Here is a 55,378-nt window from a genome sequence, read left to right as displayed (position 1 = left end):
GAATATGGAAAAAAGACGAGTCGTCGTGACCGGAATAGGCGCCGTCACCCCGCTGGGGAATGACGCAGAAACGACGTGGAAAAACATTGTCGCCGGCCAGTCCGGCATCGACATTGTCACCCGCGTCAATCCAGACGATTTTCCAGCGAAAGTGGCGGCAGAAGTGAAAGATTTTGATCCGTCGTTGTTTATGGACCGCCGCGAAGCGCGGAAGATGGACCGGTTTACGCAATACGCCGTGGCGGCGGCGCTCATGGCGGTGAAAGATGCGAATTTGGAAATCGGTGAGCATAACGCCGAGCGGGTCGGTGTTTGGATCGGCTCTGGCATCGGCGGTATGGAGACGTTTGAGCAGCAGTTTGAAATTTTCCAGCAGCGCGGCTATCGCCGGGTGAGCCCGTTTTTCGTGCCGATGATGATTCCGGATATGGCTGCGGGGCAAGTCTCAATCATCCTTGGGGCGAAAGGAATGAATTCATGCACGGTCACCGCTTGCGCGACGGGCGCAAACTCGATCGGCGACGCGTTTCGGGTCATTCAGCGCGGCGATGCGGATGTGATGATCGCGGGGGGAACGGAGGCGCCGATTACGAAAATGTCGTTTGCCGGCTTTTGCGCGAATACGGCCCTTTCGACCAATCCGGATCCGAAAACGGCAAGCCGCCCGTTTGATAAAAACCGTGATGGCTTTGTCATGGGGGAAGGGGCAGGCATTATCGTGCTTGAAGAGCTGGAGCATGCGTTGCGCCGCGGGGCGAAAATTTACGCGGAAATTGTCGGCTACGGCGCGACGGCTGACGCATATCATATCACTGCACCGGCGCCGGGCGGTGAAGGCGGCGTGCGGGCGATGCGACTGGCGCTGCAGGATGCCGGCTTGCAGCCGGAGGACATCGACTACATTAACGCCCACGGCACAAGCACGGAGTACAATGACAAATATGAGACGATCGCCATTAAAGAAGTGTTTGGCGACCATGCCTATAAGCTTGCGATCAGTTCTACAAAATCGATGACCGGTCACCTGCTTGGCGCAACCGGCGCGGTGGAAGCCATTTTCTCTGTGTTGGCGATCCGCGATGGCGTCATTCCACCGACCATCAACTATGAAACGCCGGATCCGGAATGCGACTTGGACTATGTGCCGAACGAAGCCCGCCGGCAGACTGTGCGCGCAGTGTTAAGCAATTCGTTTGGATTTGGCGGCCATAACGCGACATTGATTTTCAAAGCGTATGCGCAATAGATAGCAATGAAGGCCATTAGCCTCGGCCGGACGAACCCGGCCCCGTTGGAAGACGGGCGCCGGGCTTCACTCCGGACGGGGCTTTTTTCGTTCACCGTCCCGGTTGCCTTGACATAAGGTAGCAAAAAGGGAGGGAAGACGATGGGACTGGCTCCAACTGATCGTTGGCTTGAACAAGATGAAGGCGATCCGCTCCGTGTTTGCGCCCGGCTGGCGCCGTTTTTTGCCGATGCACCAGCGCGCGCCATTCATCGTTATTTATGCTTATATGGCATGTATCGAAGCGCCCGGCAGGCCGTTCGCCTTTTGCCGGAGATGAAGGCAAAAGGCCTTTGGGAGCGGCTTGCCCGCTTATATGACGAACAGCGGGTGAGATGGAAAGGGCCTGACGTTCCGGTGTTTTTGCTGCCGGCCGATGATGAAAACCGGAAACTTTTGCGCGAGTTTCGCGGAAAAGGAGGAGTGGCGTTTGCCGATAAGCTCGTTTTCTTTTTGCTGCCCGATCATCGCGACGAGGAGGTCGCGGCATTGGTGGCGCATGAGTACAACCATGTTTGCCGGCTGAAGCAGCTGCCGTATGGCGGCAAAGAGGCGACGCTGTTAGATGCGGTGATTATGGAAGGGCTGGCAGAACATGCGGTCGCTGAAACAGTCGGACCGGAACAATGCGCCGACTGGACGTCGTATTATACTGACAGGGAGATCGAGCGGTTTTGGCGCCGCTACATCGCCCCCAATCAAGATGCTGCTGTTTCGCACCCACTCAGCTCCCGCATTTTATACGGCCTTGGGTGGTATCCGAACATGGGCGGCTATGCAGTCGGTTATGCCATCGTCCGCCGCTGTTTGGAGCGGGGGTATTCATTGGCTCAATTGATGGCGATGGAGGCGAAACAAATGGTTGCTTTAGCCGGTCTGGACAGCCGCGGGTAAGGCGGGATGGACCAGGGGCGATGATAGGCATCTTGTCCACCGAACAGGCATATACGTAAAGAAAGGACGTGGACAAGAAGGAAGGGAAGCCCGATGGTCCGCCTGTTTTTTTATTTGGTCGGCTTTGGTTTTTCGGTCGTCGGCGGCATGATGATGATCGTCTATTTAAACATCATCACCCCGGAGCGCGGGTTTGGTGAATACGCTGCTTATATCGCGGCAAGGGAGGAATGTTATTTATTGCCGCTCGGCTTGTTGCTTATGTGGGCGAGCTTGTCGTTTCCAAGCCGTGGCTCATAGTGGGGAAAAGAGGGCGAAATGGAATAAAATTCTGCCCCTCTGCCTATACTGATGGACAAACACGTCTGGAAGTGAGGGGTATCACATGCTTTACCTGCACGACATTTGGGTGAACTGGTTTGAAGGTGAAGAGAACGGGTACAACGTCTGCCATTTTCACGAATGGCGCAAAGACGACCAAATTGAGTTGCTTGACCAAGTGCCGCTGTTAAAAGTGTCCCCGGCTCTATTCCAATATATTGAAAACAGTTTATCCGACCTTCCGAAGCCGCTTTTGGACGATGTGTACCAAAAAGCCTATGTCCGCAAAAACCATGAACGGATTCAGCTCGATTATTGTTTCGTTGTGACCGACGGAGCTGGCATTTTGGCCGTCGATACGATCGGCTATCATATTCCGATCCGCAAAAGCCGCCTCATTCCGCGGCAAGAGCAGCTTGTGTACGAGATGGCCGCCGAGACGGAAGAGCGGGCCTACCCGCTGCCGAAGTACGAAAAAGAGTACCACATTTTGTCGCCGGCGCCGGAGTTGATGTGCGGATTGACACGGAAAGAGCGGCAGTTGAAACAGCTGTTGTTTATGGCGCTTGACCAGCTGCATTCAACGAAAAACAGCGCCGAGGTGCGCTACTGGTATACAGAATGGGCCCCGGAAAAGTACGCAGATATTCAAAAAATGTCGTTTGAGGAAGCGTGGGAACGGCTGTACGAAGAAACGAAACACGGCTGGTCTGCACGGCACGAGCAGCTATGTGAAAACTTAATTAAAGGCCAGCCGTTTTTCGAAAAGCTTTGGGAAATGGAGCAAGAGCCGAAAGTGAATTAAAAAACGGGCCAGGGCGCTATGCGCCCGCCCGTTTTTTGTATGGCGCCTTCTTACCGCCGCCCGAGGCCCATCGCTTTCTCCATTTTTCGCACCATTTCTGAGGCGACGCGGTTCGCTTTTTCCGCTCCTTCATCCAATACGCGGTCAAGCTCCTCGCTTTCCATCCAATGGTGATACCGTTCTTGAATCGGCCGGAGCGTTTCGATGACCAATTGGGCCAGGTCGGCTTTGAAGACGCCGTATCCTTTTCCTTCGTATTGCTGTTCGAGCTCCTCGATCGATTGGCCGGATAACGTCGAATAAATATTGAGCAAATTTGAAATGCCCGGTTTTCCTTCTTTGTCGTAGCGGATCGTTCCTTCCGAGTCGGTGACGGCGCTTTTGATCTTCTTCTCGATCGTTTTTGCATCGTCAAGCAGTGTGATGTATGCTTTCGGGTTGGGATCGGATTTGCTCATTTTTTTCGTCGGGTCGACAAGCGACATGATGCGGGCGCCGACTTTCGGAATGCGCGCCTCAGGGATCGTAAACAGCTCGCCGTACCGTTTGTTGAACCGTTCCGCCAGATCGCGCGTCAGCTCGATATGCTGCTTTTGGTCTTCGCCGACCGGGACGATGTCGGTGTTATAAAGCAAAATGTCAGCGGCCATCAGCGGCGGGTACGTGAGCAGCCCGGCGCTGACCGCCTCTTTGCCGGCTGACTTGTCTTTAAACTGCGTCATCCGCTCGAGCTCGCCGATATACACAATGCACTGCAGCATCCACGCCGCTTGGGCATGCGCCGGCACTTCCGATTGGATGAACAGCGTCGCTTTTGTCGGATCGATGCCGACGGCCAAATACAAAGCGGCAAGGCGGCGGATGTTTTTCCGCAGTTCGTGAGGGTCTTGCCAAACGGTAATGGCGTGTTGGTCAACGATGCAAAAATAACAGTTGTATTCATGCTGCAATTCGACAAACTGCCGCAGCGCCCCAATATAGTTGCCAATGGTGATGACGCCGCTTGGCTGAATGCCGGAAAAAATGGTTTTCATCGATCTTCACTCCCTCAAGCCAAAAATAAAAAAGGCCCTGCCAGCCCTCTGATAGGGACGGTAGGACCGCGGTGCCACCCTACTTATTGCGCGGAAAAGCGCAATCGCTCAGCCCATGCTTTGCGCATGGCCCCTGTAACGCGGGGAACGTCCTCGCCTACTGCGTCGCCGGTTCGGCGGGAAGCTCGAAAGCCCATTCCATATGGCTAGCCGCTTGTTCGCACCTTCCACAAGCTCTCTGAAGGCATCGCCATATGTACTTTTCTTTCTCATCGCTCAGTCTATTCTAAACTTGCCTTATATTATACGGAAAACATTCAGCTGTTGCAACCTTATTGCAAGGCATATCCGGCGGCGATCATCGCGAGAAACAAAAGGAGTCCGGCAAAAAGGAGCGGGTACGTGATGGCGAAACGCCGCGGACCGGGCTGTTCCTCCGATTCATGTTCTGCTGCCGCTTCCTCAAGATACCGCTCCACCCTCGTGCTGCTTCTGCGCAATCGGCGAAACCCGTATGCAAATCCGCTGAAAAACCCGCGTTCATAAACAAACAAAAGCCCGCCAAGCGACAGAGGCAAAAGGGAGAGCAAAAACGAAACGTTAATAAAGGCCACCGTACTCCATGCTCCTTGCCCTATTACGATGAGTGCGCTTGCCGCCAGCATCGCGGCGACGAGCCATCCAGTCCGCACAGCCGTTTGTTTCATATCGTCTGTTCCCGCCTTTCCCTTCTCACTGCTTATTTTATCATAAATCATGTGGGCGGGAAGATTGTCAAAATTATTAACAAAATTATATTGAAAAATATAGAAGAAACCTGGAAGTTCAGGAGAAATTTGCTTCGAAGCTGAGAGGAGGGGGCAAAAAAATTATATTGTAAGCGTTTTCTTTGTCTGTGGGCAGAATTTTTTGTTTACAATTGCGGTAAAAGTCGTTACAATGCAGGTGTAAATGAATCCGATCCCCATCTTTTTTTAAGTAGTTTGAAATTTTTTTATTTAAGAAAATAAAAAAATCCTTTTCAAATATACTAACACAGGATATAATAAGCGATGTAAGTACAATCTTCTGAAATCAAATCATTCAGAAGATTTGCAATACGCTACATAAATTTTAAGGGGGGTTTTTTAGTGAAGAAGCGATTTTCTTTCTTCCTCGTCCTGCTTCTCGCGCTGTCAACGTTCCTCGCGGCTTGCGGCGGGGGCAAGGACAACGACAACGCCCAAGGCGGCCAGGGCGGCGAAAAGCCGGCGGAGAAAAAGGAGCAGGTGCTGAACTTGCTTGATTCCTCAGAAATTCCGTCGCTTGATTCGGCGCTCGCCACCGACCAAGTATCGTTTATCGTGTTGAACAACGTCATGGAAGGTCTGTATCGTTTAGGCAAAGACAACAAGCCGGTTCCTGGGGTGGCGGAAAGCCATGAGGTGAGCGAAGACGGCAAAACGTATACGTTCAAGCTTCGCAAAGACGCCAAATGGTCGAACGGCGACCCGGTGACGGCGCACGACTTCGTGTTTGCTTGGAAACGGGTGCTTGACCCGAAAACGAAATCGGAGTATGCGTACATTATGTACGACATCAAAAACGCGGAAGAAGTCAACACCGGCAAACTGCCAGTTGACCAGCTGGGCGTCAAAGCGCTTGACGACTACACGCTCCAAGTCGAGCTGAAAAACCCGATTCCGTATTTCATCAGCCTGACGGTATTCGGCACGTTCATGCCGCAAAACGAGAAATTCGTGAAAGCGCAAGGCGACAAATACGGTCTCGAAGCTAATACGACGCTTTACAACGGCCCGTTCGTCTTAAGCGAATGGAAGCATGAACAAGGCTGGGTTTACACGAAAAACCCGAACTACTGGGACAAAGATACAGTCAAGCTGGAAAAAATCAACGTCAAAGTCGTGAAAGACACGGCGACAGCGGTCAACTTGTATGAAACGAAACAGGCCGACCGCGTCGGTTTGACGGCTGAATTTGTTGATAAGTATAAAAATGATAAAAACTTCAAAACGGAATTGGATTCAGCCCTCTACTGGCTGCGCATGAACACGAAAAAAGAACCGCTGAACAACGTCAATGCCCGCAAAGCGATTGCGATGGCCATCGACACGCAAGCGATGGTCGATACGCTCTTGAACAACGGTTCGATTCCGGCGAAGTTCACCGTTCCGAAAGACTTCGTCACTGGTCCGGATGGCAAAGACTTCCGCGATGTGAATGGCGATTTGGTCAATTACAATCCGGATGAAGCGAAAAAACTGTGGGAGCAAGCGAAAAAAGAGCTGGGCAAAGACAAATTTACGCTTGAACTGCTGAACTATGACAGCGACAGCGCGAAGAAAATCGGCGAGTATGTGAAAGCGCAGCTTGAACAAAACTTGCCGGGCTTGACGGTCAACATTAAACAACAACCGTTTGCACAAAAACTGAAGCTCGAAAGCAACATGCAATATGATTTGTCGTTCTCCGGCTGGGGTCCGGACTATCAAGACCCGATGACGTTCCTTGACTTGTGGACGACAACTAACCCGCACAACCGAACGGGTTGGTCGAACGCTGAATACGACAAATTGATTAAAGACGCGAAAACAACGTTGCTTGGCGATTTGCAAGCTCGTTGGGATGCGATGCTGAAAGCAGAAAAAATCGTCTTTGAAGGAATGCCGATCGCTCCGCTGTACCAACGCGGCGCTGCCTATTTGCAACGCGAGTATGTCAAAGACTTCGTCACGCATACATTCGGCGCCGACTACAGCTTGAAATGGGCGTATGTTGAGTAACCGTTCTCTTGAAAATGCGGAGGAGAGTATATGCCTAGGCATATACTCTCCTTTTGCCTACCAAGGCGAAAAATGTCGAAAAACAACGAAGATTATAGAAAAGCAGAGGAGGTGCGGTCATGGCGCGGTATACGCTTCAGCGGTTCGTTTATATGATCATCACGTTGTTTATCATTGCGACGTTGACGTTCTTTTTAATGAAGCTGTTGCCTGGTTCGCCGCTGCAAAACCAAGAGAAATTAACGCCGGAACAGAAGGCGCTTATTTTAAAAGAGTACGGATTGGATAAGCCCGTGCCTGTTCAATACATTCAATATTTAGGGAATTTGTTGAAAGGAGACTTGGGGGTATCGTTCCAATATGACAACCGCCCCGTGACAGAGCTCATCAGCGATCGAATCGGCCCGTCGGCCCAGCTCGGGTTTCAGGCGATTGTTTTTGGGACGATCGTTGGGTTGATTCTCGGAATTGTCGCGGCGATTCGACATAATCATTGGGAAGATTACACCGCTACGGTCATTGCGGTGTTGGGCGCCTCGATCCCGTCGTTTGTGTTAGGGGGGTTTTTGCAATATTTTATCGCTGTGAAACTGCAATGGCTTCCGGTCGCTTTTTGGGAAGGCTTCAAATATACGATTCTCCCGACATTGGCGCTGTCTGTCGGGGTCATCGCTAGCATCGCCCGTTTTATGCGCACAGAAATGCTGGAAGTGTTAAGCTCTGACTACATTTTGACGGCTCGGGCGAAAGGGATCAGCCAGGCGGGGGTTATCATCAAGCACGCCATCCGCAACTCGCTTATCCCCGTCATTACCATTTTAGGACCGATGACCGTCAATTTAATGACGGGAACGCTTGTCATTGAGAAACTGTTTGCTGTCCCTGGTCTTGGGGAGCAGTTTGTCCGTTCGATTGAACTGAACGATTACCCGGTTATTATGGGAACGACGTTGTTTTATTCCGCCTTGTTGATTTTGGCAGTCTTTATCGTTGATGTGTTGTACGGGGTTGTCGACCCACGCATCCGGTTAGCGGGAGGGAAAAAATGATGGCGAAACAACAATACGAACAACTGTCACCGGAATGGTTTCAGCCCGCCCCGCCGAACGTTGGTGAGCAGGAAAAAATCAATCGTCCGAGCTTGACGTTTTGGCAGGATGCTTGGCTTCGCCTTCGGGAAAACAAGGCAGCGATCGTCGGGCTCGTGATAATTATCATCTTGGCGCTCATGGCGATCATCGCCCCGATGGCGAGCGACCGGACGTATAAAGATCAAAACTTGCGGCATGCGAAACTTCCGCCGAAAATCCCGGTGCTTGAACATATTCATTGGCTTCCGTTTGACGGCCGGGATGCGAACGGCGTTGATGTGTATAAACAGCGCGGCGTGAAAGAGTACTATTGGTTTGGCACGGATGACTTAGGACGCGACTTGTGGGTGAGGACGTGGTATGGCACGCGTATCTCCCTTTACATTGGTTTGCTGGCGGCGTTGATCGACTTATTGATCGGGATTGCGTACGGCGGCATTTCCGGCTACTATGGCGGCCGCGTCGACAATGTGATGCAGCGGATCATCGAAATTTTAAACGGCATCCCGTATTTAATTATGGTCATTTTGTTCATTTTGATTTTTGAGCCTGGAATCATTTCCATCACGCTGGCGATGGTCATTACCGGTTGGACGACGATGGCGCGGATCGTGCGCGGGCAAGTGTTGAAATTAAAGAACATGGAATACGTGCTGGCGGCAAGGACGCTCGGAGCGCCGACATCACGGCTTATTTTCAAACATTTGATCCCGAACGTCATCGGCCCAATCATCATTACGACGATGTTCACAATTCCATCGGCCATCTTTACCGAAGCGTTTTTAAGCTTTATCGGCCTTGGCATCCGTCCGCCGGAAGCGTCGCTTGGCTCGCTTGTCAATGATGGATACAAATCGATCCAAACATATCCGCATTTGATGATTATTCCGGCCGTTGTCATCAGCTTGCTCATTTTAAGCTTCAACTTGGTGGCAGACGGAATCCGCGATGCGCTTGACCCGAAAATGCGCAAATAACCGACGGAAGGGGTGAAACCGATGGAGAAAATTTTGCAGGTGAACGATTTGCATATTTCCTTTGACATCCACGCCGGTGAAGTGCAGGCGGTTCGCGGCGTCACGTTCGACTTGTATAAGGGAGAAACGCTGGCAATCGTCGGCGAGTCAGGGTCTGGGAAATCAGTGACTTCAAAAGCGTTGATGCGCCTGTTGCCGACACCGCCGAGCCGGATTAAGCAAGGGGAAATTTTATTTGAAGGCAAAGACTTGACCAAGCTGTCGGAGAAAGAGATGCAATCGATCCGCGGTGCGGAAATTTCAATGATTTTCCAAGATCCGATGACGTCGCTCAATCCGACGATGACGATTGGGAAACAAATTATGGAAGCGATTTTAAAGCATCAAAAGCTGTCGAAAGATGAAGCGCGCAAACGGGCGATTGAACTATTGCAGCTGGTCGGCATTAAAAACGCCGAGCTGCGCATGAAGCAATACCCGCACCAATTTTCCGGCGGGATGCGCCAGCGTGTTGTCATCGCCATCGCCTTGGCGTGCAATCCGAAAATTTTGATCGCCGATGAACCGACGACAGCGCTTGATGTGACGATTCAGGCGCAAATTTTGGAGTTGATGAAAGACATTCAGAAAAAGCTCGGCATGTCGATTATTTTCATCACCCATGATTTAGGGGTCGTCGCCAACATGGCCGACCGAGTGGCCGTGATGTATGCCGGGAAAATCGTGGAGATCGGCACGGTGGATGAAATTTTTTACAATCCGAAACATCCGTACACGTGGGGATTGCTGGCCTCGATGCCGAGCCTTGATCATAAAGATACGGAGCTGTATTCGATTCCGGGTTCGCCGCCGGATTTGTTAAATCCGCCAAAAGGCGATGCGTTTGCGCCGCGCAATCCGTATGCGCTCAAAATTGACTATGAGCTCGAGCCGCCGATGTTCCAAGTGTCTGATACGCACTATGCGGCGACATGGCTGTTGCATGAAATGGCGCCGAAAGTGGAACCGCCGGCTATCGTGCGTGAACGGATGAAACGGTTTGCTGACATCGTCGCCCGGAAAGGAGGAAAACCGCGTGGCTAGACAAAAGCTGCTTGAGGTCAAAAATTTGAAACAGTATTTCCCAGCTGGACGCGGTCAGGTGGTGAAAGCAGTCGACGGCGTCACCTTTGACATTTATAAAGGTGAAACGTTCGGCCTTGTCGGCGAGTCGGGCTGCGGCAAGTCGACAACGGGGCGGACGATCATCCGGCTGTACGAAGCGACGGAAGGAGAAGTGCTGTTTAACGGCGTCAATGTGCACGGCAAAAAATCAAAAAAAGAGCTGAAAGAGTTAAATCGGAAAATGCAGATGATTTTCCAAGATCCGTATGCGTCGTTGAATCCGCGGATGACGGTCGCGGATATTATCGCTGAGGGCATCGACATCCATGGGCTGGCGAAAACGAAAGAAGAACGGATGCAACGCGTGTATGAATTGCTTGAGACGGTTGGCTTGAACCGCGAGCATGCCAGCCGCTACCCGCATGAGTTTTCCGGCGGTCAGCGCCAGCGGATCGGCATCGCCCGGGCGCTTGCCGTCGAGCCGGAATTCATCATCGCCGATGAGCCGATTTCGGCGCTTGACGTTTCCATTCAGGCGCAAGTCGTGAACTTATTGAAGCGCCTGCAGCGTGAAAAAGGGTTGACGTACTTGTTTATTGCCCATGACTTGTCGATGGTCAAATACATCAGCGACCGGATCGGCGTCATGTATTTCGGGAAAATGGTCGAGCTCGCTGAATCGGAAGAGCTGTACCGCAATCCGATCCACCCATACACGAAGGCGCTCTTGTCGGCCATTCCGCTTCCGGATCCGGAAACGGAGCGGACGCGCAAGCGGATCGTTTACGACCCGGCGCAACATGGCTACAAAGATGGAGAGGAACTTGAATTCCGTGAAATTACGCCTGGCCATTTTGTGCTTTGTTCGGAGGAAGAGTATAAGCGGTATCGGGCGATGTATGCCTAGCAGAATAGAAAAGAGCGCCGCTCCTTCATCGCCGCATGATGCGAACGGTGAAAGAGGCGGCGCCCACCTATGCGCCTGTCTTGGCGCGTTATTTTTTTCCCCCGACGACTTTCCATCCTTGTTGGATGCGGCGAGAGGCCTCGACATGCTTTCCACTTTTGTTTCGGCCGAACATCCGCTCTCCGATCGTGTTGCTGATGTTTCCCATCAATGCGGTGAGGACGACGATCAATGCCGAAGCAATGGCAAAGTCGATGAAATAGCCGGCCATCGGTTCTTCCTCCCTTTTCCTTTTCTACTTTGATTGTAGAGGATTTGCCTTCACTTTGGAAGAGGAAAGAAAGAAAATTGCATTTATCATCGAAAAACTATATCTTTCTTGGCCGATGTATTGTATAATATATCATGTTAAAGTCATTTCAATTTGCAAACGATTGGCAAAGCGGCTGATCGCCAGACTGGCGTCCAGGCCGTGTCGCTATGCTGTCAGACGTCAAACCGGCATAGCGGTGCACGTCTGTCGTCTGACGGACGAGGGAAGCAAGGGATTCCTTGTCAAAAGGAGTGATCGAAGTGGTCAAGCTATACACATCACCGAGCTGCACGTCATGCCGGAAGGCGAAGGCGTGGCTCGAGAAGCACAATATTCCTTATGTCGAACGCAATATTTTCTCTGAGCCGCTCACGGTCGAGGAGATTAAAGAGATTTTGCGGATGACGGAAACGGGAACGGATGAGATCATTTCCACCCGTTCGAAAGTATTCCAGAAGCTGAACATTAACTTGGAAGCTCTGCCGCTGCAAGATTTGTACGAACTCATTCAAAAAAACCCAGGCATTTTGCGCCGGCCGATCATCATTGATGAAAAGCGGCTTCAAGTCGGCTACAACGAAGATGAAATCCGCCGCTTTCTGCCGCGCAAAGTGCGGGCGTATCAGCTTCGTGAAGCGCAGCGGCTGGTAAACGGGTAAGAAAAACTTCTACATGGCTTGCCATGTAGAAGTTTTTTCACACTTGCCGGTCAGCGCACGGCGCGCGTCCGCCGGTTGGCCGCAAAGCCGAGCAAAACGGCAAGAATGGCCGTTAAGACCGGAAACAACGCCTCCCAGCGCGGGTCGTAAAACGGACGCAGCCGCTCTTCGGCAGTGATCATGTTTCCGGCTGTGTATGCCAAAAGGGCGCCGCCGGCATAAATCAGAAACGAAAACCGTTCCATGGCATAAAGGATGATTTTGCTGCCTAAAATGATGATAGGAACAGAACAAAGAAAGCCAAAGATGACAAGCCCCATATGGCCTTGGGATGCTCCGGCGATGGCGATGACGTTGTCCATGCCCATAACGACATCGGCGGCGACGATCGTCTGGACGGCTTTCCAAAGCGACGGTTCGGCTTTAATGGCGGCATGTTTTTCGTCTTTTTGCCCGATCAGTTTCAAGGCGATCCAAAAGAGGACGACGCCTCCAGCGAGCTGCAAGAACGGAATCGTCAACAGCCAAACGACGGCCACCGTCAAGACAATGCGAACAGCGATCGCCAGCGCGGTGCCGACAATGATGGCCACATTCCGCTTTTGTTCCGGCAAGTTGCGGCTTGCCAGCGCAATGACAACCGCATTGTCCCCGCCAAGAATGACATCAATGCCGATAATCAGCAAGATGGAAACGATGTATTCATCCACCATAGGCGTCCCTCATTCCGTCCGTGTTCATCATCATTATAGTAGGGCATGGCCGGTTTCATAACCAATTTTTAAAAATACGTTTTTTTATTTCCCTTCTTTCGCTTTTTGTCATAAAATATAAAGTACAAGATAGAAGTTTTGAAGAATGTCCAGGGGAACGATCCCTTCCCTTTTTATTTCTTTGGTTTAGAAGGGAGAGTCGGAGAAGATGGAAATTGAACGCATCAACGACCATACGGTGAAATTTTACATTTCGTATGTTGATATAGAGGAACGCGGTTTTGACCGTGAGGAAATTTGGTACAATCGGGAGCGGAGCGAAGAATTGTTTTGGGAAATGATGGATGAGGTTCACGGCGAAAGCGATTTTTCGCTTGACGGTCCGCTTTGGATTCAAGTGCAGGCGCTTGAGAAAGGACTTGAGGTTGTTGTAACGAAAGCGCAGCTGTCCAAAGACGGAAGCAAGCTTGAGCTGCCGCTCCCGGAAGACAAGTGGCGCGAGTTTTCGCTCTCGGCTGATGAGAAGATCGAATCGCTGTTCGGCCATCACTTCCATTTCGGGCGGAACAATGCGGCCGGAGACGAAGAAGCGCAAGACGTGCTTCAATTTATCATTTCGTTCAAAGACATTGAAGACGTCATCTCCTTGGCTCACCGCGCCGACTTTTCAAGTTTGTCGAACCGTTTATTCCAGTTTGAAGGGCGTTATTACTTGTTCGTACAATTTACCGAACAATATAGCGAGCATGATATCGACAATATGCTCAGCCTTCTTCTGGAATACGGAAACGATTCACAGCTGACGATTTACCGCCTTGAGGAATACGGAACTGAAATTATGGGCGACAATGCGCTTGAGACCGTAAAACGGTATTTTCCAGCTCCATAACCTTTTCGTTCATTCGCCGATTTCGCCGCCAGAAATCGGCGTTTTCTTTGTTGGGGCGCTTGGAGGGGGCGGACAGAAAACGCGGGTTGACCCTGTTGTTTTCAAATGGAGAAGCTTTATAACAGCACGCTTTTTCGCACCCGTCGGTCACTTATTTAGAAAATGGCTGCTTTCCCGACCCTTCTAGATAGGAAAGAGAAGGGAAAACTGTGAAACCGTTGGCCGTGAAGTCAAGTATAAAGAATAAGGGGAAAGAGGAACATCAGTTGGAGGGGTTTGGTTGAGAAACGCATCAAGAGTGGCCATTCTTGCTGGCATCGTCGGCCTGTTGCTGGCTTTGACGCACGATTATTGGGAAGGGAAGCTCCTCGGCATTTTCAGCGTGCTCATCTCTTGTTCAGTGGTGTTTATTGCCTTTGTCATTTCGCTTGAAAACCGAAAGCCGGCACAAACGATCGCCTGGCTGGCGGTGTTAGGCAGTTTCCCGATCGTTGGCTTTTTGTTTTATTTATTGTTCGGACGCAACTATTGGCAACAACGGCGCTATAAAAAGAAAGCCGATTTTGATGAGGCGGTGCTGCTCAAGTTTCAAGAGCCGTCGCCGATTGCCGTCGAACGGCTGCCGATGGCGCCCCATCAGCGTCCGCTTTTGCACCTTGCTTATCGCATCGGCCAGCATCCGGTTTCACTTGCTTCGCAGACGGCGGTGTTGACGAACGGAGAGGAGACATTTTCTTCTATTTTTGCTGAACTGGAAAAAGCGGAACACCATATTCATTTAGAATATTATATTGTCCGTCATGATGAAATCGGCCAACAGTTGAAGCGCGTCTTGATGGAAAAAGCGCGTCAAGGTGTGCGCGTCCGTTTTTTGTATGATGCTGTCGGCAGCTGGAAGCTGTCGAACGATTATATCGAAGAGCTGCGCGCTGCCGGGGTTGAGATGATCCCGTTTTCGCCGGTGCGCCTGCCGTTTTTAAGCAACCAAATCAACTTCCGCAACCACCGGAAAATCATCGTCATTGACGGGAGTGTTGGCTTTGTCGGCGGGCTGAATATTGGCGACGAGTATTTAGGAAAAAACGAGTATTTCGGATTTTGGCGCGACACGCATTTGTTGATCCGGGGCGAAGCAGTCCGGACGTTGCAGCTTATTTTTTTGCAAGATTGGTATTATATGACGGGAGAGCGGTTGCTGACGCCGGACTACTTGTCGCCGCCTCTCATTGTAGAAGAAGGGCAAGGCGGCGTCCAGCTCATCGCCGGCGGTCCGGATCAAAAGTGGGAGGTCATTAAGCAGCTGTATTTTGCTATGATCACAGCAGCGAAACGGTCGATTTGGGTGGCTTCGCCGTATTTTGTGCCGGATGAAGACATTTTGACGGCGCTGAAAGTGGCAGCGCTAAGCGGCATTGATGTGCGGTTGCTTGCGCCGAAGCGGCCGGACAAAAAAATCGTTTTTTACGCTTCGCGCTCGTATTTCCCAGAGCTGCTCGAGGCAGGGGTAAAAATTTATGAGTATGAACGCGGGTTTTTGCACAGCAAAGTCATTGTCGTCGATGGCGAGCTGGCTTCAATCGGCACAGCGAACATGGATATGCGCAGTTTTCATTTGAATTTTGAAGTGAACGCGTTTTTGTATTATACCGACAGCATTCATAAACTCGTCCGCGACTTTTTGGAAGATTTTCGCCACGCTTCCATGATCGACTACGAACAGTTTCAACAGCGCCCGTTCCGGGTGCGTATCGCTGAATCGGTCTCCCGGCTGTTGTCGCCTCTGTTGTAACCAACCGCTTGTAAACGCCAGTCCGCCGAATCGGCGGACTTTTTTCGACGCAGTTTGGCTTTGGGCAGGAAAACCGGCGATGGTCAACGAATAAAAGGGAAGAACCGAACGGTGAAGGGGGGGCAGCAGAGAACAATTCCAGCTGTTCCCGCCCACGGACAACTATTTTTTACTGGAAAGGAAGTGATCATGTTGTTTGTCGCTCTCGCCGCTGATGGCAGGACGGTTTCGCTTGCCGGGGCGGAAAGATGGGAACGAGAGGGGCTGATGCACCTGAAACGACAGGAACCGTTTTTTTGTCCCGCGTGCCGTCAAGAAGTGGTGCTCCGGTCGGGCCGCTACCGTTTGCCGCATTTCGCCCATCGAAAAGGGGCGGCCTGCCCGGTCGAGCACGAACCGGAGTCGGAGCGTCACTTAACTGGGAAGCGAGACTTGTTCGCGTGGCTCATTCGCCAAGGCATGGAGGCGAAGCTCGAGCCGTATTTGCCCGCCATCAAGCAGCGTCCTGACGTATTGTTCCGCCATGGCCCACACCTTTATGCCCTCGAATACCAATGTTCCACGATCGATGAATCGCTGTTTCGCGAACGCAATGACGGCTACCGTCTCCTTGGCATCCGCCCGTTGTGGGTGTTAGGAGCCCATCATTTGCGGCGTTCGCCAAAATATTCGGGGGAAGTGCAGCTCTCCCGGTTTCAATGGTTGTTTGCCCATCGCGCTCCACATTCAGTCGTTCCACATATATGGTACTACAGTCCAGAGACGAAACGCTTCATCCGTCTTTTTCGCCCGTTGCCGCTATCGGTGCAGCGAACATTGGCCGTGGTCGATTCAATTCCGCTTTCGTCGTTTTCGTTCCCCGATTGGATGGACCCCTGTCCGCTGCCGCTTCCATCCGAGTTTTGGGAGCGATGGCTCGAACGAAAAAAACAATGGCGGCGGACGTTTCCGCTTTATCCGAACCAAACCGTGCGCCGCATTTGTGCTGATTTTTACCAGGCGGGCATCGTTCCGTCACTGTTTCCGACCGAAGCAGGCTGGCCAGTGCCGCGGGGGTATTTATGGGAGACGGCGCCGTTCATTTGGCAAACGTATGTCCTTTTGTTTCTTCTTGGAAAGACCGGACGGCCGGCAACGGCAGTATCTTTATTTCAGTGGCTCGACGACAAAATCCGCACCGGCCGCCTCGTTCCGCGCCGGCTGCCGCTTGTCGGCCGGGATACGTATCGTGAGGCCGTCGGCGAGTATTTGCATTGGTTGAGCCTGCTCGGTTATCTCCGCCGCGAAGAGGGCGACCAGCTTCATTTGGTGAAGCCGCTGTCGTTTCCGTCGACCGTCGATCAGATGATTCATCAAGATGCTGCGCTTCTTGAGCAAATTCACCAAACGTCGGCGCTTAGCTGCTATTGGTCAACACTTGAGTTCGGGAGAGTGGAAAAAATGAGCAGAAAACAGGAAAAGATGAACGGAATGGTGAATAATAATTCGTGTATCGATTATTTGGATAAGGAGGAATGATGACGGTGGAGGAAAAGAAAGCGAAAAAGTCGCTGCCGCTGCGAAGCGAGATTCCCGTGGAAGAAACGTGGCGGCTTGAGGACATTTTTCCCACCGATGACGCCTGGGAAGAAGAATTCAAACAAGTGAAGGCAATGATTCCAAAGCTTGGCGAATACAAAGGGCGGCTTGGCGAATCGCCGGAAGTGCTGTATGAAGCATTGCAATGCCAAGATGACGTATCGATGCGCCTCGGCAAGCTGTATACATACGCCCATATGCGCTATGATCAAGATACGACTAACTCGTTTTACCAAGGGCTCGACGCCCGGGCGAAAAGCTTGTACAGCGAAGCATCGAGCGCGATGGCGTTTATCGTGCCGGAAATTTTGGCGATCGATGAAGCGGTGCTGCGCTCGTTTTTGGAACAATACGAGCCGCTTCGCTTGTATGCGCACGCGTTAGACGAAATTACGCGCCAGCGCCCGCACGTGCTGTCGGCGGAAGAGGAAGCGTTATTGGCGCAGGCGGCCGAGGTGATGCAGGCGACATCCGACACGTTCAGCGCGTTGAACAACGCTGATTTGACGTTTCCGACGATCATCGATGAAAACGGTGAGGAAGTCGAAGTCACGCACGGCCGGTTCATTCGCTTTTTAGAAAGCACGGACCGCCGCGTCCGCCGCGATGCGTTCCATGCGGTGTACCATACGTACGAAAAGTTTCAAAACACGTTTGCCAGCACGCTTGCCGGAACGGTGAAAAAACATAACTTTTTTGCCCGCGTCCGCCGTTATGAATCGGCGCGCCAAGCGGCGCTCGATGCCAACAACATCCCGGAGAGCGTGTACGACAACTTGATTGCCACGGTTCATGAACATTTGCCGCTTTTGCATCGCTATGTGCGGCTGCGCAAACAAGTGTTGGGGCTTGACGAGCTCCATATGTATGACTTGTACACGCCGCTTGTGCAAGATGTGAAAATGGACGTGACGTACGAGGAAGCGAAGCAATATATGCTTGACGGGCTGGCGCCGCTCGGCGAGGAGTATGTAGCGATCGTCAAAGAAGGGCTTGACAACCGTTGGGTCGATGTGCGCGAGAACAAAGGGAAGCGGAGCGGTGCGTATTCGTCGGGAGCGTATGGCACCCATCCGTACATTTTGCTCAATTGGCAGGACAACGTTCACAACTTGTTTACGCTCGTCCATGAGTTTGGCCACTCGGTCCATAGCTACTATACGCGCAAAACGCAGCCGTATCCGTACGCCCATTATTCGATTTTCGTCGCTGAAGTGGCGTCAACGTGCAATGAAGCGCTCTTGAACGATCACTTGCTGAAAACGATTGATGATGAGAAGAAACGGTTGTACTTGTTGAACCATTATCTTGAGGGATTCCGCGGCACTGTCTTTCGGCAGACGATGTTTGCGGAATTCGAGCATCTGATCCACCTGAAGGCGCAACAGGGCGAAGCGTTAACGGCTGAGACGCTCACCTCGCTTTATTATGATTTAAACAAAAAGTATTTTGGCGATGAGATTGTGATCGACCAAGAAATCGGCTTGGAATGGTCGCGCATTCCGCATTTTTATTACAACTATTATGTGTACCAATATGCGACCGGCTTCAGCGCGGCAACAGCGCTCAGCAAACAAATCTTAGAGGAAGGCGAACCGGCGGTGAAACGGTACATTGACTTTTTAAAAGCCGGCAGCTCGGACTACCCAATCGAAGTGCTGAAAAAAGCCGGCGTTGATATGACGAGCGCCGAGCCGATCCGCCAGGCATGCCAAGTATTTGCGGAAAAACTTGAGGAAATGGAGCGGCTGCTTGGGAAATAAAATGGATGCAGCGCCACGCCTGCATCCATATCGAAAAACGTATATCGTCTTATTTTCCCTACAGCCGCAGCCGTTTTGACGAAAATCCCTTAAACTGGCGGCGGCGGTTCCAAGACGCCACGAGTCCAAGCAGCGTCAAAAACAACAGCGGCATCGTCGCCCACAAGGGAAGCAGCCGCATAAGGCCTAAAAGGTTAAGGAAAAATGCGGCGATGGCCGCTGCCGCCCAAACGCATAAAACGATTCGTTTTTTCACGTTGTTCGCCTCTTTCTCGGTTCTTTTATGTTCAATATATGTCCGCTGTCCATGCAGTCATGACAAACAGCGACGGGGAAGGGAATTATGACAATAATGTGAACAAACGAGCAAACGGGTTGTCAATCCGGTCGGGCGTTTGGTAAGATAAAGATGTGAACGGAAGACAAAACCTGATACCCCTTTGTTTGACCGTGAACAAATTCTCCCATCCCCTTTGTTGTCTTGACGACAAGAAAAAGCCCGGCTTCGGCCGGGCTTTTTCTTGTCGGTCGCACGCTACAGGCGGGCTTTTTCGATATAGCGCCAAAACGTTCCATGCTTGACAGGCACCCGCTCGACCTTTTGTTTCAGCTGCAGCTTTTTCATTTCCGTTTCCGCTTCTTGGATGGTCCAATTGTACACAACGGCAACTTCTTTCGTGGCGACGAACTTAAAATGGCTTAAAAATGATTCCAGTGGAGGGGGAGGAGACGGCTTGGGATGGAAGCCAAGCATTTCGGCGATCAGTTCGACGTAAATGTCATACGGATAGCATCCGGAAATTTTAATGCCTTCATCTTCAATGTTTTCATTAAATAAGACAAGCGTCGGTATTTCGTCGACATCCATTTCCGACGTGATTTTCAAATCACATTGGAACGCTTTTACCGCTCCCGGAGAGTGCATGTCGCGCAGAAATTCATCGACGTCAAGACCAGCTTCGGCGGCGCATTCGGCGAGCACCGACAAATCAGAGACATTTTGTTTTTCGAGAAAGAGCTGTTCTTGCAGCTTGCGTAAAAAGCGGAGGCCGGCCCGCTTTCCTTGCATTTCCGCCGCTTTAATGGCGAGCGATGGGGCGAACGGGCTTGAAATCCGATTTTCGAGCCAAACGCTGCCGTCGCATGACATGCCGGTGCGGCAAGCCGCCCATTCCCATGCTTTGGCCATTGCCTCCGGCTTTGTTCCTTTGTGCGCGCCCCATGTCGCCCATGTTCCGCTCAATATGTGCCTTAAGGTAAAAAAACGGCCGTATTCGATCGTCAGTTTTTTGATGACTGGTTCAAGCCCCCAGCATTCCGGGCATAAAGGATCGATAAACAAATACAGCTCGAGCGGTTTGTTCGTGTTGCCTAGCGGCTGGGAAGGGTAGCAAGTTGATGTCGTCTTCCCAGCAAACTTCTCACTCAAGGGTATGCTCCTTTCTGTCCAGATGATCTGGGGTATTGACCATATGATGGGCGGTGAGTACGAGCCGGTGATAAAACTGTTCGCGCGCCGGCCCGGACAAGCCGATTTCGTCCATGGCTGCCCGCATGCAGGCAAGCCATGCTTCCGCCCGCTTCGGCGTGATTTCAAAGCGGAGATGGCGCGCCCTCAGCATGGGGTGTCCATGCTCTGCCGTGTAAAGAGGGGGGCCGCCTAAATATTGTGTTAAAAACTGTTTTTGCTTGCGGGCGGTTTCCGTCAAATCGTCAGGGAAAATGGGCCGCAAGTCCGGATGCGCGGCCACGCGACGGTAAAATGCTTCGACAAGTTTCGCAACCGTCTCCTCTCCGCCGATCGCCTCATAAAGAGTTTGCCATTGTTCACCCATCGCGGATGCTCCTTTTGTTTGAAAATCATTCGTTGTCGTTTGATTGCTATTTTATCAACAGCACGCATGGATCTCAAACAAAGTGACTCGAGCGCCGCTCGTTTATGTGCGGTAGCTTTTCAACACGCGTTCGACATACGCCCGCGTTTCGGCAAATGGCGGCACGCCCCCATAGCGGTCGACGTGCCCGGGCCCGGCGTTGTAGGCGGCTAAGGCGAGAGTGATATTCCCGTTGTACCGGTCAAGGAGCTGGCGCAAATATTTTACGCCGCCGTCGATGTTTTGCGCCGGATCAAGCGGGTTGTGGACGCCGAGCATTTTTGCCGTGCTTGGCATGAGCTGCATGAGTCCAAGCGCTCCAGCCGGGCTTTTCGCATCGGGACGGAAATTTGACTCATGGCGAATGACGGCGCGGATGAGCTGCGGGTCAACGTCGTATTTTTCCGCTGCCGCCGCGATGAAAGCATCGATGGAAGAAGATGAGTTGGTTGCAGCACCCGCTTCATGTTCGAGCGGGGCGCTGCGATGGCCGGCGGGCGCCGGGGGCTGACCGCTTAGGGCAGCTTGAGGCGCCTCGGCAGACGATTCCTCACCGCGGCTGAGAGATTCGGCAAGCAAGCTTGAAAACAAGGATGGCACCGGCGATGGCAACAGGCTGGAGCGTCCGGGTGAGAACGCATGGAGTGCCTGCCATTCGATGAGCAGCTTTAATGGCGAAACGGTCATCGTCTTTCCTCCATTTCTTTCATGCGGGCGTAAAAGCGGGCGATTTTGTTTGGCGCCGGGCGGCGCGGGATGCCGAGCGCCTCAAGCAGGCGCAAAAACCGCTTTTCACCCGCTTCCACGTGATCCACTTCATACTCAAGTTCGTAATCTTCGCTTTGCAAGTAGAAGTTGCGGTCAAGGAAAAGCGTACCGCCTTCGTACGGCCATTGGGCGCGTTCGGTGACAAGAGAGCCGAAATGGCGCACGTTGGATGGATCAATGCCCAGTTCCGCAAGCAAGGCCGCGATCGTTCCGTGCAGCGGCACGCCCGTGAGCAGCGCCTCCGCTTCGGAAGGGGTGAGCGGCACGTGCGTCTCGAGAAGCGCCTCATCCGCCCGCGTTTGTTTCAGCGTCAGCGTAAACCGCCCTTCTTTCGCCCGGATGCGCAGCGCTGCCGCCCGTTCTTTTAAGGCGAATGACGGAGTGTCAAAGTAATGGTTTTCCTGGCGGAAGAAAGCGCCATCATCCAACCGGAAGGCGGCGCGGACGGCCGCAAATTCCGCTGCCGTTAACAAGTTTTTTAATTCGATTTCGATTTCTTGATGCATCGTGAATCCCCTTCAGACAGGATAGTCGTCTCCTTCTATTATCAGCTGTTTTTCGGCGAATATCAATTATTTCGCCCGCATAGGCTGAATATGGTAAAATAAAGGGCGGATGGTTGGTGTGGAAGGAGAGAAAGTATGAACGAAAAATGGATCGTCGAGCGGGCAGAGCGAAAAGACGGCCGGCTCTGGCTGAAGGTTGATGATGCGCTTGTTTTGCCCGCCGGTGTTATGCCGAAGCGCCATATGCTTGTTGACTCAGATGCATTGGCGTTTGTGTATATATTGGAAACCGAGGATCGCTTTCTATATGTCATGATTCCGAAGCCGTGGTGGCCTGAGCTAAAGGCGGCGCTTGACGCCAAGGAGCCGGTTTGGCTTCGATGTGGAGAGAGGACGCTTGAGCTTGAACAGTTTCACGATGAACTGTCTTATTTGCTTGAAAATATTCGCGGCAACGCCAACTATGGCGAGGCGCTTGAACGAGCAGTACAAGAGATGTTTTTTACCGGATGAGCCGTCCGGTTGCCTGCCTTTGGGCGTGAGGGGAGGCGGAGCGCGCCAAAGGCCGCTTACCGTCAAAGCGGCGCTGGGAAGGTGCGGATGCTTTCTCTTGGCCCAGGCTGTCAGGAAATTGAAAATAGATAGGCAGGTGGTACGATGGTAAACCATTGGGATTTGTTTTTAGCCCCGTATAAGCAGGCAGTCGAAGAGCTGAAAGTAAAGTTGCGAGGCATTCGCGCCCAGTTTGAGATGATTGAAGCGCACTCGCCGATTGAGTTTGTCACCGGACGCGTGAAGCCGGTTGCCAGCATTTTAGACAAGGCGCAAAAGAAAAACATCCCGCTCGACCGCCTCGAGGAAGAGATGCAAGATATTGCAGGACTGCGCATCATGTGCCAGTTTGTCGACGATATTAAAACGGTCGTCGAGCTGCTGCGCCAGCGCAACGATTTTACAATCGTCGAGGAGCGCGACTATGTCACGCAAAAGAAAGAAAGCGGCTATCGTTCATACCACCTCGTCATTCGGTATCCGGTGCAGACGATCCGCGGCGAGAAAAATATTTTGGCGGAAATTCAAATCCGCACGCTGGCGATGAACTTTTGGGCGACGATCGAACACTCTCTGAACTACAAATACAGCGGCCGCTTTCCGGAAGATATTAAAGCCCGGCTGCAGCGCGCGGCGGAGGCTGCCTACCGCCTCGATGAGGAAATGTCGAAAATCCGCGTTGAAATTCAAGAAGCGCAGGCCGCCTTTTCACGAAAACAAGAAGCAAAAGGGGAAGGACAATGAAACGAACTGATGCGCCGCTGGCCTTCGCCATTACGTCAAAAGGGGATGATGTGTCGAACGCCCTCGCGCAGAAGATGAAGACGTATTTGCTTGATTTTGATTTGCGCTATGATGAGGAAGCGCCGGATTTGGTCATTTCCGTCGGCGGGGATGGAACGCTGTTGTACGCGTTCCATCGCTATTGCCATCGGTTGGACAAGACGGCGTTTGTCGGCGTCCATACCGGCCATCTCGGCTTTTATGCCGATTGGGTGCCGGAAGAAATCGAAAAGCTCGTGATTGCCATCGCCAAAACACCGTATCAAGTGGTGGAGTACCCGCTGCTTGAGGTGACGATTCGTTACATTAACGGTGGGCGCGAGGCGAAGTATTTAGCGCTCAACGAATGCACGGTGAAATGTGTGAGTGGGACGCTCGTCATGGATGTTGAAATTCGCGGTGATTTGTTTGAGCGGTTCCGCGGCGACGGGCTGTGCATTTCCACGCCGACCGGGAGCACGGCCTATAATAAGGCGCTCGGCGGGGCGATTTTGCACCCGTCGCTCGAGGCGATTCAAGTGACGGAGATGGCATCCATCAACAACCGCGTCTTCCGGACGATCGGCTCGCCGCTTGTGCTGCCGGCGCACCATACGTGCTTGCTGAAGCCGGTCAACCATATCGATTTTCAAATTACGGTCGACCATTTGTCACTGTTGCATAAAGAAGTGAAGTCGATTCAATGCCGGGTGGCCGATGAAAAGGTGCGTTTCGCCCGCTTTCGGCCGTTTCCGTTTTGGCGGCGGGTGCGCGACTCGTTTATCGCCGACTGATGGAAAACCCGCCTCCTTGGTTAGGCAACGCTTCCCGTTTGCGGCGAGGTGATGGTCTTTTGGCGCGGATGCCGATTCCGTTTTAGCGGCGCCAAAGGAAAGTGGATGGAACACGATGAGCAAGACGGAGATTTTTGATCAGAAAGGTGACGAACATTGCCGCCGTTTACCATGACCTTTTCCATCGATGAACAGCACGACGGAAAGCTGCTGCGCCAGTTTTTGCAAGAGAACGGCATTTCGCGGACGGCGCTTACCGATATTAAATTCCATGGCGGGGCGCTGTTGGTTGACGGTCGGCCCGTCACCGTCCGCCATGTGCTGCGTGCCGGTGAGACGCTGTCGGTTGTGTTTCCGCCGGAGCGGACGAGCGATTGGATGGATCCGGAAGAGATGCCGCTTCATATCGTGTACGAAGATGATTACATCCTTGTCGTTGACAAACCGGCCGGGTTGGCCACGATCCCGTCGCGCCATCATCCGGGCGGAACGCTTGCCAACGGCCTGCTGCACCATTACCGAAGGCAGCGGCTCGATTCAACCGTCCATATTGTGACAAGATTGGACCGCGACACGTCCGGGCTTGTGCTCGTTGCCAAGCACCGCCACGTTCACCATTTGTTGTCCACGCTCCAGCAAAAAGGGAAGGTGGCGCGCACATATGAGGCCATTTGCCACGGCGTCATGGTTGATGACGAAGGGACGATTGATGCGCCGATCGGCCGCCGGGGAGACAGCATCATCGCCCGCGAAGTGCGGGAGGACGGCAAGCCGGCGGTCACTCATTTCCGGGTGCTCGAGCGGCTTCGCGGCTATACGCACGTGTCGCTGCAGCTTGAAACCGGACGTACGCACCAAATCCGCGTCCATTTGGCTTATGTTGGCCATCCGCTCGCTGGGGATGACCTCTATGGCGGGAGTCGGGAGATGATCGACCGCCAGGCGCTCCATAGCCGTCAGCTCTCGTTTTTCCATCCGTTTGCGCGCCGCTGGTTGACATTTGCCGCTCCGCTTCCCGGGGACATGGCGCATCTCATTGAAACGGTGCGCTCGTCAACTACCCCCACTTAGCTAACGCTTGAAGTGGGGGCTTGCAACTCCCCAGAAGTACAAGCGGACTTCGTCCTCCTTCCTTGACTTGGGGTTGCATCAGGGCAGGTTGACAACTACCCAACGACGCAGGTCATGCCTGCATCGTTACCGATTCTCTCGGTGTGTCTGTTGGCAGTACTTGGCTTCCACACACAACAGACGGATCTACGCTCGATGTTTTACGGTTACAACGTTTCCTGTAACCAACTCCATACATCGAGTAGCAGTTATTGGAGTGCCTTTATTAAACGGTTTTCTCCACGCCTTTATTCTATCATACACAAAAGAAAAGGGGAACGCGCATTCCTCTCCCACTTACTCCCTTTGGTCGTTGAAGTGGGAGTCTCCTGCGCGAAATAGGATGAAGCGCCGGTTACGGGAACGAACGGAATTTTTCCGGAACGTATGGCATCGATGACGGAACCGAGACGGTCTCCATTTCCGGGTAGCGCAACGCAGTGAGCGCACCGCCGAACACACAGCCGGTGTCAATGTTGACGGTTCGTCCGACAAACCGCGGAGTTTTGACAGGCGTATGGCCATAGACGACCCATGCGTCGCCGCGATACCGCTTCGTCCAGTCGCGGCGCACCGGCGTCCCGTCCGGGTTCGTTTCGCCGGTGATGTCTCCGTATAGGACGAACGTCTTGACTTTTTGATCCGTCCGCCCGATATAATCATGGCGAATGCCGGCGTGGGCGATGACAAGGCGCCCCTCATCCAAAACGGCGTACAGGGGCGCCTGCTCATACAGGCGGATAAATTTGCGGCGGACCATCTCCTGTTCGCTCGGGGGCAAGGCGCGATATTCCGCGACGGTCGTCTCAAGACCATGGGCGATTTGCACGTTGCGCCCTAAAAAGAAGCGGTACAGCTTATTGCAATGGTTGCCCGGCACGTAGTAAGCCAGCTTTCGCTCGACAAGGGCGGAGACGATCTTGATCATGTTCAGCGATTCAGGACCGCGGTCGGTCAAATCGCCGACGAAGCCGAGCTTTCGGCCGCCAGGATGAACGGGAATCCCTTCGTTCCATACATACCCTAGTTTTTCTGTCAACGCAACAAATTCTCGGCGACAGCCATGAATATCGCCGATAATGTCAATGGCCATAGGATGCTCTCCTTTCTGACTATGGTCGGTATACTACCAGTATGTCCGTCAGACAATAGAAAGAAAAGAGGAGATTGCGCCGGGACAGCCGCAAAATGGGTGGCGGCCGGCAAAAACGAAGCCGCCTGCCGGTGATGGGCAAGCGGCTATTCATCGCTCGCGAACATAAATTTCCGCGTCCGCGAATGGACATTTAAGACAAGGCCGATCGCCAGCATGTACGTGGCGAGCGAGCTTCCTCCGTAGCTGATAAACGGCAGCGGCAGCCCGGTGATCGGCAGCAGCCCGATCGTCATGCCGATGTTTTGGAACACTTGGAACGTGATCATGCCGACGACGCCGGCGCATAAATAGCTGCCATACAAATCGTTGCTCTCAAGCGCGATATGGACCATGCGGTAAACTAGCAGGAAAAAGAGCGAAACGACGATGCTCGAACCGACGAATCCGAACTGTTCGGCAATAACCCCGAAAATAAAGTCGGTATGCGCCTCAGGCAAGTACACTTGTAAATTGCCGAGCCCCTTCCCGTACAGCTCCCCCGAGCCGATGGCCATCAACGAACGGATGAGCTGAAACCCTTGGTCGGTCGAATATTCATACGGTGCGAGCCATCCGTAAAACCGGTTTAATTGGTAATCTTCTTCAATGATATATTTATGAAAAAAGTCCGGAAAATAAAAGTATATGAATACAATGGATGCCACGGCCGCCACTCCGGAAAAGACGATGCCGAAAATGATGCGCCAACGGATGCCGGAAACGAGCACCAAGGTGGCGGTGATGGCCGTAAATACCATCGACATGCCCATGTCCGGCTGCTTGGCCAACAAGATGAGCGGCGGCAACACGGTGAGGGCGATTTTGCCGAGCAGCTTGAAATCATCGCGGATCATGGGTTCAGGGTATTTTTCCCGATGATTGACGATGATGCGGCTTAGGACGATGATCATAAAAATTTTCATCAGCTCGGATGGTTGAAAGTTGCCTCCAGGTAGATGATACCAGCTCGTCGCCCCCTTAATGGTTACTGATCCTGGGACGTTCAATTCCAGCCCAAGCAACAGCAACATCCCGAATCCATACAAATACCAAGCGATTTGAAACAGCCGATCATAGTCAATGATCATCGTCAAGGCGATCACGACAGCGCCGATGGCGTACCATTGCAGCTGTTTCGAAGCGAAGTTGACGTTCTGCAGCTTCTCGGGAAGCATCGGCTCCGCGCTGTGAATGGCGATGGCGCTCACCACGGCCATTAAGAATAAAAGAAATAATAAGTGATAATCAAGCTTCGATTGGGAAAAACGGTCATGATCCATGGAACGATCCTCTCCATTCAAATGTACCATATACCATATTAGCGAATTGAGTCGGTTTTGCAAAGTGGGAAAAACCGCCGGCAGCATGAAGGAGCCAAAAGGCAAAAAGAAAGCGCGCATTTACATTGTCTGCCGCATCGCCTATAATAGAATTAACACCTGGTGCTAAGAATAAATGATAATTGGGAGGATGAACGAATGGTCTTATCATTGGAAGGACGTACATATGTCGTGATGGGGGTGGCGAACAAACGAAGCATCGCCTGGGGGATTGCTCGTTCGCTTCATGCTGCCGGCGCTCGGTTGGTGTTTACGTATGCCGGCGAGCGGTTTGAAAAAGAGGTGCGGGCGCTGGTCGATACGCTTGGGGATGAACGTTCGCTTCTGCTGCCGTGCGATGTGGCAAAAGACGAAGACATCGTTCAATGTTTCGCGCAAATCAAAGAACAAGTCGGCGTCATCCACGGCGTCGCTCATTGCATCGCCTATGCCAATAAAGAAGACTTGAGCGGTGAGTATATGAATGTCAGCCGCGAAGGCTTTTTGCTCGCCCATAACATCAGTGCGTATTCGCTCACCGCGGTGGCTCGTGAAGCGAAAGAGCTGATGACGGAAGGCGGCAGCATCGTCACCCTTACGTACTTAGGCGGCGAGCGCGTCGTGCAAAACTACAACATTATGGGTGTGGCGAAAGCGTCGCTTGATGCGAGCGTGAAATATTTGGCGAACGATTTGGGCAAATACGGCATCCGCGTCAATGCCATTTCCGCTGGACCGATTCGCACACTGTCGGCCAAAGGGGTGAGCGATTTCAACTCGATTTTAAAGCAAATCGAAGAACGCGCTCCGCTCCGCCGGACGACGACGCAGGAAGAAGTCGGCGATGCGGCGCTGTTTTTGTTCAGCGACTTGTCGCGCGGCATCACCGGAGAAATTATTCATGTCGATTCCGGGTATCACATTTTGGGATATTAAAGCAGCCAGCCGGCCGTTCCAAATACGGAGCGGCTGTTTTTTGTCTGAAGAGCAATTTGTTGGAACGGGGGGCATACATATAGAAAGAAGGCAAGCATGAAAGGAGGATCGGCATGCGCAAACATAAGGCGATGGAAACAGAGCCGTTGCTTTACATCGTACAGCCGAAACCGGTGCGCGTCACTGCGCATATGCAAGAGACGTTTACGTGGACCAGCCGGACAGAAAAGACGGCAATAGGCGCCATCGATGAACAAGACGAAACAAGAGAAGAAACGAAGGCGTTTCTTTCCAAAAAGGAATTTCAAGCGATGCCGCTTGACGAACAGCTCGTCTTTTTAACAAAGCTGCCCGCTCATTTGCCGCCGCTTAAATGTCAGTTTGTCACGCAGGAGCAAAGCTATGAAGGTGTGCTGAAGCGATGCACAGCGGATGAATTGGTGATCGCCGACGAGCGGGGGAACGAAACCGTTATCGGCCGCGCCGGACTTGTTTCCGTAACGACGATCGGATTTGTGTCATAACGGTTTCCCTTTCCCGCGTCGAAGCACAGCGTTGCCCGGATGCGGTGCATCGTCGGGAAAGGGATGGCCATAGTTCATGCCGCCCCTCACTGTTGCAGGAGACATTCCCGTTTGGCTTGCGGTTTATTTTTTGAGGCTTGCCGCTTTTCTTGCTGACGATGGTCCATTTGCGCCCGGAAGGCTTGCAATTGCAAAAGGCTTGTCATCATGTTTTGCTTGAGCCCGTTTGCGGTTCAAATGCGTTTTTGTCGCCGAGCCTGGCATCTGTCGGTTGCCGCTTGCAATAGTAAAAGGTTTCGAATGGCGGCCGGTTTGCACGTTCCGGGGGGCAGGAGCGCCTTTTGCGCTTTCGGTTTGTGACGCCATCGCCTCTTTTTGTTTGGCGCTCTGTTGATCGTCTGCCAGTGAGGCGGCACGTTTTTTCTTCCGTTTTTCGTTTTTCACATTCGCTTTTTCTGTTTTGGGAGGCATTGTCCGCGCCGCTGTATTCTTTTTCGACCGTTCCGTTTCTTTTGGGTCCGTTTGAGGCGACACCGGTTGTCCGAATGCCTCTTCTGTTTGCAGTTCTGTTGTGAGAGCAGCTGTTGATTCGAATTCTTTGGCTTGCTCCCACACTTCCAATAACTCCGAAGCGACCCGCTCCCAATGATACAGCGAAACAGCCAGCTCGCGTCCTTTTTCTCCCATTCTTTTCATCAAAGATGTATTGGATAATATTTGGGCGATCTTGTCGGCGAAATCGCTTGGGTCCTCTGGGTTTTCCACGATCAGGCCATTTTCATTCGCCAAAATGACTTCTGGATTGCCGCCTCTGGCTGTCGTGACGATCGGAAGGCCTGCCGCCATGGCTTCGTAATGGACGCGCGCCAACGGCTCCTGCCATTGGGAAGTGCAGACAAACACATCAGCAGCCGCAAACCAATTTTGGATTTCATTTGGGGAGACAAAGCCTGTTGTGATGACGGGCACAGGCATTCTTTTGGCCAGCGCTCTTACGTATGCGACATAATCGGTAATATCGTTTTCGCTAAACCAGTTGCTTCCGACAATGACAAGCGCTATGTCTTTAAACTTTTTGGCCAGCTCCGGCAATGCCAAAACGAGTTTGTCGACTCCCTTATTGCGCGACAGGCGGCCGGCGAACAAAATGACCGTTTTGTTTTCGAGTCCATACGCCCGTCGGATGTCGCTGCGGATTTTTTGCATTTTGGGATGGCTCCCCGGCAAAAATCGTTCACTGTCCACCCCTGAATAAATCGTGCGCAATTTTGGCGATGCCTGCGGGTATAGGCTGCGGATGACATGGCCGATATAATCGCTGACCGTTACGATGGAGGCTGCTTCTGCGATGGCTGCCGCTGCCTCATCCGGGTCGATTTTTTCCGGCTGAAACATATCGTTGTGCATGCTTAACGTAATTTTGGTGTAAGGAGCCGCCTGCCGGATCGGAAGGACAAGGCGGGGGCGGTTAAAGATGTGGATGAGATCGAACTCGTTCGCTTCCACATAACGAACAACGTTTTCCCGGTATATTTCAAATACTTTGCCCGGTACGCGCACGTAATGAACCCCGTTGATCGTTTCCTCTTCGGGTAGCGATGAATCGCTGATGCCCAAAATGGTGATATCATGGAAGCGGCTTACATGTGGGAGAATGCCGGCAATATACGTTTGGATCGCCCCGCCGAGCACAGGGGGAACGGGGAGTTTTTCTGTGCAAACCATCAAAATCTTCACGTTGGCCCCACTCCTTTCCAGTCTTTTTCGATCTCCGCCAATACAGGCCATTTTGACTGGTCGGTTTCGACAATTGTTCGAACTAATTGCGCCGTTTGTTCATTGAGGAAGATTTCCGGCTCGTAGACCATTTCTTTGATGTTTTTGTAAAATTCGTTTGGCATGGCCAAGTCAATCATCAAAATCTCGTACAATTCAGGCGTGATCGGGTTCGCTTCATGGTACGCGAGAATCATTTCCCGAACCCATTTTGCATCCCACCGGTATAAATCCGCCATGGTGCCGCTGATGAGTTTTCGCAAATCGCGAATGGGAAGGTCAAACGCCACTCCATCAAGGTCAATAATCCACATTCCGTCCGCTCCCGTTTGGCCGTTGGACCAACCGTAGTCTTGATGAGCCAATCCCCAACCAGTCGTCCCTTGTCCGACTAGCTCCCAATATTTCGATTGACGGAATCGTTCCATGCCTTTTCGCGCCTGTTCTTCAAATTGATCGATGACCTCCAGCAATGGCGAGCTTGCCGGCATTTCACGGTAACAGTGGGCAATGTTCCGAAACCAGCTCATTTTGGTGATCATCTTTTCATAGTTTTTTGGCCATTTGTGTAGCCGTGAGGCCATTTCTGCCTTCTGCGGAGGGATGTATCCTTTGCTTAGGTGATGGAATTCGCCAAGGGCGTAACAAAGCTGCTTGGCCCCTTCCAAATCTTTTGTGACTGGCGTCAACGGTTCAATCCATTCGGCCACAAACCACAGTTTTCCGCCTGCTTCCACATAATTGTTCCCGCTCTTCGTTTTGACAATCGGCGGCACTCTCGCCTTGCGCACCTCTGCCAGGTATTCTTGCGCTCCCAAGCTGAATAAGCTTCTTGTTGGCCTTCGGTGCAGCAGTTTCAAACTTTTCGGGCCAGATTTTGTTTCAAGTTTCCAAATCGCCCCCCCTTTATCCGGTTTGGTTGTGACGATTTGCATATTTTGAACGGATAAATCGTAGTGTTTCAGCACCTCTTCTGCCAGCTGGATAATATAATCAGGGACAAAAAATTCATGGGTCGTTTCATCAACAGGCCACGGTTCAATGACGATCGGCTTCACGCTATCCCTCCTGCCGGGTATTTCAGATGGTTTCCTCAAAAGATGAGGGATTGCTACTAGGGTATGTATGTAGAAGGAAATTGGATTGGGTAAGCTCATTACTTTAAGGATATTTCTTCTATGCCTCGGTTGCGGCTGCTGACGCCGGATGCGGCGGGAGGTCATTAACGGGGGCGGCGACGGCCAAAAAAGCGGTGTGGCCGGTTTTGCCGAAGCGGGCTGGGGACAAAAGAAAAGACCGCCTTAAAAAACCATTAGGCAGCCTTATTGGTCTGAAAAAAGAGAGGAGCGTGCTTCCGTATAAACAGTTTCAAACCGCTGGGCCACATGTTCGAATTGAAATTGCTCTTCAACGAGCTTTCGTGCGTTTTTTGCCATGGTTTCCGCCTCCTGTTTGTTTGAAAGGATGTAATCGATCGCCTCCAAAAAAGCGTGCGGGTTTGGATAGTCGTCGATGACTAGTCCGGTTTCGCCATGGCGGACGATTTCGGCGTTGCCGCCGCGGTTGGTCGTGATGACCGGAATGCCGGCGGCCATCGCCTCGTAATGAACGCGGGCGAGCGGCTCGTGCCATTGCGAGCTGCACACAAACACGTCTGCCATTAAGAACAGTTTCGGAATGCGACTGTGCGGGATGTAGTTTGTGAAGATGACGTGCTCCACAAACGGTGCCGCCAGCTCATGCAGCCAGTCGATATATTCGCTTCGGCTGTTGTCGCTAAACCACTTCCCGCCGGCAATGACGAGCACTGTTTCCGGATGGCGGGCCAACAGGGACGGCAAGCATTGCAGAAGCAAATGCGGTCCTTTTGTTTTGCTGAGCCGGCCGAGAAACAGGATGACTGGTTGGTCGGCAAGTCCGTACGCTTGCCGTTCGGCCCGGCGGATGCGCTTTCCTTCTTCCGTCCAGGCAGGAACGTATGGCGCCAGATCGACTCCGGAATAAATGACCTTGACTTTCCGAGGATCGACTTGGTAACGGCCGGTTACCGTCCGTTTGATGTATTCGCTGACAGCCGTCAGCAAGGTGCAGGCGTTGAGCGCCCGCTCTGCCTGCTCTGCTGTGATTTTCAGAGGCGAAAACATATCGTTATGGAGGCTCAATACAAAGGCGCTGTGCGGCGCCGCGGCGTGGTAATCGGCGAGCGCAACGGGCCGGTTGAAGACGTGGACGACATCAAACTTGCACGCCGAAAGCGCACGGGCTACGTCTGTTTCATAAGTGGCCTTTGGAAAACGGATGTAGCGGATGCGTCCGTTTGTCTCTTCTGACGGCAAAAGCGGATCATCAATGGAAAAAATCGTCAGATCATGGCGGCGGGCGATCAAGGGGGCAATCCCGTCGATCATCACTTGAATGGCCCCGCCCCGCACCGCCGGGGCAGGCAGTTTTTCTGTGCAAACGTAAGCGATGTTCATGAACGTTCATCCCCATACAATGAACGGATGTATTCGATTTCTTTTTGCAGGCCGTTCTCAAGTGTCACAACCGGCTTGTACCCGAGCAGCTGCTCCGCTTTCGTTAAGTCGGCCCACGTTTGTTTCGGCTCCCCACGGGCGGCCGGCGCATAGTGGATGGTCGCCTGTTTTCCCGTCAGCGACTCCAGCAGGCGAATCACGTCATGAACCGATGCCCGTTCTTTCCCTCCGATATTGATCGTTTGCCCGACAGCTTCCTTGCGCTCGAGGGCGGCTGCCGTTCCGGAAATGCAGTCGGAAATATACGTAAAATCGCGCGATTGCGTTCCGTCGCCAAAGACGGTCAATGGCTGGCCGGCCAGCAGCTGGCGGATAAAGCGGTGGAATGACATGTCCGGGCGCTGGCGCGGTCCGTAGACGGTAAAGTAGCGCAAAATGACGATCGGCACGCCGAATTCGCGGAAATAGACGCGGCATAAATGCTCGCCGGTCAGCTTTGTAATGCCGTACGGGGAGAGCGGAAGTGGTTCGAGAGATTCTGACAGCCTGCCGCTCTGCTCGCCGTAAACAGACGAGGTCGAAGCATAGATGAACCGCTCAAGCGGCAAGTCTTTGCACGCTTCAAGCAGCCGCTGGGTGGCGGAAATGTTATGGACGGCATAGGCGGCAAAGTCTGTTCCCCAGCTCGTACGCACACCGGGCATGCCGGCTAGGTGGTACACCGCATCCACCCCTTGCAGCAGCGCCGGCAAATCGGCAGTCAGCAAATCGGCTTCAACTAACGCAAACCGCGGATGGGCTTGCAGACCGGCGATGTTTTTCGCCTTGAGCGGCGCCGGCGTTGGTCCGATGAAGCTGTCAACGCCGATCACCTGGTGTTGGCCATCTTCGAGCAATTTTTCACATAAATGGGAGCCGATAAACCCGGCTGCTCCGGTGACGAGAATGTTCATCCGCGCCCCACCCCCATATAGCATAGACCGCTTTGTTCGACAGCGCGGCGGTCCAAACAATTTCGGCCATCAAACACGAGCGTCCCGTTCATCATCGTTTTCACTTGCGACCAGTCAAGCGTTCGGAATTCGTCCCAATCGGTGGCGATCACTAAACCATCCGCTTCCCGAACCGCTTCGTAAACAGACTTTGCCTGTTTGACATTGGCGGGGGGAGCCGTGAGCTTTGCCTTCGGATCATAGGCGGCGACCGTGCACCCGCTTTCGCTTAAGCGGCGGATGAGCGATTCGGCGGGGGAAAACCGCGTATCATCCGTATTGGGCTTAAAGGCGATGCCAAGCACGGCGATTTTTTTGCCGGCCAGTGGGGCGAGCTGCTCATGCAGCTTCTGAAGACATAGATCGAGTTGGGTGATGTTGACGGTCTGCACGGCCTTCAGTAAATGAGGTTCCACTTGCCGTGAACGCGCTGCATGTTCGAGCGCTTTTACATCTTTTGGAAAACAGGAGCCGCCGTAACCGAGTCCGGCTTGCAAAAAGTGCGGGCTGATGCGAGGATCCAAGCCGATCCCATGGGCGACGTCGTTGACATCGACCGCAAACGCGTCACAAATGCGCGCCATTTCGTTAATAAATGAGATTTTCATTGCTAGAAAGGCGTTGGCGGCGTATTTGATCAGTTCAGCGCCGGTCAAACTCGTTGTGACGTACGGGGCGTTGATGCCGGCATACATTCCTTGAATGACGGCGAGCGATCGGTCATCGTCCGGTTCGAGCCCGACGACGATTTTATCGGGGTGAAACATATCATAAACGGCTGATCCTTCCCGCAAAAACTCCGGATTGGACACGATGCGAAACAAATGCGGCGCCGTTCCTTTTCCGATGAGCTCCGCCCGCATCCATTCGTTTGTTCCCGGAGGGACCGTGCTTTTCGTGACGATCGTTTTGCACGATTCTACTGTCGCCGCTAGGCGGTCGAGCACGGCTTCAATATAGCGCAAATCGGTGCTGCCGTCCGGCCGCGGCGGGGTGCCGACGCAAATGACAATGACGGCTGCCCGTTTGATGTAGTCCCAGCGGCCGCTGAATGTTAAATAATTAGAGTTTTTGGTGATCAGTTCCTCCAATCCTGGCTCATAAAACGGGATCTTTCCGTCATTGAGCAGGCGGATTTTCTGTTCGTCATGATCGATGCAATGCACCTCATGCCCCAGTTCGGCAAGGACGGCTGCAGTGGTCAGTCCGACGTAGCCAGCACCGATGATGCAAATGTTCATGACTTATAGACCTCCTTCGCGAAATGTCCGGCTTTTATAGCGTATTAATGGACAAGCTTTGTTTGCCATATGGCAAGCGCCTAAAACGCTGGAAATGACATGGCCTATTTTCGCCGGACAACCTTCCCTGCCATTCGAAAGCGAATACGATAAGGTATAAAAAGAAGACAAGGGGGGACAACGATGGTCAAAAAAGCGATCATCCCCGCGGCCGGATATGGGACAAGAAGCTTGCCGGTGACGAAAGTGATTCCGAAAGAGATGTTTCCAATCGGCGCCAAACCGGCGATCCAATACATTGTCGAAGAGGCGTTTGCCTCCGGAATCGAAGAGCTGCTCATGATCGTATCGAGGACGAAAAATTTAATTGTCGACTATTTTGACCGCTCCTTGGAGCTTGAAGCGTTTTTAGAGCGGCAAAACAAAGCGCACTTGCTAAAAGATGAGTTCGTTCCGCCAGGACGGCTGTATTATACGCGCCAGCCATACGTGAGAGGATTGGGAGATGCAATCCGGCTTGGCAAGTCATTTGTCGGGAGCGAACCGTTTGCCGTACTGTTGCCTGACGACATCGTGCTGCCTAACGGCGTTCCAGCCATTCGGCAGCTGATCGAGTCCCTTCGTTCCGAAGGTGTCCGTTCTAACCAGATTTTATCCTATTCGTTGGCTAACGCCAACCGACATTCATCTCCCACTTTCACTTCGCTTAGAAGTGGGAGACTTCTTTCGGAAAGATATTAAATCATACAGCCGCTCTTGTTCCTTCATTTGCTTAGCAAGGTTAAACCGTTGTTCGATCACCTTGCGCGCCTGTTTGGTAAACAAGGGGGCTTGCTCCGGATGTTCGAGGAAAAAGCAGATGCCGTTTGCGATCTCGTTGTCGTCTTTTTCCGGGGCCAAGTAGCCGGTGCGCCCGTGTTCGATCAATTCAGGGATGCCGGCATGATTCGTCGAGATGACCGGCAGCCCGCTTGCCATCGCTTCTTTCAGGACGTTCGGAATGCCTTCGATGTCTCCGTCCGGAGCTGTCTCGCTGGCCAAGCAAAACAGATGGGCGCGGTCCATTTCTTGGGCAATGGCGGCGGCATCCATAGCGCCGGGCAATTCGACAAACGGAGCGAGACCGAGCTTATTGACAAGCCGGCGGATGTTTTCTTCCTCTTTTCCGGCGCCGATAATGCGGAGACGGCAGCGCGGGTGTTTGGCCCGCACGCGCCAAAAGGCGCGCACGAGTGTTAAAAACCCTTTTTTCTCGACGAGCCGGCCGATTGAGAGAATGATGATATCCCCGCTTGCTGGAATGGTTCGTTCGCGGTACGGAAATAAATCAAGCTCAATGCCGCCGTAGAGGACATGGATTTTTTCTGGGGGAAATCCTAACGTAACGAGTTCGTCAGCCAAGTAACGGCAAACGGGAAGAAAGAGCGCTCCGTGCTCTTTAAGCAGGGTGTACCGTTTTTGGTTGCGCAGGAAGCTGTTATATTTCGCCGACCCGTCGCGGCCGCGGATGCTGACAATAAGGGGAATGCCATGGGCAACACAAAGCGGAAGAATTTCCACGGCGTGTTTTCCATGATGGGCGTGAATGGCGACGATGTTTTGTTGTTGAGCGAAGCGGCCGAAATGGTCAATATCGTGAAGATGATAATAATTGAGAAGTGGAAACGGATGGCTGCCGTCATCGGCGAACGATCCGATAATAATCGGCCGGTATTTTTTCAAACGAACCATTTGGTTGTAAATAAACCGTTGGTTAATTTTCATTTTTTCATGGATAAAATGAGCGATCGTTCGTCTCATGTTCTTGATCCCTCGCTTTTTGACAAGTCGGACAAAAAAGCGAACTTTTTCTTTTCCTGCTCAGCGAGGCGGATGAGCAAGTCCAACGGCGGTTGGCTGCCTGTCGCCTGCTTTCGCGTCCCTTGGCCGATGATTTCGCTGTAAAACATATGCGGAAACATAGCATCGGCTAAGTAGACGCTTTGATACGAAGCATAGAGCGGACAAATGGAGAAATAGATTTCAAATAATGACCGAATTCTTTTGGACACGTTGTTTTTCGGGTTTCTTGTTAAGGAAATGAGCAAAAAGCGAAAATCATCGAGCGGGAGGCCATAGTAAGCGCGGTCAAAATCAATCATCATCACTTTATTGTTTTCGGCCAATAACAGATTGTTGCTGTTATAATCCCCATGGCAAATGGCTTTCCGTTTCGCCGCTTCACGGCAAAAGTCAGCGACATCGCTTTTTTCAAGCAGCGCATAGCTTTTGGCCGCAAGCTGGGCCATCTGTTTCATTATATGAGAAAGAGAGGTCCCATTATTAACGGTCTCTGCCTGTTTCTGTAAATACGCCGTCTTTTTCTGGTGTGCATCCAGTATGTCGGTCGGTTCGGGGAAGGACGGCGAATGGGGAGGGATCCAATCGTCGAATAGGCTGTGTTTGTGAAAACGGGCCAACCATTCAATCCGTTGCTGGAATGAGGGCTTGCTTCCGCTTGAGGAAACGTACTCCATCAAGTAGTAATAGTGTTTTTTTCGTTGAACGTAAGGTTGCTTTGTTTTTGTCCGGATCATTTTTGGGACGTGAAATCCAGTTTCATACAGTTTGGAATGAAGCAAAATCGGGAAAGGTGTTTTATCTTCATTCAGCCGTTTTAGTACGCACCTCTCACCCGTTTTTTTGTTTTGCAGAAGCCATACTTTTTCCTTTTTTAGCTCGCCGGCGATATCCACCTCGGTTTCCGACAGGCCGTAGCTGTGCAACACTTCAAACAACAGGCGGGATCGTTTTGAGGCCACGATCAGTTCCTCCTAGCGCCAATGGTCGGTTAATAAGAGTGTATGTAAAGGGAAACGAGTTGGTATAGACAGGTGCACTAGGCCATGGCGAAAAGGGGCGGCAAAAAATAAGGCCGACCGCGCTCTTTGGCGCTGGCCGGCAAGGCTTTTCTTGATTATTCTTCCTCGTCCTCGAGCTGTTTTTGTGAATCGGAACGCATGGAAGCGGGGAGATCGATCGAGGTGATGGAGGCCGCATTGATGGCCAGCGTGCGCCCTCCCTCTTCATAAAAGCGGTCAACAAGCAACGAAACAGTGTTGGTTCGCGGTTTAAAACCGAGAAAAACTGCATTGTAGTATGTTTCCTTGACCGTGTGCACGTTCACTTCTGTGTTGGGCGGGAGCGCCGTCAGCTGGTCGTACAGGGCGCGGGAAAGGCGGGGGCGGGTCGGCCGCCGCTCAAAAAAGACACGGTACATTGTGTCGCCTCCTTTCTTGTCTCTTGTATTAAAAACCTATACTCCATCATATGATTGGCGTAGGAGAGCGTTTGGGTAAACGTCCGCACCGGAGCAGGTTCGCCTGCTGCCGGGCCGAGGAGGCGGAAAAAGCGCACGCCTCCTTTTGCGGCCGCAGCGAGCGGAAAGGGGAGAGGAACGTGGATGACCCGTTTTCCTTTATTCTTCTTTGTTTAGCCAGCTTTCGTCTGACGAGGCTCATCGTATACGATACGATCACCGCCTGGCTTCGCCGGCCTTTCCATGAATGGGTGGAGGAGGAGCTTCCGGACGGAAGAAAAGAAGTATTTCTCATTTTGAAGGGCAGCGGATTGCGGCGCTGGATCGGCGAACTGCTAAGTTGCTACTGGTGCACCGGGATATGGTGTGCAGCGTTTTGTTATATTGGGGTTGTTGCTTGGCCGGCCGTTTTCCAGCCGCTGATCGTGCTGCTCGCAGTCGCCGGCGGGGCGGCGCTGATTGAAACGGTTGTCAGCAAGTGGCTCTCGTAAGGGGAGAGACGCTATATAGATGCAACAAAGAAGTTTAACATATCCTTGACAGAAAAGTGGTTTGCCCATTTTCGACTGTCGAAGGCAAGCGTGTGGCTTGCCTCCGTCACGCCTTAGCGTGACGGAAGACCGAACAACGACTCGCTTCACAGACCCATTCATGGGTCTTTAAGCGGCGTTGTTCGGTCACTCGACAGTCGGATGCAATGACCGGCAAAGACGAAAAATGTTAAAGCTTTAAATTGCATCTATATAGCTTGCGTCATCCGGACCGGCTGCAGCGGAAAGCTGCCGCCTGGATGGCTGGCCGACGGCTTCCGCCGGTGGGAGATTGTGTTTCGGTTGGTCTTGGACACTTGAAGCATCATGCCCCCGCTGCTGCTGTCAAGCAAAGATCGTTGCTGCCGACAAGACGAGGCCGGCTGAAGCCGGCCGGGAAAAGCAGCCGCTCCATTGGATGGGGCGGGCTCCGTTTACCATTGGACGGCGATGCGGTTGGCCGCGGCGGCGCCTTTGGGCAGTTCAGCGCCATATACGAAGCCGTCGACTGTCAGGGAGCGGACGTTGCCGGACGGTCGAACCGCAATCTCAAACTGGGAAAAGCGCCGTTCTTCACCTGGTTCAATGGGGACGCCATGGAGCGGGGTAATCCAATATTCGCCGTTTTGCCGCACTTTTTCCCGCCAGTTTTCTTGGATGAACGTCCAACCTTCGGCGCCGCTGTCAGTCAGCCCCTCCTGTGCGGCGCGCCCGCTTTGGGGGAGCGCAATTTTTCCGCTCAGCACCGCTACTTTCGGCGGCGAGATGCGGAGGCAGACGACCGGATGGTGAAGCGGCGCGGTTCCGCTGTTGCGGATGATGAAGTCGCCAATCACGACAATTTCTTCTTCATCAAGGTGCGTCGGGATCATAACCGAGTAATGAAACAGCGCCAGCACGGAAGCGGCTGGATCGGCGCCGGTGGTTTGTTGCGGTCCGGAGACGCGATGCTCTGCCTCTTCGAGCGCGATTTCATACAACAAAAGCTGGCGCTCCAAGGCCGCGATCTTTTTCTTGTACATTTCGGCGTTGACTGTTTCGGCTTCACGCAATTTTTCTTTTAGATAGGCGCTGCGCATTTTTTCTTTTTCCAGTTCGGCCTCAAGCTGCTTGATCTGTTGCCTGCACGAGGCGGCTTCAGACCGGTAGTGAATAATTTGCTGCTGCAGGCGGAGGTGCCGGTCATCATTCGCATTTTTCACTCGTTTTCCACTCCTTCCATTTTTATCTTATGTATACGCGGAAGGCAAATGCCATATAAAAAAGGCTGTTGTTGAGAACAACAGCCTAAGTGGTGCGGGACGTTACATTGCTGGGAATACGTCCGGGCATTGTGGCGGGAATTTGGTTGTCGGGCACAGCGTAGCTTCGGCAAGTTCTTCGCGCGGTTGGCAGAAGCGGGCTTCAACTTCGATTTTGACGTCAGCTTCCACTTGGACTTCAAGGCATAAGGTGATGGAAACGTCGAGTTGAGTGAAGTTGTCCGTGCAAACTAAGCTTGTATCGCATTCAAAGAAGGAAATATGGCAATTGAGCTGCGTGCCTTCCGGAGCGCATAAGATGAATGTTTGCGCCGTGGCAAACGGAATCGGCGCCGATTGGCAAATCACCGTGCCGGTCGGGCTGACAATTTGCACAACGACGTGTCCTTTGACGAGCGCTTTGACTTTTTGCAATGTCACGGTCTCCCCGGAAGGAAGGGTGACGTTGACGGGCTGCCGGCCGTTTGGCTGCATGATTTCTTGGCAAATCAGCGCATCCTGGTCAACAACCGGATCGATTGGATTTCCGGCAGCGTCTGTCAAGAAACAACGAATGGCAAAGTTTTGCGGGTCCATGTTTTGCGCTGCCAAAAAGTCGCAAATCGTCCCGTCTCCCGGACAAGTGTCCAATGGGAAAATCGTTTCCAAATCATCGCCGCTGAAGCTTTTTAATGGCACGTCGATTTGCCGCGTCACCCAGTCATAAATTTTGCGTGTTCTGATGCATACCCTTTCCGTATCGCGATGGTAATGGCCCATTTTCTCGTTCCTCCTATCGTTCATTTGTTCCCCAACGCCTAATGGTTTGGGACTACTGTATACTATGAATGATATAGGTAAATGTGTTGGGACAGATGCGGATTTTTTATCGGCAGGCGTCTGCCGGACGATGAAATAAAGGGGGAGATGACGAATGAGAGAACAACGGGGAGCGGCGAAGGCAGGAACAAAAGGGATAGATGAACGGCGGCTGGCTGAGCGGATTGCTGAGCTGGAGCGCCGGCTCGAAGAAGCAGAGGCAGAAAATGTAGTGTTAAGGGAACTGGCTTACCAAAGCAAGCAACGTTATGAGCAAATAAAGCAGCTGATGAAACAAAACGACGAACTTCGCCGCCAGCTGCAGCAGCTGCAAGGAGAGACGGGAGGAGTACGTGACGAAGAACGGCCGGACAGCTGGTTTTTCCGTACGCTGCGCCAAGAAAACGCGATTGTGCCCCACCCGGACGAGCGCAAGGAAAAATGAGGCGCACCCTTGGCCGATAGGGCCATACAATAGCAGTAGCCATACATTTTTTTTCATCTGGAGGGATGAGGCCATGACGAAACCAATCTCGCCCAAACCGACGGCTTGGGCGCTCACCTCAACAACCCAGCCAGTGCGGCGCCCGAGAGGCTGCGGCTGCGGCCGGCCGCCGGTCGTAAAGAAATAGCACAAATCCGTGAGAAGCGCCTATACTCCGCTTCCTCTCCTTGCATAGTCTAACAGTGCAACTAGGCGAAAGGAAGGGGGGAAGGGCATGTCGGATCGGAAAAAAGCGAAAGTGATTCATGTCGATAAATTGATCATTCATGCCGATGACATCGTCATTATGCCGCGCGGCCACATCCGCGATCCATGGTTGTTCCCGCACCGCGATGATACGGAAATGGAAGCCGTTGAAGATGCGCGGGACCGGGATAAGGAAGAACATGGTGAAGGAGGCTATGATCGAAACGAAGGAGAACAGAGACCGTTCTCGTGGATCTAGCCATAAAGCAAATGGGGGACGCCAACGGTGGAGCGTTTTAAAAATTACGGGCTTTGGCTGGCAATCGGATCGTTTGCCGTGATTGCGCTTGAGACATTCGGCGTCGACATTGATCTTGGCAAATATGAACAACTGTACCATGCCTTCTTAAGCATTTTGGTGATGGCCGGTATTTTAAACAACCGTCGCTCGGCCGCGGTTATTCCGATAAAGTTGATGACAAGTCGTAAATCGCATGGGCGCCTGCAGAAGGCGCCCTTTTTGTGCCCGGAAAGGCTGGAAAGGCGGCAGAACGTTTTGCAGAAAATGACAATTATAATTTGGCGGCGAAAAAACCATTCTAAACATTGTCACCACCAATCTTACACCATATAAGGAGGACATGAATCATGACGGTTGCAACACAAGTGAAACAAACATTGGCGGGGTTAAAATCAGCTCAAGCGAGCTTCGAAACGTTTGCTTTGCAAACCGAAAACCAAGCCGCGAAACAGCTTTACCAACAAGCTGCCCAACAAACGCAGGCGGTCGTTGATTTGGTGAACTCGCGCATGCAAGAAATTCAAAACGAAGAGCCACAATATAAACAACAATAACCTTCGCTGAAGCGAATGGGATGGTTCAGGCGGAAAGGTTGGCACCGCACGCCAACCTTTCCCGACTTGGCGGAAATACATAAAAACGAATGGGTTGATGAAGATGAAAAAATGGTGGTTGGCGGCCGTCGTTGCGATGATCGCGGTCGGCGGCTGCGCCAAAGAAGAAACGGAACAAAAACAATCGCTGCAAGGGGCAAGCCTGCTGAGAGCCCAAACGTCCGGGACGGCGAAACATGCGGAGCTGAACCAAGGTCCGGCCGAGCGGGCGGCCAGCTATTTGCGCGGGCGCGACGATGTTCGGGACGTGGTGGCGGTCAACAGCGGGGATCGGTTGCTCATTGCTTATCAAATTCCCCATATGAAGCGGTGGAGTCGAAAACAAATTGAGAAAGACATTGACCAAAAACTGCGCGACCTGTTTCCTGGCTATGATGTTGTTTCCTCGAGCGATTTGAAAATTTTTTGGAAGACGAAGGAATTAAAAGCCAACATGGACAATCGACGCTGGGATGAACGAAAAGTCAATCGGGAAATCAAGCGCATTGAAAAGCTAAGCAAAGAGCAAACATAAGAGGTGTCATTATGGCGAATGAAAAACGGAAAAAGCTGACCCCGGTTCAGCAGGAATATCATTTATTCGAAAAAGAGCGGGAAACGAAGCGTCCTATTGTTCGAAACTGTGTTTGCGCGTTTCTCGTTGGCGGAATCATTTGCACGATCGGGCAGGCGATCTCTTATTTCTATATGTACTTCTTTGATTTCACCGAGCAAACGGCAGGCAATCCGACGGTGGCGACGATGGTCTTTTTGTCGATGATTTTAACTGGGTTTGGCGTTTATGACCGGATCGCCCAATTCGCTGGGGCGGGAAGCGCCGTGCCGGTGACAGGGTTTGGCAACGCCGTCATCTCGGCGGCGATTGAGCACCGGACGGAAGGATTTGTGTTAGGCGTCGGCTCGAACATGTTCAAGCTCGCCGGATCGGTCATCTTGTTCGGTACGTTTTCCGCCTTTGTTATCGCTCTTGTCAAAACGATTGCGACCCAGTGGGGGGGATTGTAATGCTGAAAGGGCACCGCACATGGGTGTTTGCGAACAAGCCGGCAATCATCGCAACAGCGGCGGTCGGCGGGCCGTTTGAGGCGAACGGCCGCCTCGCGGAAGACTTTGATCTTCTTCACGAAGATTTATGGCTTGGCGAGGAATCGTATGAGAAGGCGCACCGCGTGTTGCTTGAGGAGGCGGCGTTTCAGGCGATGGAAAAGGCCGGATTAGAGAAGGAAAAGGTGCAGTTTCTCATCGCTGGCGATTTGATCAACCAGATGACGCCGACAAGTTTTGCCGCCCGAACGCTCGGCATGCCGTACCTTGGCATTTTTGGCGCCTGCTCAACCTCCATGGAAGGGCTTGCGCTCAGCGCTTTTATTACCAACTATGGCGGGGCAGACTATATCTTAACCGGTGCGTCAAGCCATAACACCGCTGTCGAAAAGCAGTTCCGCTATCCAACCGAATACGGTGGGCAAAAGCCGCCGACAGCGCAGTGGACGGTAACGGGAGCTGGCGTGGCGATCGTCAGCCCGAAAGGGGACGGGCCGCGCGTGACGGCAGCGACGATCGGCCGCGTTGTGGATATGGGGCTTGCCGACCCGTTCAACATGGGTGGAGCGATGGCGCCGGCGGCGGTCGATACGATTGAGGCGCATTTGCGCGACATGCAAATCGATGCATCGTATTACGATTTGATCGTCACCGGCGATCTAGGGCGAATCGGACGCCAAGTCTCCCTTGACTTGCTGCGTCAGCACGGCATTGACATCGATGAAGAGCGCTACCAAGATTGCGGACTTCTCATTTACCGTGACGGACAGCCGGTTTTATCCGGAGCGAGCGGGGCGGCTTGTTCCGCTGTCGTCGTTTACGGGCATCTCATCAAACGGATGCGCCGCGGCGAACTGAAGCGCATTTTGGTGGTGGCGACAGGGGCGCTGTTGTCGCCATTGTCGTTTCAGCAAAACGAAACGATCCCGTGCATCGCCCATGCGGTGGCGATCGAGTACGGAGGTGAGGCGTAGCGTGTTGGCCATGTTTTTTTGGGCGTTTGTCGTCGGCGGGCTGATTTGCGTGATCGGGCAAATTTTGATGGATGTGTTTAAACTGACACCTGCGCATACGTTGACGAGTCTCGTCGTCGTCGGGGCGATTTTGGATGGATTCGGTTTGTATGAGCCGCTCATTGATTTTGCCGGCGCCGGGGCGACGATTCCGATTACGAGCTTTGGAAACGCGCTCGTTCACGGCGCGATGCAAGAGGCGGAAAAACACGGCATTATCGGCGTATTGACCGGCATGTTTGAAGTGACGAGCGCCGGCATCTCCGCGGCGATCGTCTTTGGGTTTATCGGGGCGCTCTTGTTCCACCCGAAAGGATAGGAGGGATCTTCCATGACCGTTGCTTCGCAGGTGAAACAAACGTTGGCGAGCTTAAAAGGCATTCACGCTGGGCTGCAACAGCTGGCGCTCACTTCCCAGGATGAAACGGCGCAGCGGACGTTTCATGAAGCGATGCTTGCGACAGAGGAGATCATCGCCGAACTGAAAGACCGGATCGGCCGGCTCGAGTTCGAGGAGCCGCAATATCACGGAAAGTAAGGAGCATGATCGATGCCTATATGGTTAGAAGCCGCTATTCGTTCGATTTGCATTTTAATCGGGTTGTTTGTGATCACCCGCATTCTCGGCAAAAAACAATTATCAAAATTGTCGTTTTTTGAATACATCGTCGGCATTACCGTCGGCGATATCGCTGGAACGATGTCGGTCGACTTAGGAATTTCGCTGCAAGAAGGCATCACCAGCATTTTGATTTGGTCGCTGTTTCCAGTGGCTGTCGCTCGTCTCTCGCTGCGCAACAAGAAATTTCGCGATTTTGTCGAGGGCAATTCCACGGTTTTTATTAAAAACGGCAAAATTTTAGAGGAAAACTTGAAACGGGAGAAATATACGGTTGACGAGCTGCTCGAACAGCTGCGCAAAAAAGATGTGTTCCGCGTCGCCGACGTCGAGTTTGCGGTGCTTGAGCCAAACGGCGACTTGAACGTGTTGCTGAAGCGGGAAAAGCAGCCGCTCACCGTCGGAGATGTGTTCCCAAACCCACCGCGGGAAAAAGAGCCGCAAACGGTCATTATGGACGGCATGATTTTGGATGAGCCACTCGCTACGATGGGGCTTGGCCGCGGCTGGCTGAAGGAACAGCTTGACAAACAAGGAGTGGCGATTGAAAATGTGTTTCACGCCCAAGTCGATTCATACGGACAGCTGACGATCGATTTGTACGATGATAAGATCCAAATTGCCGAGCCGCAGGAGAAAAAGCTGCTCTTGGCCGCGATGAAAAAAATGCAGGCTGATCTGGAGCTGTATGCGTTGCAGACGAATTCCGAAGAGGCGAAGGCGCTGTATGAACGAAACGCCGCAAAAATGGCAGAGCTTGTGCAAAAAGTCGAACCGCTCTTGCGAAACTGATGACACAGGAGGAAAAGACGATGGAAGACAAACGGATAAAAACGACGGATGAGGAAATTCAAGTCCAATTGAAACCAAACGACCGCTCCGAGCGGACGCGGACGACCGATGAGGAAATTTCGATTGAATTGATGGTTGACAGCCCGCAGCTGATGCGCCAGCCGAAAGACTACGACGAAATTGAATATTGACGGCTTCCGTTTCCACAATCAGCGATCCATAAGGAGCTGTCTGTTCATTCGCATGGCTGTCCGAGAAGGAAAGCTTCCTTCTCGGACAGCCTCTTTTTGTTGCCCTTCTTCTCTGGCGAGGCAAGGATGCCGCCCCGTCTTACTCCGGCAGGGACTGCAAAAAGGCGCGCACTTCTTCCGGCGTTTTCGCATCAGCGCTATGCAGATGGGCGATTTTTTCCCCGTTTCGGAACACAAGAAGACTTGGAATGCCAAGCACTTGGTACTTCTCACCAAGATCTGGAAACTGGTCTCGGTCGATTTCGAACCAGTCGTACTGCCCGTAATCGCGGATGATGTCATCGATGAACATGTTCAGGCGCACGCAGTCTGGACACCAAGTTGTGTAAAACTTCATAATCGCTGGCTTATCGCCGGAAATGGCCGCCTCGAATTGCTCAACTGTTTCAATTTGTCTCACATTCGTTCCCTCCCTTTCATGTTGCCGTTCATCTTTACTTTACCATATGGCAAGGCAAAAAAGAACGGGGACGCCTTCACCTCGGGCAGTCGTTTTTGCATACAACAGTAAGAAAGGAGGGGAAAGTGTGAGCAAAGAGTTGGAAAAAGCGCTCGAAAATTGGGTTGCGTCGCGCAAAGAAGGGCATGAAACGTTCATCCGCCTGTTTGAACAATGGGGAAAGGACTTTAACAAACAGCTGCAAGAAATCGAAAAATTGAACAATGGATTTTTAAAAAGTGTACAAGGCAACTTGGACTACATCGAGCAATGGTTTGCGAAGAAGGAGCGGGAATTTGCCGAGCTGTTCCGCCGATTTGGATGACAAAATGGCCTTTGCGCCCATACGCCCCGCTAAGCCGGTGAATACGATACAGTAAACGGAGAAGGAGGTGAACATTATAATGGGCTTCTGCGGTTATGGTTATCCTTACGGCTACGGCTATGGCGGTGGCTATGGCGGTGGCTTTGTGCTGATTGTCGTGTTGTTCATTTTGTTGATTATTGTCGGCGCGGCATTTGTCGCCTAACGGAAAAAGCGAATGGGATACGGGCCGTTTCGGCGCCACGGAGCGGCTCGTATTTTTCTTTCCCTAATTTGATGCACGCCGAGGCGGGAGCATCATACGATATAGCAGGGAGAAGGAGGCGGAACGATGGATCAGCAATTTTTTAAAAACATCGAACAGAAAACAGGTGTCAATATGAAAGACGTTTTTGAGCTCGCCAACTCGCTGCAAAACGCCAATTTCAGCGATGAAAAAACGGTGCGCCAAGTGGTGAAGCGGGTGGCGCAAATTGCCAACCGGAAAGTGCCAAAAGAACTTGAGGACCAAATCGTCAAGGCGATCGTCCATAACGGCAAACAAATTGATTTGAACACGATCGCCAATATGTTGAACAACAAAAAGTAAGCAAAAGGGAGCTTGCGTGCGCACAGCTCCCTTTTGCTCTGCTTGGCTCAGGAGAGCGAAACGATGTTCGATGATCCCAAGCCTTGGATCAGTGTAGACGAGGCTGTTCTATGGCCATCATTCGAGCGATTTCACCATCGTGACATGTGGGATGCCGGCGTCCATAAAGACGCCGGAGACGGTCGTATAGCCGAGCTTTTGGTAAAACGGTTCTGCGTGCGTCTGGGCGTTCAGTTTCGCCGTTTTCGCCCCTTTTGTTTTCGCAAGCTGCTCCAACGCCTCCATCACCATCCGGCCGACGCCGCGGCCGCGGTAAGCCGGCAAAACGCAGATGCGCTCCGCTTTGCCAACCCCTTCATCGACCAGGCGAAACCGGCCGGCTGCGACTGCTTGTTCGCCATCGTATAGGACGAGATGGAACGATTCATGTTCAAATGCATCGATTTCTTCTTCTTCCGGCACGTTTTGCTCTTCGATGAATACAATCCGACGGACGCGCAACGCGTCTTCATACAACGCGCGGTCTTCCGTTGTTCCAATGGCGACGTTCATTCTCCCGTTTCCTTTCCTCCAACGATAAAGGTTTCATAGACAGTCCATGATCCGTTCTCGAGCTGGTAAAGAAGGTGGAACCGGTCGACCGTCTCTTCAAAATGGACGTTTTGCAGCCGCAGTTGGCTGTAGACGTCAGCGTATTCCGCATTCGGCAAATCGCGGCCAATTGTAATGTGCGGCACGAACACGAATTCCGGCTCCCCGGCAAACAGGCCGCTGTGCAGCTGCTCGTGCAATCGTTCCAGCACGTCGTTTGGCTCGACTTTCAAATAAATGATGTGGCTTGTCGGGTAAAACGAGCTGAATTTCGTCACTTTGATCGGAATCGGCTCCGTTTCCGCCGCGATGCGGCGCAGCTCTTTCGTCATTTCTTTGATTTGCTCCTCATCCGCCTCAAACGGGTATTTCAATGTAATGTGCGGCGGGATGAGGGCGTAATGGCTGTCGTACCGCTTCCGGTACGAGTTGGCGAAGTCTTGAATCCGCTTTGGCGGAAAAATGACAATGCCGTACTTCATTCCGCTTTCCCTCCTTCAGATGGTTCGTTTGCCGTTATTTACAGCGACAAAATGGCCGATACCGCCCGGGGCACATCCGGCTGCCAATACGTCCATGCATGCCCGCCGGCAAATTCATGGTACGTGTAGGGAAACCGCTTTTCGATCAATAAGTCCCGTGCGGCCCGGTTCGGGGTGATAAAATCGCGTACATGGCCGTCCGTCGTTTTGACCGCCGTTTCTTCTGCGCCGACGGAATGGTAAAGGGAAAGAAGCGACGGGTCGCGGAACGCGCGGATGCGTTCGAGCACCGAGTCGTCAATGTAAGGAGACTGCATGGCGATTTTTCCAAATGTATGCGGATACAACAGCCCGGCTAGAAGCGACACGGTTCCTCCCAGCGAATCGCCAATCAGCGCTCGTCCTTTGCCCATTTGATACGTCGGCAGCTCGCGATCCAAAAACGGCGCGAGCTCATGGGCTAAAAAGCGGATATAGGCCTCGTTTTTTCGACCGGCCGGGTGGTATTTCTCGTAGCGGTCGCTGACGTTCCGGTACGGGATGCCGACAACGATCGTTCGGTCGATCGTTCCTTCGTCCATGAGCGTCTCGATCACGGTTTTGATTTTTCCGTACATAAAATAATCCTTGCCGTCTTGCGCGATTAATAAAGAATATTTATGCAACGGAGAAAAATTGCTTGGCAAGTAGACAAGCAACCCGATTTCTTCTTGCAGCTCCCTGCTGTAAAGCGTATAATCGCGCATCGTTCCTGTTGCTGTCGCCATGATCATCCTCCATGAAAGCGCAAGTTCACTTGTTATTGTAACATATTTAGGCAAAAAGATGTTAACGAAGGGCTCGAATTTTTCGTGAACTTGCCGAACATTGGCGCCGGCAAAAAAATGACTTGCAAAAATGGCCGGAATGCGTTACAATTTTCTAACATCTTTTTCCAAAAGAAGTATCCCACTTCTAAACGAAGTGAAAGTGGGAGATGAATTTCGGTTGGCGTTAGCCAACGAATATGATAGAATATGGTTAGAACGGACACCTTCGGAACGAAGGGAAGCGTAAAGGGTTCTTGTGTGTGGCTTACCGTTCGGCGAACACACACAAGTCGCTTGAAGCCCCCACCTCTAAGCGAAGTGTAGGTGGTGGGTAGTTCACTAAATTAACAATTAACAAAATTAAATACGCAGCGGTTCTTATCAAGAGAAGCGGAGGGAACTGGCCCAATGAAGCTTCAGCAACCAGCCGCCCGGCGGCCAGGTGCTAAATCCAGCGAATTGAGCATTCAATTCGGCAGATAAGAAGAAGCATGACCCCATGTGTATGGAAAAGTCTTCTTCTTAGAAGACTTTTTTTATTTACTCAAGCGGCCGCTCCCTCAACCGAGAGGCGTCGAGGATCAAGGCCCTCGGCCGCTGCTTGACCAACAGCGGCGCTTCGTTGGGCGTTAAGTGGTTGGCCGTTGATCCATGATGGAATTTTCAACAGAAGGAGAGAGATGAGATGGAGAAACTAGAGACGTTGTTAGCGCAAATTGGCAACCGGAGCGAAACGGTGACGGGGACGGTCAACCCGCCAGTTTATTTTTCCACCGCCTATCGTCATGCCGGCATCGGGGAGTCGACCGGGTTTGACTATATCCGCACAGGCAACCCGACGCGCAAAATCGTCGAAGAAGCGATCGCGAGACTGGAAGGCGGCGACCAAGGCTATGCGTTCAGCTCCGGCATGGCCGCCATCCAGACGGTGTTCGCCTTGTTTCAGAGCGGAGACGAGTTTCTCGTATCGGCCGACCTTTACGGCGGGACGTACCGCCTGTTTGAGCGCGGCTGGCGCAAGTACGGCCTTCGGTTTCATTACGTTGACTTCACCGATCTCGATGCAGTGGAAGAAACGATAACGGAAAAAACGAAAGCCATTTTCTTGGAAACGCCGACGAACCCGTTGATGCAAGAGACGAATATTGCCGCCGTCTCTGAGCTCGCCAAACGGCACGGGCTGTTGTTGATCGTGGACAACACGTTTTACACGCCGGTGCTCCAGCGTCCGATTGAAGAAGGAGCCGATATCGTCATTCACAGCGCGACGAAATACTTAGGCGGCCATAACGATGTGTTGGCCGGGCTTGTTGTCGCCAAAGGCGAAGAGCTTTGTCAACGGTTGGCCGAGTACCATAACGCCATCGGCGCGGTGTTGTCGCCGTTTGATTCGTGGCTGCTCATCCGCGGGATGAAAACGCTGGCGCTAAGGATGCGCCAGCATGAAGAAAACGCCAAGCGCATCAGCGCCTTTTTGCGCGAACATGAAGATGTTACAGACGTCTTATATCCAGGAAGAGGCGGGATGCTGTCGTTCCGGATTGCCGATGAAAAGTGGGTGAACGGGTTTTTAAAAAGCTTGCGCCTCATTACGTTCGCGGAAAGCCTGGGCGGAGTCGAAAGCTTTATTACGTACCCAGCGACGCAGACGCATGCGGACATTCCTGAGGAAATCCGCATCCAAAACGGTATTTGCAACCGGCTGCTCCGTTTCTCGGTCGGCATTGAGCACGCTGACGATTTGATCGCCGATTTGACGCAGGCATTGAAAAACATGAAAGAGGTGTGAGCGATGGAACGGGAATGGTCGTTTTCAACGAAACTGCTCCATAACGAATGGAAAGTCGACCGCCACACGGGGGCGGTGAGCGTGCCGATCCAGCACGCCTCCACGTTCCATCAGTTCGATTTCGACACGTTCGGCAAATACGACTACAGCCGCTCCGGCAACCCGACGCGCGAGGCGCTCGAGGAAGCGATCGCCGCCTTGGAAGGCGGCGTGCGCGGATTCGCCTTCGCCTCCGGCATGGCGGCCATCTCGACCGCGTTTTTGCTTTTGTCCAAAGGCGACCATGTGCTCGTCACCGAAGACGTCTACGGCGGCACGTATCGGATGGTCACGGAAGTGTTGAACCGGTTTGGCATCGAGCATACGTTTGTCGATATGACCGATTTGCATGCCGTGGCCGAAAACATCCGGCCGAACACGAAAGTCATTTATATGGAAACGCCGTCCAATCCGTTGTTAAAAGTGACCGACATTCAAGGCGTCGTCAAGCTGGCGAAGGCGCACGGCTGTTTGACGTTTCTCGACAACACGTTCATGACGCCGGCGCTGCAGCGGCCGCTTGACCTTGGAGTCGATGTCGTCCTTCACAGCGCCACGAAATTTTTAGCCGGCCATAGCGACGTCGTCGCCGGATTGGCCGTGGTGAAAGATGAAGAGTTGGGAAAAGAGCTGTACAAACTGCAAAACGCGTTTGGCGCCATCCTTGGCGTCCAAGACGCTTGGCTCGTGCTGCGGGGATTAAAAACGCTCCACGTCCGGCTGAAGCAGTCGTCCGAATCCGCCCTGGCCATCGCTGAGTATTTGGCGCGCCATCCGAAAGTGGAAGATGTGTATTATCCAGGGCTTTCGCACCACCCAGGCCATGACATCCAGCGCCATCAGGCGGCCGGGTTTGGCGCCGTGCTGTCGTTCCGCCTTGCCGATGAAGAATCGGCCCGGACGTTCGTGCAAAACGTCCGCCTGCCCGTGTTCGCCGTCAGCCTTGGGGCTGTCGAGTCAATTTTATCGCACCCAGCGAAAATGTCGCATGCGGCGATGCCGAAAGACGAGCGACTCCGCCGCGGCATTACCGACGGCTTGTTGCGGCTGAGCGTCGGACTGGAGGATGTCAACGATTTGATCGCCGATTTTGAGCAGGCGTTGTCGTTTGTGAAAGAGCGGCCGTCAGTTTCAACGCCATAGCCATCAGCCCGCCAAGCCTTCAAAGCTTGGCGGGCGGGTCAAGATGCCGCTGAGGTTGACAACAGCTTCTCCTCTTGTAAGTGTTTCAAAAAGAGGTCGACGAGTTCGCTGTCCCACTGCGTTCCCTTTCCTTTTCTCAAGATGTCTGCCGCTTGATGAATATCCATCCCTTTACGGTATGGACGATCCGAAGTCATGGCGTCAAATGCATCGGCCACGGCGATGATTTTGCCAAACAACGGAATCTCGTCGCCTGTCAACCCATCTGGATATCCCTTTCCATCTATGCGTTCGTGATGGGAGCGGATGCCGGCTAACAGCGGCTCAATCGCTTCGATCGGCCTAATCTCGCGCAAAATGGCTTCTCCAAGGGCGGGGTGTTTTTTGATCCAGGCAAATTCATCATCGCTTAGCTTTCCCACTTTAAGCAAAATGGCATCGGGAACGCCGATCTTTCCGATATCATGCAGTAGAGCGGAACGATACAAGGCATCAAGCTGTTCATTCGGAAGGGAAAGCTTTTCCCCAATCGCGAGTGCGTAACGGGCCACGCGCAGCGAGTGCCCAGCTGTATAAGGATCGCGGGCGTCAAGCGCCGCTGTCAGGACAGTGATGAAACGGTTGAGCAGTTCTTTGTTCGTTCGGTCGCGTCGATGCACAGCGTCGATCATATGATTAAATCCGCGAAGTAAATAAGCAAATTCATCGGTATACACATTGTGGGCGACGGGTTTATACGTTTCGTTTTCCGCCCGTTTCATATGACTTAACAGCACACTGACCGGCTCATGGATCTCATCGACCAACAAGCGAGTCAAGAAAACGGAAAACGCGATCGAAAACAGCAAAATCACGGCTGCCCAGAGCCAATACGACCAATGGGATGCACTCGGTCCGGCGAGCGACCATTTGATTTCCATCGCTAAGCTGAACAATAAAACAGGAAATGTGCTGCTGAACAAGACCGTCAGCTGCAATTTGGTTTTGAGCGGCACCGGAAGCGGCGTGCGTTTTTCATCAATTCCCCCAGCCTTTGCAAGCAAATTCTCGTTTGATAGAACAATCAGAATGTAGAAAAAATACGATGTCGAACCGTTCCAACACGCATTATTCCTTTCGGGGAAGGCACCTTTCCTTTTTTCATCATGAATAGCGATTTTTTTAAAAAAGTTGTTGACAACCAACTTGCCCGTCTATATAATTAAAAATGTGTTCGATAGCGAACAACAAAATATGATTCCGTAGCTCAGCTGGGAGAGCGCCACCTTGACAGGGTGGAGGTCGCTGGTTCGAGCCCAGTCGGAATCATCGAGCGAAATCCCTTGAGCTGGAAGGCTTCAAGGGATTTTTTGTTTATCCTGAATCCGTGACAGAAGTGTATCAAAAATGCTGGGAAACCCAATCGTGTCGAGACTTCGACTCCATTTCGAATGTTCACCTATTAGGTGAAGAACCCCGAGTGCAATATTTTGTTGATTGATCCAGTTTTCTTGGCAGCTTTGAACGCGTCTTTATCACGGATTCAGGTTTATGTTGTCGTTTTTATTACCACGGGTAATAAAACTATATTGAGCAGGTAAAAAGGGATGCATATGAAAAATCATCAAACAAGAACAGTCTATGTCATATCAGGCCCCGCTGGGGTTGGCAAATCAACAATTTCAACAGCATTGGCGAACAAGTTGGAGCGTAGTGCGTATATTTCCGGCGATGACATCAGCCATATGCATATCAATGGACGGAAAAAACCGTGGGAAAGTAAAGAAGAGCTTTCATTAATTTGGGATAATATTCTAAGTCTTGCAAGAAATTTTGTAAAATACGGCAATGATGTGGTAGTGGATTATATTGCCTTTCCCCAAGAAGCGATATGGTTGTATGAAAATGTAAAGGATTTAAACGTAACGGTTATGTATGTTGTTTTGTGGGCAGATGGGAAAACGTTAAGGCAAAGGGATGAGATGAGGGCCCCCGAGCAACAAATGGGGGAACGCTGCCTCATTTTGCTGAATGAGTTCCATGCATCAGGATTCGATCGAAAGCATCTTTTGGATACTAGCGGGAAACGTAAGGATGACATAGATGAGATGATTGATGAAATCATGAGCAATCAAAGATTTTGAATTGTGTAAATTATCACTTTATTTCGGAACAAAAGAGCCATTTTTTTGCACATTCCTTCAGAAAGCCCTCTCCCCTTTTCTGAAAGAATGTGCTAAATTTTTTGTGAATTATTTCGGAAGAGAAAATCCATCGGTTCATAGGAGGGGGAGGAGGACGTGATTCAA

62 protein-coding genes, 1 tRNA gene, 3 pseudogenes, 1 riboswitch and 1 other annotated feature are annotated in these 55,378 nt (G+C 52.2%); of the genes and pseudogenes, 40 read left to right on the top strand and 26 right to left on the bottom strand.

Annotated elements, in window-relative coordinates:
• The first annotated feature begins 4 nt into the window (after positions 1-4).
• The 4 genes from fabF to ETC02_RS05075 all read left to right on the top strand — a co-directional run bounded on the left by fabF (position 5) and on the right by ETC02_RS05075 (position 3,305).
• Positions 5-1,246 (top strand): beta-ketoacyl-ACP synthase II, encoded by a 1,242-nt coding sequence (fabF, locus tag ETC02_RS05090; protein ID WP_033009311.1) that lies wholly within the window; start codon positions 5-7, stop codon positions 1,244-1,246.
• A gap of 141 nt (positions 1,247-1,387) precedes the next feature.
• Positions 1,388-2,179, top strand: a complete 792-nt coding sequence (locus tag ETC02_RS05085) for a DUF2268 domain-containing putative Zn-dependent protease (RefSeq protein ID WP_050368361.1) — start codon at positions 1,388-1,390, stop codon at positions 2,177-2,179.
• Between the two features lie 93 nt (positions 2,180-2,272).
• Positions 2,273-2,479: a YuzI family membrane protein gene (locus tag ETC02_RS05080; RefSeq protein WP_063210613.1), complete on the top strand. Its 207-nt coding sequence runs from the start codon at positions 2,273-2,275 to the stop codon at positions 2,477-2,479.
• Positions 2,480-2,564: 85 nt separating this feature from the next.
• Positions 2,565-3,305 carry a YjbA family protein gene (locus ETC02_RS05075; RefSeq protein ID WP_033009307.1) on the top strand — a complete coding sequence of 247 codons (741 nt, stop codon included), beginning with the start codon at positions 2,565-2,567 and terminating at the stop codon, positions 3,303-3,305.
• A gap of 50 nt (positions 3,306-3,355) precedes the next feature.
• On the opposite strand, the gene trpS is transcribed toward ETC02_RS05075, so the two are convergent.
• On the bottom strand, positions 3,356-4,339 hold the full coding sequence (gene trpS, locus ETC02_RS05070; RefSeq protein WP_063210615.1) for a tryptophan--tRNA ligase: 984 nt from the start codon (positions 4,337-4,339) through the stop codon (positions 3,356-3,358).
• A gap of 50 nt (positions 4,340-4,389) precedes the next feature.
• Positions 4,390-4,621: a binding site (T-box leader), on the bottom strand.
• A 50-nt stretch (positions 4,622-4,671) separates the two neighbouring features.
• On the bottom strand, positions 4,672-5,046 hold the full coding sequence (locus ETC02_RS05065) for a DUF3899 domain-containing protein (RefSeq protein WP_044743396.1): 375 nt from the start codon (positions 5,044-5,046) through the stop codon (positions 4,672-4,674).
• Between the two features lie 423 nt (positions 5,047-5,469).
• Between ETC02_RS05065 and ETC02_RS05060 the strand changes: the two genes are divergently transcribed.
• From ETC02_RS05060 to ETC02_RS05040, 5 genes are all read left to right on the top strand, one after another.
• Positions 5,470-7,122: a peptide ABC transporter substrate-binding protein gene (locus ETC02_RS05060; RefSeq protein ID WP_171698101.1), complete on the top strand. Its 1,653-nt coding sequence runs from the start codon at positions 5,470-5,472 to the stop codon at positions 7,120-7,122.
• A 119-nt stretch (positions 7,123-7,241) separates the two neighbouring features.
• Positions 7,242-8,171: an oligopeptide ABC transporter permease gene (gene opp3b, locus ETC02_RS05055; protein ID WP_011230313.1), complete on the top strand. Its 930-nt coding sequence runs from the start codon at positions 7,242-7,244 to the stop codon at positions 8,169-8,171.
• Complete coding sequence (gene opp3C, locus ETC02_RS05050; protein WP_171698100.1) at positions 8,168-9,190, top strand: oligopeptide ABC transporter permease; 1,023 nt, start codon at positions 8,168-8,170, stop codon at positions 9,188-9,190. Before opp3b ends, opp3C begins: the two co-directional genes overlap by 4 nt.
• A gap of 21 nt (positions 9,191-9,211) precedes the next feature.
• Positions 9,212-10,273: an ABC transporter ATP-binding protein gene (locus ETC02_RS05045; RefSeq protein WP_014195173.1), complete on the top strand. Its 1,062-nt coding sequence runs from the start codon at positions 9,212-9,214 to the stop codon at positions 10,271-10,273.
• Positions 10,266-11,201, top strand: coding sequence for an ABC transporter ATP-binding protein (locus tag ETC02_RS05040; protein WP_020278701.1), 936 nt, complete (start codon positions 10,266-10,268; stop codon positions 11,199-11,201). Before ETC02_RS05045 ends, ETC02_RS05040 begins: the two co-directional genes overlap by 8 nt.
• Positions 11,202-11,289: 88 nt before the next feature.
• Here the strand turns inward: ETC02_RS05040 and ETC02_RS05035 are convergent, their stop codons facing one another.
• A complete protein-coding gene (locus ETC02_RS05035; protein WP_011230317.1) occupies positions 11,290-11,472 on the bottom strand; it encodes a hypothetical protein in 183 nt (60 codons plus the stop codon).
• A gap of 302 nt (positions 11,473-11,774) precedes the next feature.
• Here ETC02_RS05035 and spxA point away from each other — a divergent pair, with 302 nt between their 5' ends.
• Positions 11,775-12,173 (top strand): transcriptional regulator SpxA, encoded by a 399-nt coding sequence (gene spxA, locus ETC02_RS05030; RefSeq protein WP_011230318.1) that lies wholly within the window; start codon positions 11,775-11,777, stop codon positions 12,171-12,173.
• Between the two features lie 50 nt (positions 12,174-12,223).
• On the opposite strand, the gene ETC02_RS05025 is transcribed toward spxA, so the two are convergent.
• Positions 12,224-12,886 (bottom strand): TerC family protein, encoded by a 663-nt coding sequence (locus ETC02_RS05025; protein ID WP_171698099.1) that lies wholly within the window; start codon positions 12,884-12,886, stop codon positions 12,224-12,226.
• A gap of 208 nt (positions 12,887-13,094) precedes the next feature.
• Here ETC02_RS05025 and mecA point away from each other — a divergent pair, with 208 nt between their 5' ends.
• From mecA to pepF, 4 genes are all read left to right on the top strand, one after another.
• The gene (gene mecA, locus ETC02_RS05020) at positions 13,095-13,775 is read left to right on the top strand and encodes an adaptor protein MecA (protein ID WP_033010433.1); all 681 of its coding nucleotides are present in this window, start codon (positions 13,095-13,097) and stop codon (positions 13,773-13,775) included.
• A 280-nt stretch (positions 13,776-14,055) separates the two neighbouring features.
• The gene (gene cls, locus ETC02_RS05015) at positions 14,056-15,564 is read left to right on the top strand and encodes a cardiolipin synthase (RefSeq protein WP_050368367.1); all 1,509 of its coding nucleotides are present in this window, start codon (positions 14,056-14,058) and stop codon (positions 15,562-15,564) included.
• 189 nt (positions 15,565-15,753) lie between these two features.
• On the top strand, positions 15,754-17,082 hold the full coding sequence (locus ETC02_RS05010) for a competence protein CoiA (protein ID WP_171698098.1): 1,329 nt from the start codon (positions 15,754-15,756) through the stop codon (positions 17,080-17,082).
• Positions 17,082-18,905, top strand: a complete 1,824-nt coding sequence (gene pepF, locus ETC02_RS05005; RefSeq protein ID WP_050368368.1) for an oligoendopeptidase F — start codon at positions 17,082-17,084, stop codon at positions 18,903-18,905. The genes ETC02_RS05010 and pepF overlap by 1 nt, the downstream gene beginning before the upstream one ends.
• Positions 18,906-18,963: 58 nt before the next feature.
• Here pepF and ETC02_RS05000 read toward each other — a convergent pair whose 3' ends face one another.
• From ETC02_RS05000 to ETC02_RS04980, 5 genes are all read right to left on the bottom strand, one after another.
• A complete protein-coding gene (locus ETC02_RS05000) occupies positions 18,964-19,161 on the bottom strand; it encodes a hypothetical protein (RefSeq protein ID WP_033010435.1) in 198 nt (65 codons plus the stop codon).
• 279 nt (positions 19,162-19,440) lie between these two features.
• Entirely contained in the window at positions 19,441-20,334 is an 894-nt protein-coding gene (gene spxH, locus ETC02_RS04995) for a ClpXP adapter protein SpxH (RefSeq protein ID WP_047817933.1), read from the bottom strand.
• On the bottom strand, positions 20,327-20,740 hold the full coding sequence (locus ETC02_RS04990) for a globin domain-containing protein (protein ID WP_011230326.1): 414 nt from the start codon (positions 20,738-20,740) through the stop codon (positions 20,327-20,329). Before ETC02_RS04990 ends, spxH begins: the two co-directional genes overlap by 8 nt.
• A 102-nt stretch (positions 20,741-20,842) precedes the next feature.
• Positions 20,843-21,466, bottom strand: a complete 624-nt coding sequence (locus tag ETC02_RS04985; RefSeq protein ID WP_050368370.1) for a lytic transglycosylase domain-containing protein — start codon at positions 21,464-21,466, stop codon at positions 20,843-20,845.
• Positions 21,463-22,053, bottom strand: coding sequence for a CYTH domain-containing protein (locus ETC02_RS04980; RefSeq protein ID WP_063210628.1), 591 nt, complete (start codon positions 22,051-22,053; stop codon positions 21,463-21,465). The genes ETC02_RS04985 and ETC02_RS04980 overlap by 4 nt, the downstream gene beginning before the upstream one ends.
• A 135-nt stretch (positions 22,054-22,188) precedes the next feature.
• On the opposite strand from ETC02_RS04980, the gene ETC02_RS04975 reads away from it, so the two are divergent.
• The 4 genes from ETC02_RS04975 to ETC02_RS04960 all read left to right on the top strand — a co-directional run bounded on the left by ETC02_RS04975 (position 22,189) and on the right by ETC02_RS04960 (position 25,232).
• Positions 22,189-22,566 (top strand): UPF0738 family protein, encoded by a 378-nt coding sequence (locus ETC02_RS04975; protein WP_063210630.1) that lies wholly within the window; start codon positions 22,189-22,191, stop codon positions 22,564-22,566.
• A gap of 144 nt (positions 22,567-22,710) precedes the next feature.
• Positions 22,711-23,349, top strand: a complete 639-nt coding sequence (yjbM, locus tag ETC02_RS04970) for a GTP diphosphokinase (RefSeq protein WP_033010443.1) — start codon at positions 22,711-22,713, stop codon at positions 23,347-23,349.
• Positions 23,346-24,161: an NAD kinase gene (locus ETC02_RS04965; protein WP_033010445.1), complete on the top strand. Its 816-nt coding sequence runs from the start codon at positions 23,346-23,348 to the stop codon at positions 24,159-24,161. The genes yjbM and ETC02_RS04965 overlap by 4 nt, the downstream gene beginning before the upstream one ends.
• Positions 24,162-24,317: 156 nt before the next feature.
• Positions 24,318-25,232, top strand: a complete 915-nt coding sequence (locus ETC02_RS04960; RefSeq protein WP_033010446.1) for an RluA family pseudouridine synthase — start codon at positions 24,318-24,320, stop codon at positions 25,230-25,232.
• A gap of 394 nt (positions 25,233-25,626) precedes the next feature.
• Here ETC02_RS04960 and prpE read toward each other — a convergent pair whose 3' ends face one another.
• Positions 25,627-26,364: a bis(5'-nucleosyl)-tetraphosphatase PrpE gene (gene prpE / locus ETC02_RS04955; protein WP_033010447.1), complete on the bottom strand. Its 738-nt coding sequence runs from the start codon at positions 26,362-26,364 to the stop codon at positions 25,627-25,629.
• Positions 26,365-26,510: 146 nt separating this feature from the next.
• Positions 26,511-27,686, bottom strand: coding sequence for an FtsW/RodA/SpoVE family cell cycle protein (locus ETC02_RS04950; protein WP_033010448.1), 1,176 nt, complete (start codon positions 27,684-27,686; stop codon positions 26,511-26,513).
• A gap of 198 nt (positions 27,687-27,884) precedes the next feature.
• On the opposite strand from ETC02_RS04950, the gene fabI reads away from it, so the two are divergent.
• Together fabI and ETC02_RS04940 are read left to right on the top strand one after the other, a co-directional pair.
• On the top strand, positions 27,885-28,661 hold the full coding sequence (fabI, locus tag ETC02_RS04945; protein ID WP_011230335.1) for an enoyl-ACP reductase FabI: 777 nt from the start codon (positions 27,885-27,887) through the stop codon (positions 28,659-28,661).
• Positions 28,662-28,774: 113 nt separating this feature from the next.
• Positions 28,775-29,185: a CotO family spore coat protein gene (locus tag ETC02_RS04940; protein WP_033010449.1), complete on the top strand. Its 411-nt coding sequence runs from the start codon at positions 28,775-28,777 to the stop codon at positions 29,183-29,185.
• Between the two features lie 123 nt (positions 29,186-29,308).
• On the opposite strand, the gene ETC02_RS04935 is transcribed toward ETC02_RS04940, so the two are convergent.
• The 5 genes from ETC02_RS04935 to ETC02_RS04915 all read right to left on the bottom strand — a co-directional run bounded on the left by ETC02_RS04935 (position 29,309) and on the right by ETC02_RS04915 (position 35,671).
• The gene (locus tag ETC02_RS04935; RefSeq protein ID WP_050497527.1) at positions 29,309-30,922 is read right to left on the bottom strand and encodes a glycosyltransferase family 4 protein; all 1,614 of its coding nucleotides are present in this window, start codon (positions 30,920-30,922) and stop codon (positions 29,309-29,311) included.
• On the bottom strand, positions 30,919-32,019 hold the full coding sequence (locus tag ETC02_RS04930; protein ID WP_033010450.1) for a CotS family spore coat protein: 1,101 nt from the start codon (positions 32,017-32,019) through the stop codon (positions 30,919-30,921). The genes ETC02_RS04935 and ETC02_RS04930 overlap by 4 nt, the downstream gene beginning before the upstream one ends.
• Before the next feature lie 264 nt (positions 32,020-32,283).
• Positions 32,284-33,438, bottom strand: a complete 1,155-nt coding sequence (locus ETC02_RS04925) for a glycosyltransferase family 4 protein (protein WP_033010452.1) — start codon at positions 33,436-33,438, stop codon at positions 32,284-32,286.
• The gene (locus tag ETC02_RS04920) at positions 33,435-34,391 is read right to left on the bottom strand and encodes an NAD-dependent epimerase/dehydratase family protein (protein ID WP_050368378.1); all 957 of its coding nucleotides are present in this window, start codon (positions 34,389-34,391) and stop codon (positions 33,435-33,437) included. The genes ETC02_RS04925 and ETC02_RS04920 overlap by 4 nt, the downstream gene beginning before the upstream one ends.
• Positions 34,388-35,671: a UDP-glucose dehydrogenase family protein gene (locus ETC02_RS04915; RefSeq protein WP_033010454.1), complete on the bottom strand. Its 1,284-nt coding sequence runs from the start codon at positions 35,669-35,671 to the stop codon at positions 34,388-34,390. Before ETC02_RS04915 ends, ETC02_RS04920 begins: the two co-directional genes overlap by 4 nt.
• 183 nt (positions 35,672-35,854) lie before the next feature.
• Here ETC02_RS04915 and ETC02_RS04910 point away from each other — a divergent pair.
• A pseudogene (locus ETC02_RS04910) lies at positions 35,855-36,283 on the top strand (sugar phosphate nucleotidyltransferase); the annotation flags it as partial.
• A gap of 72 nt (positions 36,284-36,355) precedes the next feature.
• Here the strand turns inward: ETC02_RS04910 and ETC02_RS04905 are convergent.
• From ETC02_RS04905 to ETC02_RS04895, 3 genes are all read right to left on the bottom strand, one after another.
• On the bottom strand, positions 36,356-37,471 hold the full coding sequence (locus tag ETC02_RS04905) for a glycosyltransferase (protein WP_033010455.1): 1,116 nt from the start codon (positions 37,469-37,471) through the stop codon (positions 36,356-36,358).
• Positions 37,468-38,472: an aminoglycoside phosphotransferase family protein gene (locus ETC02_RS04900; protein WP_033010456.1), complete on the bottom strand. Its 1,005-nt coding sequence runs from the start codon at positions 38,470-38,472 to the stop codon at positions 37,468-37,470. Before ETC02_RS04900 ends, ETC02_RS04905 begins: the two co-directional genes overlap by 4 nt.
• A gap of 155 nt (positions 38,473-38,627) precedes the next feature.
• Positions 38,628-38,930 carry a hypothetical protein gene (locus tag ETC02_RS04895; RefSeq protein WP_063210175.1) on the bottom strand — a complete coding sequence of 101 codons (303 nt, stop codon included), beginning with the start codon at positions 38,928-38,930 and terminating at the stop codon, positions 38,628-38,630.
• Between the two features lie 179 nt (positions 38,931-39,109).
• Here ETC02_RS04895 and ETC02_RS17645 point away from each other — a divergent pair, with 179 nt between their 5' ends.
• Positions 39,110-39,460, top strand: coding sequence for a DUF1360 domain-containing protein (locus ETC02_RS17645; RefSeq protein ID WP_033015715.1), 351 nt, complete (start codon positions 39,110-39,112; stop codon positions 39,458-39,460).
• 473 nt (positions 39,461-39,933) lie between these two features.
• Here ETC02_RS17645 and ETC02_RS04885 read toward each other — a convergent pair whose 3' ends face one another.
• Both ETC02_RS04885 and ETC02_RS04880 read right to left on the bottom strand, forming a co-directional pair.
• Complete coding sequence (locus ETC02_RS04885; RefSeq protein ID WP_171698097.1) at positions 39,934-40,701, bottom strand: tropomyosin; 768 nt, start codon at positions 40,699-40,701, stop codon at positions 39,934-39,936.
• Positions 40,702-40,803: 102 nt separating this feature from the next.
• Complete coding sequence (locus ETC02_RS04880; protein ID WP_050368379.1) at positions 40,804-41,520, bottom strand: BMQ_0737 family morphogenetic spore coat protein; 717 nt, start codon at positions 41,518-41,520, stop codon at positions 40,804-40,806.
• Positions 41,521-41,674: 154 nt separating this feature from the next.
• Between ETC02_RS04880 and ETC02_RS04875 the strand changes: the two genes are divergently transcribed.
• The 11 genes and pseudogenes from ETC02_RS04875 to ETC02_RS04825 all read left to right on the top strand — a co-directional run bounded on the left by ETC02_RS04875 (position 41,675) and on the right by ETC02_RS04825 (position 46,824).
• Positions 41,675-42,004: a spore coat protein regulator protein YlbO gene (locus ETC02_RS04875; RefSeq protein ID WP_047817949.1), complete on the top strand. Its 330-nt coding sequence runs from the start codon at positions 41,675-41,677 to the stop codon at positions 42,002-42,004.
• Positions 42,005-42,278: 274 nt separating this feature from the next.
• On the top strand, positions 42,279-42,509 hold the full coding sequence (locus ETC02_RS04870) for a hypothetical protein (protein WP_050368380.1): 231 nt from the start codon (positions 42,279-42,281) through the stop codon (positions 42,507-42,509).
• 27 nt (positions 42,510-42,536) lie between these two features.
• A pseudogene (locus ETC02_RS04865) lies at positions 42,537-42,739 on the top strand (holin).
• Between the two features lie 159 nt (positions 42,740-42,898).
• Positions 42,899-43,105 (top strand): DUF1657 domain-containing protein, encoded by a 207-nt coding sequence (locus tag ETC02_RS04860; protein ID WP_033015681.1) that lies wholly within the window; start codon positions 42,899-42,901, stop codon positions 43,103-43,105.
• A gap of 97 nt (positions 43,106-43,202) precedes the next feature.
• Positions 43,203-43,679, top strand: a complete 477-nt coding sequence (locus ETC02_RS04855; protein ID WP_050368381.1) for a YhcN/YlaJ family sporulation lipoprotein — start codon at positions 43,203-43,205, stop codon at positions 43,677-43,679.
• 11 nt (positions 43,680-43,690) lie between these two features.
• Positions 43,691-44,170, top strand: a complete 480-nt coding sequence (spoVAC, locus tag ETC02_RS04850; RefSeq protein WP_049624145.1) for a stage V sporulation protein AC — start codon at positions 43,691-43,693, stop codon at positions 44,168-44,170.
• Complete coding sequence (spoVAD, locus tag ETC02_RS04845) at positions 44,170-45,183, top strand: stage V sporulation protein AD (protein ID WP_050368382.1); 1,014 nt, start codon at positions 44,170-44,172, stop codon at positions 45,181-45,183. Before spoVAC ends, spoVAD begins: the two co-directional genes overlap by 1 nt.
• Before the next feature lies 1 nt (position 45,184).
• On the top strand, positions 45,185-45,541 hold the full coding sequence (gene spoVAE, locus ETC02_RS04840; protein WP_050368383.1) for a stage V sporulation protein AE: 357 nt from the start codon (positions 45,185-45,187) through the stop codon (positions 45,539-45,541).
• A 12-nt stretch (positions 45,542-45,553) separates the two neighbouring features.
• Entirely contained in the window at positions 45,554-45,760 is a 207-nt protein-coding gene (locus ETC02_RS04835) for a DUF1657 domain-containing protein (RefSeq protein ID WP_050368384.1), read from the top strand.
• Positions 45,761-45,772: 12 nt separating this feature from the next.
• The gene (locus tag ETC02_RS04830) at positions 45,773-46,633 is read left to right on the top strand and encodes a DUF421 domain-containing protein (protein ID WP_050368385.1); all 861 of its coding nucleotides are present in this window, start codon (positions 45,773-45,775) and stop codon (positions 46,631-46,633) included.
• A gap of 20 nt (positions 46,634-46,653) precedes the next feature.
• Complete coding sequence (locus ETC02_RS04825) at positions 46,654-46,824, top strand: hypothetical protein (protein ID WP_171698096.1); 171 nt, start codon at positions 46,654-46,656, stop codon at positions 46,822-46,824.
• A gap of 139 nt (positions 46,825-46,963) precedes the next feature.
• On the opposite strand, the pseudogene ETC02_RS04820 reads toward ETC02_RS04825, so the two are convergent.
• A pseudogene (locus ETC02_RS04820) lies at positions 46,964-47,299 on the bottom strand (thioredoxin family protein); the annotation flags it as partial.
• Between the two features lie 112 nt (positions 47,300-47,411).
• On the opposite strand from ETC02_RS04820, the gene ETC02_RS04815 reads away from it, so the two are divergent.
• The 3 genes from ETC02_RS04815 to spoVIF all read left to right on the top strand — a co-directional run bounded on the left by ETC02_RS04815 (position 47,412) and on the right by spoVIF (position 48,237).
• The gene (locus ETC02_RS04815) at positions 47,412-47,648 is read left to right on the top strand and encodes a hypothetical protein (protein WP_015374185.1); all 237 of its coding nucleotides are present in this window, start codon (positions 47,412-47,414) and stop codon (positions 47,646-47,648) included.
• Positions 47,649-47,727: 79 nt separating this feature from the next.
• A complete protein-coding gene (locus ETC02_RS04810; protein WP_011230362.1) occupies positions 47,728-47,853 on the top strand; it encodes a YjcZ family sporulation protein in 126 nt (41 codons plus the stop codon).
• Between the two features lie 126 nt (positions 47,854-47,979).
• Positions 47,980-48,237: a sporulation-specific transcription regulator SpoVIF gene (spoVIF, locus tag ETC02_RS04805; RefSeq protein WP_033015693.1), complete on the top strand. Its 258-nt coding sequence runs from the start codon at positions 47,980-47,982 to the stop codon at positions 48,235-48,237.
• A gap of 117 nt (positions 48,238-48,354) precedes the next feature.
• On the opposite strand, the gene ETC02_RS04800 is transcribed toward spoVIF, so the two are convergent.
• Genes ETC02_RS04800 through ETC02_RS04790 form a run of 3 tightly spaced genes read right to left on the bottom strand, consistent with a single transcriptional unit; the run spans position 48,355 to position 50,077 of the window.
• On the bottom strand, positions 48,355-48,789 hold the full coding sequence (locus ETC02_RS04800; RefSeq protein ID WP_033015695.1) for a GNAT family N-acetyltransferase: 435 nt from the start codon (positions 48,787-48,789) through the stop codon (positions 48,355-48,357).
• Positions 48,786-49,310 carry a YjcG family protein gene (locus ETC02_RS04795; RefSeq protein WP_044744416.1) on the bottom strand — a complete coding sequence of 175 codons (525 nt, stop codon included), beginning with the start codon at positions 49,308-49,310 and terminating at the stop codon, positions 48,786-48,788. Before ETC02_RS04795 ends, ETC02_RS04800 begins: the two co-directional genes overlap by 4 nt.
• Before the next feature lie 38 nt (positions 49,311-49,348).
• Positions 49,349-50,077: an alpha/beta hydrolase gene (locus ETC02_RS04790; RefSeq protein WP_047817960.1), complete on the bottom strand. Its 729-nt coding sequence runs from the start codon at positions 50,075-50,077 to the stop codon at positions 49,349-49,351.
• A gap of 417 nt (positions 50,078-50,494) precedes the next feature.
• A riboswitch (SAM riboswitch) is annotated at positions 50,495-50,605 on the top strand.
• Positions 50,606-50,804: 199 nt separating this feature from the next.
• Between ETC02_RS04790 and ETC02_RS04785 the strand changes: the two genes are divergently transcribed.
• A complete protein-coding gene (locus ETC02_RS04785) occupies positions 50,805-51,908 on the top strand; it encodes a methionine biosynthesis PLP-dependent protein (protein WP_063210171.1) in 1,104 nt (367 codons plus the stop codon).
• A gap of 3 nt (positions 51,909-51,911) precedes the next feature.
• Positions 51,912-53,090: a cystathionine beta-lyase gene (metC, locus tag ETC02_RS04780; protein ID WP_063210169.1), complete on the top strand. Its 1,179-nt coding sequence runs from the start codon at positions 51,912-51,914 to the stop codon at positions 53,088-53,090.
• 38 nt (positions 53,091-53,128) lie between these two features.
• Here the strand turns inward: metC and ETC02_RS04775 are convergent, their stop codons facing one another.
• Positions 53,129-54,133, bottom strand: coding sequence for an HD-GYP domain-containing protein (locus ETC02_RS04775; protein WP_050368769.1), 1,005 nt, complete (start codon positions 54,131-54,133; stop codon positions 53,129-53,131).
• 192 nt (positions 54,134-54,325) lie between these two features.
• Here ETC02_RS04775 and ETC02_RS04770 point away from each other — a divergent pair.
• Together ETC02_RS04770 and ETC02_RS04765 are read left to right on the top strand one after the other, a co-directional pair.
• A tRNA-Val gene (locus ETC02_RS04770) sits at positions 54,326-54,398 on the top strand.
• A gap of 278 nt (positions 54,399-54,676) precedes the next feature.
• Positions 54,677-55,213 carry a P-loop nucleotide/nucleoside kinase family protein gene (locus tag ETC02_RS04765; protein WP_050368389.1) on the top strand — a complete coding sequence of 179 codons (537 nt, stop codon included), beginning with the start codon at positions 54,677-54,679 and terminating at the stop codon, positions 55,211-55,213.
• Positions 55,214-55,378: the final 165 nt, after the last annotated feature.

It is taken from the genome of Geobacillus sp. DSP4a, from assembly GCF_013096875.1.
GTDB classification, from domain to species: Bacteria; Bacillota; Bacilli; order Bacillales; family Anoxybacillaceae; genus Geobacillus; species Geobacillus thermophilus.
The sequence above is the reverse complement of the archived record's forward strand: the minus strand, read 5'-3'. Positions and strand labels throughout refer to the sequence as shown.

Coding starts and splice junctions, on each gene's coding strand:
- ETC02_RS04965 (WP_033010445.1), top strand. CDS start 23,346: ATGAAACGAACTGATGCGCCGCTGGCCTTCGCCATTACGTCAAAAGGG.
- ETC02_RS04940 (WP_033010449.1), top strand. CDS start 28,775: ATGCGCAAACATAAGGCGATGGAAACAGAGCCGTTGCTTTACATCGTA.
- pepF (WP_050368368.1), top strand. CDS start 17,082: ATGACGGTGGAGGAAAAGAAAGCGAAAAAGTCGCTGCCGCTGCGAAGC.
- ETC02_RS04985 (WP_050368370.1), bottom strand. CDS start 21,466: ATGACCGTTTCGCCATTAAAGCTGCTCATCGAATGGCAGGCACTCCAT.
- ETC02_RS04920 (WP_050368378.1), bottom strand. CDS start 34,391: ATGAACATTCTCGTCACCGGAGCAGCCGGGTTTATCGGCTCCCATTTA.
- ETC02_RS05025 (WP_171698099.1), bottom strand. CDS start 12,886: ATGGTGGATGAATACATCGTTTCCATCTTGCTGATTATCGGCATTGAT.
- mecA (WP_033010433.1), top strand. CDS start 13,095: ATGGAAATTGAACGCATCAACGACCATACGGTGAAATTTTACATTTCG.
- spoVAD (WP_050368382.1), top strand. CDS start 44,170: ATGCTGAAAGGGCACCGCACATGGGTGTTTGCGAACAAGCCGGCAATC.
- prpE (WP_033010447.1), bottom strand. CDS start 26,364: ATGGCCATTGACATTATCGGCGATATTCATGGCTGTCGCCGAGAATTT.
- yjbM (WP_033010443.1), top strand. CDS start 22,711: ATGGTAAACCATTGGGATTTGTTTTTAGCCCCGTATAAGCAGGCAGTC.
- opp3b (WP_011230313.1), top strand. CDS start 7,242: ATGGCGCGGTATACGCTTCAGCGGTTCGTTTATATGATCATCACGTTG.
- ETC02_RS04980 (WP_063210628.1), bottom strand. CDS start 22,053: ATGCATCAAGAAATCGAAATCGAATTAAAAAACTTGTTAACGGCAGCG.
- ETC02_RS04895 (WP_063210175.1), bottom strand. CDS start 38,930: ATGTACCGTGTCTTTTTTGAGCGGCGGCCGACCCGCCCCCGCCTTTCC.
- ETC02_RS04915 (WP_033010454.1), bottom strand. CDS start 35,671: ATGAACATTTGCATCATCGGTGCTGGCTACGTCGGACTGACCACTGCA.
- ETC02_RS04855 (WP_050368381.1), top strand. CDS start 43,203: ATGAAGATGAAAAAATGGTGGTTGGCGGCCGTCGTTGCGATGATCGCG.
- ETC02_RS04870 (WP_050368380.1), top strand. CDS start 42,279: ATGTCGGATCGGAAAAAAGCGAAAGTGATTCATGTCGATAAATTGATC.
- ETC02_RS04860 (WP_033015681.1), top strand. CDS start 42,899: ATGACGGTTGCAACACAAGTGAAACAAACATTGGCGGGGTTAAAATCA.
- ETC02_RS04790 (WP_047817960.1), bottom strand. CDS start 50,077: ATGGCGACAGCAACAGGAACGATGCGCGATTATACGCTTTACAGCAGG.
- ETC02_RS04925 (WP_033010452.1), bottom strand. CDS start 33,438: ATGAACATCGCTTACGTTTGCACAGAAAAACTGCCTGCCCCGGCGGTG.
- spoVAC (WP_049624145.1), top strand. CDS start 43,691: ATGGCGAATGAAAAACGGAAAAAGCTGACCCCGGTTCAGCAGGAATAT.
- trpS (WP_063210615.1), bottom strand. CDS start 4,339: ATGAAAACCATTTTTTCCGGCATTCAGCCAAGCGGCGTCATCACCATT.
- ETC02_RS04825 (WP_171698096.1), top strand. CDS start 46,654: ATGGAAGACAAACGGATAAAAACGACGGATGAGGAAATTCAAGTCCAA.
- ETC02_RS04990 (WP_011230326.1), bottom strand. CDS start 20,740: ATGGGTGAACAATGGCAAACTCTTTATGAGGCGATCGGCGGAGAGGAG.
- ETC02_RS05035 (WP_011230317.1), bottom strand. CDS start 11,472: ATGGCCGGCTATTTCATCGACTTTGCCATTGCTTCGGCATTGATCGTC.
- fabF (WP_033009311.1), top strand. CDS start 5: ATGGAAAAAAGACGAGTCGTCGTGACCGGAATAGGCGCCGTCACCCCG.
- ETC02_RS05080 (WP_063210613.1), top strand. CDS start 2,273: ATGGTCCGCCTGTTTTTTTATTTGGTCGGCTTTGGTTTTTCGGTCGTC.
- ETC02_RS04835 (WP_050368384.1), top strand. CDS start 45,554: ATGACCGTTGCTTCGCAGGTGAAACAAACGTTGGCGAGCTTAAAAGGC.
- ETC02_RS05085 (WP_050368361.1), top strand. CDS start 1,388: ATGGGACTGGCTCCAACTGATCGTTGGCTTGAACAAGATGAAGGCGAT.
- ETC02_RS04800 (WP_033015695.1), bottom strand. CDS start 48,789: ATGAACGTCGCCATTGGAACAACGGAAGACCGCGCGTTGTATGAAGAC.
- ETC02_RS04830 (WP_050368385.1), top strand. CDS start 45,773: ATGCCTATATGGTTAGAAGCCGCTATTCGTTCGATTTGCATTTTAATC.
- spoVIF (WP_033015693.1), top strand. CDS start 47,980: ATGGATCAGCAATTTTTTAAAAACATCGAACAGAAAACAGGTGTCAAT.
- ETC02_RS04950 (WP_033010448.1), bottom strand. CDS start 27,686: ATGGATCATGACCGTTTTTCCCAATCGAAGCTTGATTATCACTTATTA.
- opp3C (WP_171698100.1), top strand. CDS start 8,168: ATGATGGCGAAACAACAATACGAACAACTGTCACCGGAATGGTTTCAG.
- ETC02_RS04975 (WP_063210630.1), top strand. CDS start 22,189: ATGAACGAAAAATGGATCGTCGAGCGGGCAGAGCGAAAAGACGGCCGG.
- ETC02_RS05065 (WP_044743396.1), bottom strand. CDS start 5,046: ATGAAACAAACGGCTGTGCGGACTGGATGGCTCGTCGCCGCGATGCTG.
- ETC02_RS04880 (WP_050368379.1), bottom strand. CDS start 41,520: ATGGGCCATTACCATCGCGATACGGAAAGGGTATGCATCAGAACACGC.
- ETC02_RS04905 (WP_033010455.1), bottom strand. CDS start 37,471: ATGAGACGAACGATCGCTCATTTTATCCATGAAAAAATGAAAATTAAC.
- ETC02_RS04810 (WP_011230362.1), top strand. CDS start 47,728: ATGGGCTTCTGCGGTTATGGTTATCCTTACGGCTACGGCTATGGCGGT.
- fabI (WP_011230335.1), top strand. CDS start 27,885: ATGGTCTTATCATTGGAAGGACGTACATATGTCGTGATGGGGGTGGCG.
- ETC02_RS05075 (WP_033009307.1), top strand. CDS start 2,565: ATGCTTTACCTGCACGACATTTGGGTGAACTGGTTTGAAGGTGAAGAG.
- ETC02_RS05045 (WP_014195173.1), top strand. CDS start 9,212: ATGGAGAAAATTTTGCAGGTGAACGATTTGCATATTTCCTTTGACATC.
- ETC02_RS04795 (WP_044744416.1), bottom strand. CDS start 49,310: ATGAAGTACGGCATTGTCATTTTTCCGCCAAAGCGGATTCAAGACTTC.
- ETC02_RS04785 (WP_063210171.1), top strand. CDS start 50,805: ATGGAGAAACTAGAGACGTTGTTAGCGCAAATTGGCAACCGGAGCGAA.
- metC (WP_063210169.1), top strand. CDS start 51,912: ATGGAACGGGAATGGTCGTTTTCAACGAAACTGCTCCATAACGAATGG.
- ETC02_RS05010 (WP_171698098.1), top strand. CDS start 15,754: ATGTTGTTTGTCGCTCTCGCCGCTGATGGCAGGACGGTTTCGCTTGCC.
- ETC02_RS04765 (WP_050368389.1), top strand. CDS start 54,677: ATGCATATGAAAAATCATCAAACAAGAACAGTCTATGTCATATCAGGC.
- ETC02_RS04875 (WP_047817949.1), top strand. CDS start 41,675: ATGAGAGAACAACGGGGAGCGGCGAAGGCAGGAACAAAAGGGATAGAT.